This is a genomic window from Variovorax sp. IB41 (assembly GCF_016405905.1).
Lineage (GTDB): Bacteria > Pseudomonadota > Gammaproteobacteria > Burkholderiales > Burkholderiaceae_C > Variovorax.
This window is the reverse complement of record NZ_JAEFCB010000018.1, coordinates 1-56,387: the sequence shown is the minus strand read 5'-3', so window position 1 is coordinate 56,387 and position 56,387 is coordinate 1. Positions and strand designations below refer to the sequence as shown.

Annotated in this window: 52 protein-coding genes and 1 pseudogene (1 of these 53 running past the window's edge); 20 read left to right on the top strand and 33 right to left on the bottom strand. The window is 66.1% G+C overall.

The genetic code is table 11. The features are described from left to right. From tssG to icd, 12 genes are all read right to left on the bottom strand, one after another. Window positions 1–984, bottom strand: the 5' portion of a protein-coding gene (gene tssG / locus JC881_RS25405; RefSeq protein ID WP_198788551.1) for a type VI secretion system baseplate subunit TssG. The gene continues 156 nt to the left of window position 1, outside the view; the window shows 984 of its 1,140 coding nt (coding positions 1–984); its start codon is at window positions 982–984; the stop codon falls past the left edge of the window. 32 nt (window positions 985–1,016) lie between these two features. Beyond that, window positions 1,017–2,111, bottom strand: coding sequence for a TagK domain-containing protein (locus JC881_RS25400; protein ID WP_198788486.1), 1,095 nt, complete (start codon window positions 2,109–2,111; stop codon window positions 1,017–1,019). Next, entirely contained in the window at window positions 2,108–2,827 is a 720-nt protein-coding gene (tagF, locus tag JC881_RS25395) for a type VI secretion system-associated protein TagF (protein ID WP_198788485.1), read from the bottom strand. The genes JC881_RS25400 and tagF overlap by 4 nt, the downstream gene beginning before the upstream one ends. A gap of 4 nt (window positions 2,828–2,831) precedes the next feature. Continuing rightward, on the bottom strand, window positions 2,832–6,830 hold the full coding sequence (tssM, locus tag JC881_RS25390; RefSeq protein ID WP_198788484.1) for a type VI secretion system membrane subunit TssM: 3,999 nt from the start codon (window positions 6,828–6,830) through the stop codon (window positions 2,832–2,834). 20 nt (window positions 6,831–6,850) lie between these two features. Then, the gene (gene tssL, locus JC881_RS25385; RefSeq protein ID WP_233102031.1) at window positions 6,851–8,209 is read right to left on the bottom strand and encodes a type VI secretion system protein TssL, long form; all 1,359 of its coding nucleotides are present in this window, start codon (window positions 8,207–8,209) and stop codon (window positions 6,851–6,853) included. Between the two features lie 20 nt (window positions 8,210–8,229). Then, window positions 8,230–9,585, bottom strand: a complete 1,356-nt coding sequence (gene tssK / locus JC881_RS25380; protein ID WP_198788482.1) for a type VI secretion system baseplate subunit TssK — start codon at window positions 9,583–9,585, stop codon at window positions 8,230–8,232. A gap of 33 nt (window positions 9,586–9,618) precedes the next feature. After that, window positions 9,619–10,176 carry a type VI secretion system lipoprotein TssJ gene (gene tssJ, locus JC881_RS25375; RefSeq protein ID WP_198788481.1) on the bottom strand — a complete coding sequence of 186 codons (558 nt, stop codon included), beginning with the start codon at window positions 10,174–10,176 and terminating at the stop codon, window positions 9,619–9,621. A gap of 123 nt (window positions 10,177–10,299) precedes the next feature. Beyond that, window positions 10,300–10,785 carry an Hcp family type VI secretion system effector gene (locus JC881_RS25370; protein ID WP_198788480.1) on the bottom strand — a complete coding sequence of 162 codons (486 nt, stop codon included), beginning with the start codon at window positions 10,783–10,785 and terminating at the stop codon, window positions 10,300–10,302. Between the two features lie 134 nt (window positions 10,786–10,919). Further along, the gene (gene tssC / locus JC881_RS25365; RefSeq protein WP_198788479.1) at window positions 10,920–12,422 is read right to left on the bottom strand and encodes a type VI secretion system contractile sheath large subunit; all 1,503 of its coding nucleotides are present in this window, start codon (window positions 12,420–12,422) and stop codon (window positions 10,920–10,922) included. 21 nt (window positions 12,423–12,443) lie between these two features. Then, window positions 12,444–12,986: a type VI secretion system contractile sheath small subunit gene (tssB, locus tag JC881_RS25360; protein ID WP_198788478.1), complete on the bottom strand. Its 543-nt coding sequence runs from the start codon at window positions 12,984–12,986 to the stop codon at window positions 12,444–12,446. Between the two features lie 60 nt (window positions 12,987–13,046). Beyond that, on the bottom strand, window positions 13,047–15,743 hold the full coding sequence (gene tssH / locus JC881_RS25355) for a type VI secretion system ATPase TssH (protein WP_198788477.1): 2,697 nt from the start codon (window positions 15,741–15,743) through the stop codon (window positions 13,047–13,049). Between the two features lie 366 nt (window positions 15,744–16,109). After that, window positions 16,110–17,369, bottom strand: coding sequence for an NADP-dependent isocitrate dehydrogenase (gene icd / locus JC881_RS25350; RefSeq protein WP_198788476.1), 1,260 nt, complete (start codon window positions 17,367–17,369; stop codon window positions 16,110–16,112). Window positions 17,370–17,587: 218 nt separating this feature from the next. Between icd and JC881_RS25345 the strand changes: the two genes are divergently transcribed. The 3 genes from JC881_RS25345 to JC881_RS25335 all read left to right on the top strand — a co-directional run bounded on the left by JC881_RS25345 (window position 17,588) and on the right by JC881_RS25335 (window position 18,815). Continuing rightward, entirely contained in the window at window positions 17,588–17,911 is a 324-nt protein-coding gene (locus JC881_RS25345) for a cell envelope biogenesis protein TolA (protein ID WP_198788475.1), read from the top strand. Window positions 17,912–18,059: 148 nt separating this feature from the next. Further along, on the top strand, window positions 18,060–18,248 hold the full coding sequence (locus tag JC881_RS25340; protein ID WP_198788550.1) for a hypothetical protein: 189 nt from the start codon (window positions 18,060–18,062) through the stop codon (window positions 18,246–18,248). Between the two features lie 105 nt (window positions 18,249–18,353). Next, complete coding sequence (locus JC881_RS25335) at window positions 18,354–18,815, top strand: DUF192 domain-containing protein (RefSeq protein ID WP_198788474.1); 462 nt, start codon at window positions 18,354–18,356, stop codon at window positions 18,813–18,815. A gap of 80 nt (window positions 18,816–18,895) precedes the next feature. On the opposite strand, the gene JC881_RS25330 is transcribed toward JC881_RS25335, so the two are convergent. Then, complete coding sequence (locus JC881_RS25330) at window positions 18,896–19,477, bottom strand: superoxide dismutase (RefSeq protein ID WP_198788473.1); 582 nt, start codon at window positions 19,475–19,477, stop codon at window positions 18,896–18,898. Window positions 19,478–19,516: 39 nt separating this feature from the next. Beyond that, window positions 19,517–20,845, bottom strand: a complete 1,329-nt coding sequence (gene xseA, locus JC881_RS25325; RefSeq protein WP_198788549.1) for an exodeoxyribonuclease VII large subunit — start codon at window positions 20,843–20,845, stop codon at window positions 19,517–19,519. Window positions 20,846–21,158: 313 nt separating this feature from the next. Between xseA and JC881_RS25320 the strand changes: the two genes are divergently transcribed. The 6 genes from JC881_RS25320 to adk all read left to right on the top strand — a co-directional run bounded on the left by JC881_RS25320 (window position 21,159) and on the right by adk (window position 24,995). Continuing rightward, a complete protein-coding gene (locus tag JC881_RS25320) occupies window positions 21,159–21,791 on the top strand; it encodes a MotA/TolQ/ExbB proton channel family protein (RefSeq protein WP_093433040.1) in 633 nt (210 codons plus the stop codon). Window positions 21,792–21,802: 11 nt separating this feature from the next. Continuing rightward, window positions 21,803–22,228 (top strand): ExbD/TolR family protein, encoded by a 426-nt coding sequence (locus JC881_RS25315; RefSeq protein ID WP_443083375.1) that lies wholly within the window; start codon window positions 21,803–21,805, stop codon window positions 22,226–22,228. Next, window positions 22,229–23,269, top strand: a complete 1,041-nt coding sequence (lpxK, locus tag JC881_RS25310; protein WP_198788471.1) for a tetraacyldisaccharide 4'-kinase — start codon at window positions 22,229–22,231, stop codon at window positions 23,267–23,269. Continuing rightward, a complete protein-coding gene (locus tag JC881_RS25305) occupies window positions 23,250–23,432 on the top strand; it encodes a Trm112 family protein (RefSeq protein ID WP_013541700.1) in 183 nt (60 codons plus the stop codon). The genes lpxK and JC881_RS25305 overlap by 20 nt, the downstream gene beginning before the upstream one ends. Window positions 23,433–23,440: 8 nt before the next feature. Further along, window positions 23,441–24,214, top strand: coding sequence for a 3-deoxy-manno-octulosonate cytidylyltransferase (gene kdsB / locus JC881_RS25300; protein ID WP_198788548.1), 774 nt, complete (start codon window positions 23,441–23,443; stop codon window positions 24,212–24,214). A 124-nt stretch (window positions 24,215–24,338) separates the two neighbouring features. Beyond that, complete coding sequence (adk, locus tag JC881_RS25295; RefSeq protein WP_042578218.1) at window positions 24,339–24,995, top strand: adenylate kinase; 657 nt, start codon at window positions 24,339–24,341, stop codon at window positions 24,993–24,995. Window positions 24,996–25,024: 29 nt separating this feature from the next. Here adk and JC881_RS25290 read toward each other — a convergent pair whose 3' ends face one another. Continuing rightward, a complete protein-coding gene (locus tag JC881_RS25290) occupies window positions 25,025–25,987 on the bottom strand; it encodes an asparaginase (RefSeq protein ID WP_198788470.1) in 963 nt (320 codons plus the stop codon). Window positions 25,988–26,060: 73 nt separating this feature from the next. On the opposite strand from JC881_RS25290, the gene lexA reads away from it, so the two are divergent. The 9 genes and pseudogenes from lexA (at window position 26,061) to JC881_RS25245 (ending at window position 35,201) form a co-directional block, all read left to right on the top strand. Then, complete coding sequence (gene lexA / locus JC881_RS25285) at window positions 26,061–26,744, top strand: transcriptional repressor LexA (RefSeq protein WP_013541704.1); 684 nt, start codon at window positions 26,061–26,063, stop codon at window positions 26,742–26,744. A gap of 138 nt (window positions 26,745–26,882) precedes the next feature. Next, on the top strand, window positions 26,883–27,248 hold the full coding sequence (locus JC881_RS25280) for a hypothetical protein (RefSeq protein ID WP_198788469.1): 366 nt from the start codon (window positions 26,883–26,885) through the stop codon (window positions 27,246–27,248). Window positions 27,249–27,347: 99 nt separating this feature from the next. After that, window positions 27,348–28,355, top strand: coding sequence for a D-2-hydroxyacid dehydrogenase family protein (locus JC881_RS25275; protein ID WP_198788468.1), 1,008 nt, complete (start codon window positions 27,348–27,350; stop codon window positions 28,353–28,355). A gap of 4 nt (window positions 28,356–28,359) precedes the next feature. Then, window positions 28,360–29,516 (top strand): annotated as a pseudogene (locus JC881_RS25270) (MFS transporter). Window positions 29,517–29,670: 154 nt separating this feature from the next. Next, on the top strand, window positions 29,671–31,191 hold the full coding sequence (locus JC881_RS25265; RefSeq protein WP_198788467.1) for a 3-hydroxyacyl-CoA dehydrogenase: 1,521 nt from the start codon (window positions 29,671–29,673) through the stop codon (window positions 31,189–31,191). Between the two features lie 35 nt (window positions 31,192–31,226). After that, window positions 31,227–32,006, top strand: a complete 780-nt coding sequence (locus JC881_RS25260; protein WP_198788466.1) for an oxepin-CoA hydrolase, alternative type — start codon at window positions 31,227–31,229, stop codon at window positions 32,004–32,006. Window positions 32,007–32,067: 61 nt separating this feature from the next. Then, entirely contained in the window at window positions 32,068–32,787 is a 720-nt protein-coding gene (locus JC881_RS25255) for a Crp/Fnr family transcriptional regulator (RefSeq protein WP_042578212.1), read from the top strand. A gap of 1 nt (window position 32,788) precedes the next feature. Further along, entirely contained in the window at window positions 32,789–33,895 is a 1,107-nt protein-coding gene (locus tag JC881_RS25250) for a phosphotransferase (RefSeq protein WP_198788465.1), read from the top strand. 34 nt (window positions 33,896–33,929) lie between these two features. After that, window positions 33,930–35,201 (top strand): acyl-CoA dehydrogenase family protein, encoded by a 1,272-nt coding sequence (locus JC881_RS25245; RefSeq protein WP_198788464.1) that lies wholly within the window; start codon window positions 33,930–33,932, stop codon window positions 35,199–35,201. An 81-nt stretch (window positions 35,202–35,282) separates the two neighbouring features. Here the strand turns inward: JC881_RS25245 and JC881_RS25240 are convergent, their stop codons facing one another. The 5 genes from JC881_RS25240 to JC881_RS25220 all read right to left on the bottom strand — a co-directional run bounded on the left by JC881_RS25240 (window position 35,283) and on the right by JC881_RS25220 (window position 40,782). Next, window positions 35,283–35,765 carry a GNAT family N-acetyltransferase gene (locus tag JC881_RS25240; protein ID WP_198788463.1) on the bottom strand — a complete coding sequence of 161 codons (483 nt, stop codon included), beginning with the start codon at window positions 35,763–35,765 and terminating at the stop codon, window positions 35,283–35,285. Beyond that, window positions 35,762–37,099, bottom strand: a complete 1,338-nt coding sequence (gene glmM / locus JC881_RS25235; RefSeq protein ID WP_198788462.1) for a phosphoglucosamine mutase — start codon at window positions 37,097–37,099, stop codon at window positions 35,762–35,764. Before glmM ends, JC881_RS25240 begins: the two co-directional genes overlap by 4 nt. Next, window positions 37,096–37,911, bottom strand: a complete 816-nt coding sequence (gene folP / locus JC881_RS25230; protein ID WP_198788461.1) for a dihydropteroate synthase — start codon at window positions 37,909–37,911, stop codon at window positions 37,096–37,098. Before folP ends, glmM begins: the two co-directional genes overlap by 4 nt. 118 nt (window positions 37,912–38,029) lie before the next feature. Continuing rightward, the gene (gene ftsH / locus JC881_RS25225; protein WP_198788460.1) at window positions 38,030–39,946 is read right to left on the bottom strand and encodes an ATP-dependent zinc metalloprotease FtsH; all 1,917 of its coding nucleotides are present in this window, start codon (window positions 39,944–39,946) and stop codon (window positions 38,030–38,032) included. Between the two features lie 167 nt (window positions 39,947–40,113). Further along, complete coding sequence (locus tag JC881_RS25220) at window positions 40,114–40,782, bottom strand: RlmE family RNA methyltransferase (RefSeq protein WP_198788459.1); 669 nt, start codon at window positions 40,780–40,782, stop codon at window positions 40,114–40,116. An 88-nt stretch (window positions 40,783–40,870) separates the two neighbouring features. Here JC881_RS25220 and JC881_RS25215 point away from each other — a divergent pair, with 88 nt between their 5' ends. Both JC881_RS25215 and JC881_RS25210 read left to right on the top strand, forming a co-directional pair. Next, on the top strand, window positions 40,871–41,350 hold the full coding sequence (locus JC881_RS25215) for a YhbY family RNA-binding protein (RefSeq protein ID WP_198788458.1): 480 nt from the start codon (window positions 40,871–40,873) through the stop codon (window positions 41,348–41,350). Between the two features lie 41 nt (window positions 41,351–41,391). Next, the gene (locus JC881_RS25210) at window positions 41,392–42,111 is read left to right on the top strand and encodes a glycosyltransferase (protein WP_198788457.1); all 720 of its coding nucleotides are present in this window, start codon (window positions 41,392–41,394) and stop codon (window positions 42,109–42,111) included. Window positions 42,112–42,164: 53 nt separating this feature from the next. Here JC881_RS25210 and JC881_RS25205 read toward each other — a convergent pair whose 3' ends face one another. The 13 genes from JC881_RS25205 to bamA form a co-directional block, all read right to left on the bottom strand. Next, on the bottom strand, window positions 42,165–42,581 hold the full coding sequence (locus JC881_RS25205; RefSeq protein ID WP_198788456.1) for a DUF4149 domain-containing protein: 417 nt from the start codon (window positions 42,579–42,581) through the stop codon (window positions 42,165–42,167). 23 nt (window positions 42,582–42,604) lie between these two features. Continuing rightward, a complete protein-coding gene (gene greA / locus JC881_RS25200) occupies window positions 42,605–43,081 on the bottom strand; it encodes a transcription elongation factor GreA (protein WP_198788455.1) in 477 nt (158 codons plus the stop codon). Between the two features lie 64 nt (window positions 43,082–43,145). Next, the gene (locus JC881_RS25195) at window positions 43,146–44,015 is read right to left on the bottom strand and encodes a Kdo hydroxylase family protein (protein ID WP_198788454.1); all 870 of its coding nucleotides are present in this window, start codon (window positions 44,013–44,015) and stop codon (window positions 43,146–43,148) included. A gap of 8 nt (window positions 44,016–44,023) precedes the next feature. Continuing rightward, window positions 44,024–47,272, bottom strand: a complete 3,249-nt coding sequence (carB, locus tag JC881_RS25190) for a carbamoyl-phosphate synthase large subunit (RefSeq protein ID WP_198788453.1) — start codon at window positions 47,270–47,272, stop codon at window positions 44,024–44,026. Next, entirely contained in the window at window positions 47,265–48,467 is a 1,203-nt protein-coding gene (carA, locus tag JC881_RS25185; RefSeq protein ID WP_198788452.1) for a glutamine-hydrolyzing carbamoyl-phosphate synthase small subunit, read from the bottom strand. The genes carB and carA overlap by 8 nt, the downstream gene beginning before the upstream one ends. A gap of 138 nt (window positions 48,468–48,605) precedes the next feature. Then, the gene (locus tag JC881_RS25180) at window positions 48,606–49,391 is read right to left on the bottom strand and encodes a TrmH family RNA methyltransferase (RefSeq protein ID WP_198788451.1); all 786 of its coding nucleotides are present in this window, start codon (window positions 49,389–49,391) and stop codon (window positions 48,606–48,608) included. A gap of 7 nt (window positions 49,392–49,398) precedes the next feature. Next, window positions 49,399–50,118, bottom strand: coding sequence for a ribonuclease HII (rnhB, locus tag JC881_RS25175; RefSeq protein ID WP_198788450.1), 720 nt, complete (start codon window positions 50,116–50,118; stop codon window positions 49,399–49,401). Further along, on the bottom strand, window positions 50,090–51,238 hold the full coding sequence (lpxB, locus tag JC881_RS25170; RefSeq protein ID WP_198788449.1) for a lipid-A-disaccharide synthase: 1,149 nt from the start codon (window positions 51,236–51,238) through the stop codon (window positions 50,090–50,092). The genes rnhB and lpxB overlap by 29 nt, the downstream gene beginning before the upstream one ends. Window positions 51,239–51,248: 10 nt before the next feature. Next, the gene (lpxA, locus tag JC881_RS25165; protein ID WP_198788448.1) at window positions 51,249–52,037 is read right to left on the bottom strand and encodes an acyl-ACP--UDP-N-acetylglucosamine O-acyltransferase; all 789 of its coding nucleotides are present in this window, start codon (window positions 52,035–52,037) and stop codon (window positions 51,249–51,251) included. 23 nt (window positions 52,038–52,060) lie between these two features. Next, complete coding sequence (gene fabZ / locus JC881_RS25160) at window positions 52,061–52,534, bottom strand: 3-hydroxyacyl-ACP dehydratase FabZ (RefSeq protein WP_198788447.1); 474 nt, start codon at window positions 52,532–52,534, stop codon at window positions 52,061–52,063. Next, window positions 52,531–53,508: a UDP-3-O-(3-hydroxymyristoyl)glucosamine N-acyltransferase gene (gene lpxD, locus JC881_RS25155; protein WP_198788446.1), complete on the bottom strand. Its 978-nt coding sequence runs from the start codon at window positions 53,506–53,508 to the stop codon at window positions 52,531–52,533. Before lpxD ends, fabZ begins: the two co-directional genes overlap by 4 nt. A gap of 14 nt (window positions 53,509–53,522) precedes the next feature. Further along, a complete protein-coding gene (locus JC881_RS25150) occupies window positions 53,523–54,068 on the bottom strand; it encodes an OmpH family outer membrane protein (protein WP_198788445.1) in 546 nt (181 codons plus the stop codon). Then, window positions 54,069–56,387, bottom strand: a 2,319-nt coding sequence (bamA, locus tag JC881_RS25145) for an outer membrane protein assembly factor BamA (RefSeq protein ID WP_198788444.1), incomplete at its 5' end; no start/stop codon positions are given.

The following is a 56,387-nucleotide window of genomic DNA, read 5'->3' as shown; positions in this document are numbered from 1 at the left end:
CTCGGCGCCGCCGAGCCAGGTGGACCACCCGAGCCTTTCCCCGTCGTCGAGCCGGGCGGGCGGCGTGCTGTCGTTGCGGATGCGCAGTTCGACCTCCCAGACGAACTCATGGCCGACGAAGGCGCGCACCCATTCGACGAGCAGCGCGAGGTCCTGCCCGCGCGGCGTGAAGCGCAGGTACTGCTCGAGCTTCAACGGCCCGATCACGAGCCGGAACTTGTTCTGCCGATCGGCGACGACCTCCCCCGCGATCGCCCCGGCGCCCATGACGCTGGAGGCGCGCGCGCGGCCCAGATGGCTCTGGTCTTCGTCGTCGATGCGGATCCAGTGCAGCACGAACTCCTGAAGCTGCACGGGCACCGCGAAGAACCGGGCCACTGTGGCGGCCAACCCATCGGGGTTGCGGGCCTCGCGGCCCAGGTGCGTGGATGCCGCGAGGCGCGCATGCGCGGGCAACACCGAATCGCGGATCTCCAGCGGGTCATGACCCGTGAGGCGTGCGACGTAGCGGCTGAAAGCTTCATCCTCCGCGCGATCCAGGCCCGCGGCAGCCTGGCTCTGCGCCCACGCGCGGTACATGTGCGTGAGGTAGCGGTGATGGAAGAGGTCCAGAAAGTCCGCCAGCGTGCTGTCGTTGTGATTCTCGGCACGATCGCGCACCAGTTCTGTGTAGTGCAGCGGAAGCGGCCCGTTGGGGCCCAGCAGGCCCAGTCCGTACACGCGCATCACGGGAAGCGCCGGGTTGTTCCCGGCGCGCGGGGGTGGAGCCCCCGGCAAGCGCTGCGCCGATTCGCCCGGCAACACCACGGCGGCGATCTCGCGCGGCGCAAAGATCAAGGCGGCCGCCTGCCCCAACCGGAAAGGCTCTTGCTGCGGGCGGCTTGCGAGTCCGATGGGAGGCTGTTCTGACCAGGCGGCGCCGAAGCGCCTCAACACCGCGAGAAATCCGAACTTCCAGGGAGTCGCACGCAATTGCGCGAGCATTTCCTGCAGCGCGGGCTTGGCCGGGGTTTGCGTCACGAAGCGCCCTCCTTCTCGCCCTCTTCGCCGCCGACGCGCATCGAGCCGATCCGGACGTGGCTGTCCGGCGAGAGATCGTGGTGCTCGCGCCGCGTGAGGCTCGGCAACGAAGTCCTGGCCTCGCGAACAAGCTCTGGCGCGAACAGGCCCAGCACATCTTCCGAGGGCTCCGCTTCGAGAAGCCCCGATCGCGCGAGCGGCTCGAACTCGTCGATGACCTGGTCGATGCCTTCGCGCGGCAGCAGGATGTCGCGCAGCAAGGCATAGGGCTCGGCCTGTTTGCTCAATTCGTCCAGCGTCGGCGCAGTCTCGCCGCCGAAAACCACGAATCCTTCCCAATCGATCCGGCCTGCGAGCTGGTCGGGGTCCTGGACCACGCGCACGAACTCTTCATGCAATTCGTCCAGCACGGATTCCGCGGGCCCGGGAGGCGTCGGTGGTCGCGCGGCGGGCGCAGGCCGCGCTTCGCGTCGCGACTTTTCGCCGAGCAGGCCGGCCAGGGTGTCTGCGGCCGGGCGAGACCTGGCGCCCGCGATGTCGAGCACGCCGAAAGGATCGGCAAAGGTATCGATCCGAAGCTCGCTACCGCGACCGTCCAGATCGCGTAGATCGCGCAGATCGAAACCATGCGGTGTCCCTGCCGGCGCCGGAGACGCGGTGGCCCAGTGATCGAACACATCCAGCCGGTTTCCCGACGTCCTGGGTTCCACGTGCATCTGTTCAGGCACAACGCCTTCCCCCGACTCCAGCACGAAGCGCAGCAACCCCAGTTCGAGCGTGTCGCCCGCTGCAACGGTCACCGCCGCGCCGACCGGGATGCGTACGCCGTTGTGTGCGCATACGAGCGTGTAGCTTCCATTCAGCAACTGCCAGCCGCCGGCTTCACCGCGCCACGCAATGCGGCACAGGTTCGCGACGCGCCACTGGGCATCGCTCTGGCGCTCGCCGCACAGCTGGAGGGCATCGGCCATGCCCGCGCCGGCCGGGGGAATCAGCATGGTCGCGTTCCGCGCCTCGCCGCCGCTGTGCGTCAGACGAAGAAGCAAAGGGGTCACGTTGCCGCTGATCGCATGAGGGTTTTCGGTATTCATCGCACGCCGCCCCACAGCTTCTGCAACCTGTTGGCGGCGCCGATGAAACGCCCCTCGGCGTCTTGCTGCCAGAACGCACTTTCGGCACGCGCGCCTTGCAGGCGATGCGGCCAATCGGCCCACGGGAGATGGCGAACGCCGTGCAGCCCGGCGGCGGGATCGTTGCCGGGTGCGGGGCCCATCCCCTGGTCGAGCACGGCTTCCATTCGGTGAGTCCGCTGTCCGGGGCGGTCTTTCTCCGTCTTGCAACTCTCCTCCCACAACGCACGCACCGTGGACTCCAACGCATGAAAGTCGGCATGGCCTTGCGCGCGCGCATGGCGGGCCACGGCGCGCGCAAGCCAGAACTGCCAATTGAGCGGCTGATCGCGTTGCGCCTCGAAATGACGCATGGCCCAGCGCGGGTGTGCCTGCTGATAGATCACCAGGGGATGGGATCGCCCCACCTTGTCGATAGACGGCGCCATCACGCCGAACACGAACCGTCGCCGTGCAAACGACAAGTCACCGGCAGGCAGCACGAAAGCGACCGGCGCGGACACGGCCCTGGCGGCGACGCCGGCTTCCGCGTTGAAGCCTCGCTGTGCGAGCCACAGCATCCACGCCTCCGCTTCCCCATGGCGCACGCCGCTGCGCACGAAGTCCGCGTGGTCCGGCAACTTGCCCCAGATGGCCGGCGGAAGAATGCACCAAGGGGCGATCAGTTTTTTCAGCATGGGATCAGGCCGCCCGTCCCGGGCAGCGGAAGCCCTTGAGCACATCGCTGTTGAGCGGATTGGGCTGGCTGCCGGAACTGACGTCGATCAGCGCCTTGCGGCCGTCGAACGCGTACTCGACGCTCAGCCGCCCCGGCGTTGCGGTGTTCACGATGCGGCCCTTTTCAAGCAACCGGAACAGTGCCCATGGCCCGTTGGCCAGAAAGGTCGAGGTCGGCCCCGAGATTCGAGGGTTCGCGGTGATCTCCGCCATCGCGCCGCCGCGCGGCCCCGGCCAGTTGACGGCGAACGCCTGCACCGGGCCATGGATGTAGCGTTGCCCCTGTCCATCGATGTCGATGAGCAGGTCGGTGATGCTGGGCTCCAGCTCGAGCACCCGCAGGTCCATCTTCCACGCCAGCCTCTTGCCGCCGGCATCGCGAAAGAACAGATCGCGAATCTGTTGCGCGCGATAGAAGGCATCGAGGTTCGGCCCGCTCTGGGCCAGCAGCTTGAGCAGCTCGCCGAGCAAGGTCGGGCCCGTGGTCGCGGGCGACGGCACTGCACCGCCGGGGGCGGCTTCCGCGCCGACCATGGCGTTGGCCACGCTCGGGTCCTTGTAGCGCCAGGGACGCACGCTGGTGTCGACGTACGAAGCCAGGTACTTGTTGAAGAACTCGTCCGCGGCGCCGCCCGCGGCGAAGACCAGCGTGAAGTCCTCGATGGACGCGTCCTGCGCCACGGCAGCCAGCGGATAGCGCCCTTCCACGCCGCGCCTGCAGGGCTCGCCGACCTGCATCGCCATCAGGCCCATGATGCGGTCCAGTTGCTGCTGCGCCTGATTGCGCAGGATGCCGGTGGCGCCCAGCACCACCTTGTCGCCGCCGCTGGTGGCCAGCGCGGTCAGCACCTCGCGAAACGGCGCCGGGAGCTTCCCGGCTTCCAGCTTCAGGCGCGCACCGACCTCGGAGCCACCGGGTGGCAAGCTCCCCGCAGTGAGCGCCGTGTCGGCCACGACGAGCAAGGTGTAGAACTCGTTGACCAGGCCCGAAATGGTTTCGAGCCCGGGTTTGGCACCGGCAGTGCCGACATTCCCCGCACCAATGTCCGGCTGGCCGGTCACGACCTCGCGCAGCGCGGCGAAGCGGTTGTCGACGATCTGCTTTTCGAGCCGCTCCTCGGCGCGAATGCCGAGGTTCCTGCCGATCGCGCTGGTCTTCTTGCTCAGTTCGTCGGAGGCCTTGTCCAGGAAGCCCTTCTCTTGCTGCGCATCCACGACCAAGGGACGCGACAGCGTGGTCTCGCGCGCTGCCGCACGCGCCAGCCGGGCCAGCGGTGAATCGGGCGCGGCAAACTGCCGCAGCACGCCCAGGTCGAACCCCAGGCTGGTGCCCGTGGTGTCGCTGCCGCTGACCGTGCGAATCGATTCGAGGAAGGCCTCCCATTGCTGCGCGTATTCGCTCAGGTACTGGCGGCGGATGTCGTCGAGCAAGGGATCGTTCTGCAGCTTGCGAGCCGCCGCGTCGAGCGGCCCGGATGCTCCCCGCCCCATGACCCAGGCATCGTCGTCGATCGCCTGCCCGACGAACTCCGGCAAACGCTTGCTGAAGACGTCGTGGTATCCGTCGTAAGTGAAGAGGCCCGGCACGCCCTTTTCGAGCGGCAGGCCGCCGGCGCGCGAGAACACCGTGCCGGCCTGAGGTCCGACTGCGCGGACCAGCGTGAACTCCTGCGGCGCATCGGGCAGCATGGCCGCCTTGGCGCGCTCGTACACGCGCTGCGTCGAGGTGTTGCCGTTCAGGAAGTCCTGCACCGCGCGCACCAACCCCTCGTTGGGCAGCGACGCCGCCTGCACCGGACGCTCGCCGGAAAAGAGCGCCGTCACATGGCCCACCATCGACGCGCGTCCGCCGAAGGCCGCGGCGCTGTCCGCCTGCTCCCAGTCCTTGAGCACCCAGTTGCGCACGTCCCGCGCGCCGCCCTTCATGTAGTGGTCCCTGTCGTGCAGGAGCTTGTAGACGCGCAGGGTTTCATAGGCCGTCTTGGCATCGCCGTCCTTCATGCTCTGCGTCAGCACGGCTTCCATGCGCTGCAGGATGGTCGGCAGCAAGGTGTGGTCCTGCAGCTGCGCATAGGTTTCGCCCGTCGCCGCCAGCACCGGCGGCACGGTGTACAGGCCGTAAAGAAAACTGCCCGGCGGGTTGTCGATGTCCAGGCCTGTGTAGCCAGGCAACTCGCTGGCGCCATTGAGCACATCCGGCACACCCGCGGGCTTGAAGTTGCCGAGCAGCGCGCGCACCTGGCCCGCGAGCACATCGGTGCGCTGCCCGACGGTGCCCAGGTACTGGCGGTTGTTGCCGAAGCTCAGGGCCAGCGCGCTGGCCAGCCACAGGAAGATCACCACCGACAGCGCATGCCCCGTCAGGCGCAGCAGCCTGAATCGGAATTCCCAGCGGAGGTTGGGCTTCACCAGATGGGCTTCCGGGATGATGACCTTGGTCAGCAGGTCCTGGAGAAAGAAGCCCTGCTGCCCCCGCCCCGGCGCCGTGCCGACCGCCTGCGGGTTCGGAGGTGGCGACAGGCCGAGGCTGCGCCGCAACCGCTGAAGCAGCGTGCCCGGGTCCGCTGGCACTTCCGCGTGGGCTTGCGCGCCGCTCGTGAAATACACACCACGTAGCGTGTCGTGCAGTTGCGTCCTGTCGAAACGCGAGACCAGAAAGATCTCGTCGAGCATCGGCACCAGCGGCACCGACAACCCGGCCAGTTCCTGCGGCAATGCAAACAGGCGCTTGCGGCGCTCCACGTCGAACTCTTCGTTCAGCCGCGCGCGCAAGCCGTCGGCGAGCCGGTCCTTGAGCAAGGCCAGCTCCGCTTCGACTTGCGTGCGCAAGGTCTCGCGAACCTGCGCTGTGGCGCGCGCGTTCTTAATGCCGTTGAACGGCAGCGTGAAGCCCCAGGCCTGCATGCGCCCTTCGCTGGTGAGTGACTGGAAGTACTCGCTGAAACCCCGCAGCAGGTCCATCTTCGTGACGACGACGTACACGGGAAAGCGGATGCCCAGCTCCTGGCGCAGATCGGTCAGGCGGTCGCGCACCATGCCGGCATGCTCGGCGCGCTCCATCTCGGTCATGGTCAGCAGTTCGGCGGCGTTGAGCGCAACGATCACGCCGTTGAGCGGCGCGCGCGTGCGGTGCTTGCGCAGCAGGCCGAGAAAACCACGCCACTCGAGCGGATCGATCACGGGATCGCTTTCCTGCGTGGTGTAGCGGCCGGCCGTGTCGATCAGCACGGCCTCGTTGGCAAACCACCAGTCGCAATGCAGCGTGCCGCCTTCGGACTTGAACACCACGCGCTTGGACGCATTGCCCATCTGCCGCGCCAGCGGAAACTGCATTCCCGCGTTGAGCAGCGCCGTGGTCTTTCCCGTGCCGGAGCTGCCGACGATCATGTACCAGGGCAACTCGTACAGATAGCGCCGGCCCTCGAGCAGGCGACGCAATCCGCCACGGCCGCGCATGCCCTTGAGCTGCGCCAATGCGCGAGTGACCGCGGTGGTGACCGTCTTGATCTCTTCCCTGCCGGTCTCGTCCTTGCCCACGTCCTTTCCGAAGCTCAGGACGCGTGCGAGCAGGTCCTCGTTGTTGCGCAGCGCTTGCCAGAGCCGGTAGAGCCAGTACAGCGCATACAGCAGCAGGATCGCGCCGATGATCGCCGCGCGCACCCAGGCTGGAGCCAGCGGCTTTGCAGTGCCGATCTCCAGCAAGGGGCCCGCCTGCCACAGCAGCAAGCACAGCGCAGCGACTCCCACCAGGCTGTATGGACCCGAGACCAGCCAGAGGATGCCCAGCACCAGCAGCAGCACGATGAAAGTCACCCGCACACCGACCGGCGCCAGCGGCCGCAGTCCGTCGACGGCGAGCAACGGGCCGACGAACCAGATCGCCATTGCCAGCAGCACCATGGCGAGGAAGGCCAGCATCTGCCGGGAAAAAAGAAATGCCAGGAATTGTTTGATGTATTGCATGAGTGATTCCCGAGTCGCCTCTAGCGCGGCGCCGGCGCTGGCGCAGGCGTTGGCGAGGGTGATGCGGCTCGCACGGCGTTGTTGCCATCGCCCTGGGTGACGACGATATCGACGCGTCGATTCCTGGCGCGTCCCGCGGCCGTTGCGCTGTCGGCAACCGGCATCGTGTCGCCCCGTCCTTCGGTGCGTATGCGCGAAGCCACCACGCCCTTCTCCTGCAGCACGGCAGCGACGGCTTCGGCACGCTTCTCGCTCAGGACTTGGTTGTCGGGAAACTCGCGGGTCTTGATCGGCCGGTTGTCGGAGTGGCCGGTGACCTGCACCGAGCCCGAGACCTGATTGATCTCGTCCGCCACCTTGGCCAGGACCAAAAGAATCCGTGCGTTCAGGCGGGCCTGGCCGGGGACGAACATGTCGTCGCCCCTGAAGCTCACCGCGCTGCGGCGCTCGTCTTCTTCCACGCTCACCGTGCCGCGCGCGATCTCGGGTGCCAGCAGTTCTTTCAAGCGCAGCGGCTTGACCGGCGGCGCCGGCGACACCGGTGGCGGACGCATCTGCCCGATGGCGGCGATGCGCTGCGCCACGTCGGCACTCATCCGCAGCAGTTGGTACTTGTACCAAGCGAACAGTCCGCACAAGACCAGCGCCAGCAGCGAGGCCGTCAGCCAGACCGGCACGCTGCGCAGCAACCGGAATGTGCCGGCCCCCACGCCCCGCCAGTGCGGAGAAAGGTCGTGTGGCACATCGCCACGCGCGGTCCCGAGCAGCGTGAACAGCCGATGGCGAACCGTCTCGAGCTGTCGGCGTCCGTTGGCCGCGGTGCTGAAGCGCCCCTCGAACCCGAGCCCGAGCACCTGGTACATCAGCTCGAGCAGATCGACGTGTTCCTGCGGGCTGGCCGCCAGGCGTCCCACCAGCAGGAAGAACTTGTCGCCGCCCTTGGTATCGCCGTGAAACTTCGCGGCAAGTTGCTGCCCGGCCCAGATGCCAGCTTCGCCGTTCTTGCCACCGCCCCATTCGGTGCTGTTGGCGGACTCGTCGAGCGCCGTGCACAACGAATAGCTCGCGGCCACGACATGCTCGTGCCGGATCTGCGCGCTGCTGCACAGCGACTGGAAAAGCGCGACCTCGCGCTCCAGCAGCCGATGAAGAATCGTCACGCCGTCGGTGCCGAGCGTCGCCGGCATGTCGGCGAGCGCGCGCAACAGAGGCTGGGCTGCTTCGAGCAGGGGATTCCGAGCGGCAGCCACTGCAGCGAGACGCGCCTGCATCGGCGATTCTGGAGCGAGATGCACCTCCGCCGGCTGATCATCCGGCCACGAGCCGTCGGCCGAATCGGCGTCGCCCGGGACGCCGTTGGGCTCGTCCTGATCGCGCATGGTGTTGTCAACGATTGGTGTCATTTTTCGCGCACGCCCCACAGCTCCATGCGCAGACCGGGGAACTCACCCGCCACGTGCAGCGCGAGCCCGCCGTGCTTGACCATGTGCTCCCAGAGCGGCCCGCGCGAGTCGATCTGGAAATAGACAAACCCTGCGTTGAAAGGAATCTGGCGCGGTGGCACTGGCAGCGTCTGCAACGGGATGCCCGGCAGGTGCGAACGGATGAGTTCGGCGAGCCGGTCGCTCGGCCCGACCTTGCAGCGCGCCGGAAACTGACTGGCCAGTTGATCGGGTGGCGTATGGGCAGCCACGGCGAACACGAGGCTGGAGAAGCCTTGCAGTTCGGACGGCTCGACGCTCGCCACGCGCACGCCGTTGGCGCGATTGGCCAGCGGAATGCTCTGCGCGCTGCGCACCAGCACGTCGTTGAGCAGCGCCTGCACGTCGCCCATCAGTTCCCTGAACGAGAGACACGGATCGATGTGCTGGTAGGCCGGGTGCGCGGCGGGGCGGCGCGTGCTCGCGCGCACGAACGTCGCGAGCTCCCCGCTGAGGGTGCACAGCGCGGTGTAGAGAACCTCCGGCGAAGTCTCCCGCACACGCAGCCAGTGCTCGAACAAGGGCTCGTAGCGATTGAGGATCTGCAGCAGCAGGAAGTCGGACACCTCGGCCGCTTCGCTGGACTTGCCGTCGTTGCCGCTGAGCCGCGCCGCGAGAGACTGCGCGCGAAGCCGGCACAGGCCGTGCAAGTTCGTCACCCAATCGGTCAGCAGCGGGCTCGCGCCGTAGCCGGCCACGGGCGGTATCAGATGCGGATCGATGGCGATGCTTCCATCGGAGCGCAGCACGGTCACCTTGGCGAGCGGAAGGCCGATCCATGCATCCGTGAGTTCGCGTTGCGGCAGCAGGCGCAAGCGCAGGCGGGAGAGTTGCACCGTCTTCGGGCCCTGGCCGATGGAGTTCGCGTCGCGCAACTCGATGTCGAAAACCGAGAAGCGCGCGAGCGACGCAGCGGATGCCAGCACATCGTCGAACGTGGTTTCCTCGCCGTTGGGCGTGCGGATGGGCACGGCCAGATGGATGACCTGCTCCAGATGCTCCGGAAGGATGGTGAGCGGCGCGGGCGGGAGCGTCTGGGCCGGCGCATCGAACGGCGTGCCGTCCGAAAAAATGCCGGCGGCGCTGGCGAGCACGAGCTTGCCGAGGGACAACGACTCCGCGTCGATGCTGTAGTGATTGAAGCCCCAGTAGAACGGACTGAGCGATGCCGTGCGCTTGTGCGCGAGGTGTTCGAGGTAGCGCTCCTGCTGCTGAAACAGCTGCGGGCGCAGGAAGAGCCCTTCGCTCCAGGCGACTTTGTTGTACCAACTCATGAATTCGATCGTTGTGCTTGCAAGCCGTGGGCTTTACTTGAGAGGAATGAGCTGGATGCCCTTGGCTTGAAGAGCGATCTGCAACTTGACCTTGTTGGCCGGCAGGACCGAGCGATACCAGGCGACTTCCGGTGCGGGTTCGATCTTCTGCACCACGCGCCAATCGGCTTGCGCGAGGTCGCGATAGCCCGCGACGATGCCGATGGCGCCGAGGTCGGGGTGCGACTTGCGGCGGATGGTCTTGACCTCGCCGGGCCGCAGGATGAATTCGTCCCGCACGAGCAGGTCGCTGCCGATCAGGGCCTTGTCGTTGCCGGAGAGAGAAAAGTAGTCGGCGGATTCGAAGGTGCCCTCCGACTTGAGCTCATAGAGGCGCACCAGGATGGGCGCCGCCCTGCCCTTGTCATCGGGGTTGACGCCGGCCTCCGCCGTGATCGTGATGTCGAGCCGGGTCTGCTCCCTGGGATCGGAGAACTGGGCATGCGAAGACACGGCGGCGACCAGCGAAAGCGCGAGAACCAGCGGCGTAAGCACCACGGGCAGCCATCGCCGCGAAGCGATCCGCCGGGCACAAGGCAGGTTGAAGAGCATGAGAAAAAGGAGGTGATGCAACCGGTCGAAAAGGATCGACCGCGGGCAGCGCGCCGCACCTTCGTGCACCGCGCCGTCCGAAGTCGAAAGGCCCCGAATCGGTTCAGGGCCTGGCATTGGCTGTCAGGACTCCTTGTTGCCCTTGATGTCGTAGCCGGCGGTGACCGCGCCGCCGCTGCCGCCCTGCGCGTTCTGCACCGAGTACTCCTGCTTGATCTTCGAGAACGACAGGCGAACGCGCTCCTTGACGCGCATCTCGTCGGAGTTCGAACCGAACGGATGGATCGTGGTGATGATCACGTCGGAGAACGTGAACTTCAGGTACTCCAGCGGGTTGCCGCCGGCCTTGCGGATGGTGAGCTTCGCTTCCTGGACGTGCTTGCCGGTGAGGCAGTACTTCATCAGGTTGGGACTCGAGCGATCGACGTAATGCTCGAACTCCAGGTCCTCGACCGTGGCCTTGCCGGCACCACCGCCCGAACCGGCGTGCATGGTGGATTCCTGGAAGGCTTTCCAGTTGAAGGCAAGAACCTCGATCTCGTTCTTGTGATCGGAATCCTGGGATTCACCTTCGATGCCGTTGATCTTCAGAAAAATATCTTGTGCCATAAAAACTCCCTGAGCTTGGTTTTTTCAATGTTTGACAGATGCCCGAGCGCTCTTTCGGCGCTTCGAGCGGCTTTGCGGGTGGCGTCTGCGCGCCACTTCATCGAACGATTCGAAAACGTTGGAAGCGATGCCGGTCAGGCCGCGTCCTTGAGAGACGGCAATTTCGCGACGAGGCGCAGCGAAACGGTCAGCCCTTCGAGCTGGAAATGCGGGCGCAGGAAGAACTTCGCGCCGTAGTAGCCGGGGTTGCCCTCGATGTCTTCCACCACGACCTCGGCGGCTGCGAGCGGCCTGCGGGCCTTGGTCTCCTGCGACGAGTTGGCGGGGTCGGCATCGACGTAATGCATGATCCATTCGTTGAGCCAGCGCTGCATGTCCTCGCGCTCCTTGAAGGAGCCGATCTTGTCGCGCACGATGCACTTGAGGTAATGCGCAAAGCGCGTGCTGGCGAACAGGTACGGCAACCGGGCCGACAGGTTGGCGTTGGCCGTCGCGTCGGGGTCCATGTACTCCTGCGGCTTCTGAACCGATTGCGCGCCGATGAACGCGGCGTGATCGGTGTTCTTGCGATGCACCAGGGGAATCAGGCCGGCCTTCGCGAGCTCGGCCTCCCGGCGGTCGGAGATGGCGATCTCGGTCGGGCACTTCATGTCGAAGCCGCCGTCGTCGGTCGGGAAGGTATGGCACGGCAGGTTCTCCACCGTACCGCCCGACTCCACGCCGCGGATCATCGTGCACCAGCCGTAGAGCTTGAAGCTGCGGTTGATGTTGACGGCCATTGCATAGGCCGCGTTGCTCCAGACGTAGTTCCGGTGGTCCGCGCCTTCGGTTTCTTCTTCGAAATCGAACTCGTCGACCGGATTGGTCTTTGCGCCATAGGGAAGGCGCGAGAGGAAGCGCGGCATGGCGAGGCCGACGTAGCGCGAGTCCTCGGTGCTGCGCAGCGAATTCCAGGGCGCATGCTCCAGGTTCGAGGTGATCTTCGCGAGGTCGCGAGGGTTCGCGAGTTCCTGCCACGACTCCATGCCGAGCAGCGACGGGGCCGAGCCCGCGATGAACGGCGCATGCGAGGCGGCCGAGATTTTGGCGATTGCGCCCAGCAGCTCGACATCGGGCGGCGTGTGGTCGAAGTAGTAGTCCGCTACGAGGCAGCCGTACGGCTCGCCGCCGAGCTGGCCGTACTCTTCCTCGTAGATGCGCTTGAAGATCGGGCTCTGGTCCCAGGCAATGCCCTTGTGGCGGCGAAGCGTGCGGCGCACCTCGTCCTTGGACACATCCATGAAGCGGATCTTGAGCTTCTCGTCCGTCTCCGTGTTGTAGACCAGGTGGTGCATGCCGCGCCAGGCCGACTCGACCTTCTGGAACTCGTCCTTGTGCAGCACGAGGTTGATCTGCTCCGAGAGCTTGCGGTCGATCTCCGCAATGATGGCTTCGATGCTGCTGTAGGCATCGTCGGTCATGGTCGCGGCATTGACGAGCGCCTGCTCGGCCAAGGTGCGCACGGCCGCTTCGACGGCGTCGCGGGCCTCGTCGGTCTTGGGCTTGAACTCCTTGTCCAGCAGGGACGCGAAGTCGGACGGGTTGGTGTACTGCGCCGCCACGGGCGCGTCGAGAACGTTGTCGCTTGCGATGTTCATTGGAGGCTCCTTGGGGCAGGTTCAGGTTGCCGATTCGGCAGTCGACGCATCGTTGGGGGTTGCCGCACGCGGCTTGGGTGCCTGCGCAAGGGACTTCATGAGCGTCGGGTCTTGCAGCAGCTTGTTGACGAGGCCCTCGGCACCGGCCTTGCCATCCATGTAGGTCTGCAGGTTGGCGAGCTGGGTGCGCGCCTCGAGCAGGCGACTGAGCGGTTCGACCTTGCGGGCCACGGCCGCCGGCGAGAAGTCCTCGATGCTCTCGAAGGTGATGTCGACCATGAGCTGACCCTGCCCCGACAGCGTGTTGGGCACCGCGAAGGCCACGCGCGGCTGGATCGCCTTCATGCGTTCGTCGAAATTGTCGATGTCGATATCGAGGAACTTGCGCTCGACCACCGGCGGCAATGCTTGCGAGGGCTTGCCGGACAGATCGGCCAGAACACCCATGACGAAAGGCAGCTCGATCTTTTTCTCCGAGCCGTAGATTTCCACGTCGTATTCAATCTGCACGCGTGGCGCCCTGTTGCGGGCGATGAACTTCTGGCTGCTGTTGTTGTTTGTCATGAAAACTCCCTGATGAAAAACTGAAGTGAGGGCGCCGGATGAATGCGGCGGCTTGAAGGATCAGGCGTACTCGGTGTGGCAGATGACGACATCTCCTCCTTGCAAGTGAGAGCCCGTCGTGTCGCGCGGCTTGGCGTCGACGGACATCCGGGTGATCGTTCGCCTTTCCTGCAAGGCGGTGAGCCATTGCCGCGACAGAACGGGCAGCAGGTGCTGCTCGATGAACCCGATCAGGCGGCGGACGCCGGTTTCGTGGGTGCCGCACCGCTCGATGATTTCGGCCACCAGAGAAGGTGCGTAACCCAGTTCGATGCCATGCTGCTTTTTCATGCGCTGGACCACGCGGTCCAGGTGCAGCGAGACGACGCGGCCCAGGGCCTGCTCGCCCAGCGGGAGGTAGGGCACGACGGACAGGCGCCCCAGGAACGCGGCCGGAAACACCTGGCGAAGCGCGGGCTGCAGGGCTTCGCGCAAGGCGTCGATGCCGGGCGGCGGCGAAAGGTCTTCGCACATGCTCTGGATGAGCTCGGCGCCGGTGTTGCTCGTCAGCAGGATGGTGGTGTTCCTGAAGTCGATGTGGCGACCTTCGCCGTCTTCCATCCAGCCCTTGTCGAACACCTGGTAGAAAAGTTCGTGCACATCCGGATGCGCCTTCTCCACCTCGTCGAGCAGGATCACGCTGTAGGGTTTGCGCCGCACGGCCTCCGTGAGAACGCCGCCTTCCCCATAGCCCACGTAACCCGGCGGCGAACCCTTCAGGCCAGAGACGGTGTGCGGCTCCTGAAACTCGCTCATGTTGACGGTGATGAGGTTCTGCTCGCCGCCATACATCGCTTCCGCCAACGCCAGCGCGGTCTCGGTCTTGCCGACGCCCGAGGGACCGACCAAAAGGAAGACACCCACTGGCTTGTCGGGATCGGTGAGCCGCGCTCGCGACGTACGAATACGTTCGGCAATGGCCGCGAGTGCATGGCCTTGACCGATGACTCGCTCGTCGAGCGTGGATTCGAGCCTGAAGACCGCGGCGACTTCGTCCTGCACCATGCGCCCCACGGGAATTCCCGTCCAGTCGGCGACGATGGCCGCGACCACCGACTCATCGACCTGAGGAAAGACCAGCGGCATGTCCTGCTGACGCGACAGGAGTTCTTCTTCGAGGGCCTGCAATTGCGCCGAGGGCCATTCGCCCTCGGCGCTTCTCTCTCCCTCCTCCCTCTTCCTTGTTCTCAGCGCTTGAATCTGCTGGACCATTGCCAGCTCTTCCTGCCACCTGGCTTCATGTGCCGAGAGTTCAAGTTCGGCGGTCCCGAGCCGGGAATGCGCGGCTTCGACGCGCTCCAGCCGCTTCTCGCTGCCTTGCGAGATGGCGCCCTCTCCAATCAGCAGTTCGAGTTCCACATCCAGCGCCGCAATTCGCTGCCGCAATTGATCGACCACGGCGGGCGGCGTGTGCAGCGACATGGCGACGCGTGCGCAGGCCGTGTCGAGCAGGCTGATGGCCTTGTCCGGCAGCTGGCGCGACGGGATGTAGCGATGGGACAGCGTGACCGCGGCCCGCACGGCCTCGTCCAGCACGGTGACGCCGTGATGCGCGGCAAAGGTGGCGACCAGGCCACGCACCATCTCGATGGCGGAGGCCTCTTCGGGCTCGGCCACCTGCAGCACCTGGAAGCGCCGGGTCAACGCGGGGTCCCTTTCGATGTGGCGTTTGTATTCGCTCCACGTGGTGGCGCCCACGGTGCGCAAGGTGCCGCGCGCGAGCGCGGGCTTGAGCAGGTTGGCCGCGTCCCCGGTGCCTGCCTGTCCGCCCGCGCCGATCAAGGTGTGCACCTCGTCGATGAAGAGGATGACCGGTTGGCTCGACGTGCTCGCCTCCTCGAGCAGCGATTTCAGGCGCGACTCGAACTCTCCCCGCATGCTGGCGCCGGCGAGCAGCGCGCCTACATCGAGGCTGAGCAGGCGGGCATCGCTCAGCGATGGCGGAACCTCGCCGCTGGCGATGGCGAGCGCAAGGCCCTCGACCACGGCCGTCTTGCCCACGCCAGCTTCTCCCGTGAGCAGGGGGTTGTTCTGCCGCCGGCGCAGCAGGATGTCGACCATCGTGCGAATCTCGTGTTCGCGGCCGATCACGGGGTCGATATATCCACCGCGTGCGCGTTCCGTCAGGTCGGTGCAGTACCGGGCCAAGGCCGATTTGCCATCCGGCGGCGTGGTGATCGCGCCGCTCGCTTCTCCGGGCATTGCGGGCGACAAGGTTGAGCCGTCGTGCGGCCCTTCGCCATCTTCCGGGGAGCCTGCAATGAGGGCAGCGAGAACATCCGTCAATTGCTCCGCGGGGATTTTTCGGAATGCCGGCGATATGCCAACGAGCACGCGGCGCAGTTCGGGCGTTTGCACCAGCGCTGCAAGCAGCCAAGCGCCGCGCACGGAGCGGTCGCCGAACTCGAGACTGGACAGCACCCAGGCACGCTCGACAGCCGCTTCGACGTGATGGGAAAAATCGCTCAATGACGTCGCGCCGGAAGGCAGCTCCGACAGGGCCGACCTCAGGTCTGTTTCGACGGCTTGTGCGTCGACCTGGTAGTGACGGCAGACACGCTGCAGATCGCCGTCATTGAGTTGCCAGAGTTGATGAATCCAATGCGTCAATTCGACGTACGGATTTCCTCTCAGCTTGGCAAAGGCTGTCGCGGATTCAATACCGCGAAACAGGGTGAGATTGAGCTTGCCGAACAACGCTCGTCGAGAAATCGCCATGGCGATCTACCGCTTCGCCGACGAAGACAATTGCGCGGCTGCTTCATGCACTGCGCCGCTCGGCAAAGCGCCGGTATTTGCTTTTTTCCTGCCCATTTCGCGCTCCCTATACTTTCTCGAATAGGCGCGATTCTGGGTGCTCGTGCAGGTCTGTGCGGTGCACAGTTTCTACCAATAGTTAAATCCCAAAAACAGGCAATTGGTCCGTGAAATTTCTCCGGGTCTGTACGATTGGAAAGCTTGAAAGTAGTAATTTCTATTCGAATGGAGAGCGTGCAGACAAGAAAAAAGCCTTTGAATTCCTTTTGGGAATTCAAAGGCTCGATGCGGCGACGTCACAAGACGCCGAAGCGCTCAATGAATTGATTACATATGCTCGATCATGACCTGCCCGAAGCCCGAGCAGCTCACCTGCGTCGCACCTTCCATCAGGCGCGCGAAGTCATAGGTCACGCGCTTGCTGGCAATCGACTTTTTCATCGCGCTGATGATCAGGTCGGCCGCTTCGGTCCAGCCCATGTGGCGCAGCATCATCTCGGCCGAGAGGATTTCGGAGCCGGGGTTCACGTAGTCCTTGCCGGCGTACTTGGGCGCCGTGCCGTGCGTGGCTTCGAACATCGCGACGGTGTCGCTCAGGTTCGCGCCCGGGGCGATGCCGATGCCGCCGACCTGCGCGGCCAGCGCGTCGGACACGTAGTCGCCGTTGAGGTTCAGCGTGGCGATCACGCTGTACTCGGCGGGACGCAGCAGGATCTGCTGCAGGAACGCGTCGGCGATGCTGTCCTTGACGGTGATTTCCTTGCCCGTTCTCGGGTTCTTGAACTTCATCCACGGGCCGCCGTCGACCAGCTCGGCGCCGAATTCCTTGGCGGCCAGGGCATACGCCCAATCACGGAAGCCGCCTTCGGTGAACTTCATGATGTTGCCCTTGTGCACGATGGTCACGCTGGGCTTGTCGTTGTCGATGGCGTACTGGAAGGCCTTGCGCACCAGGCGCTCGGTGCCCTCGATCGACACGGGCTTCACGCCGATGCCGGAGGTGTTGGGAAAGCGGATCTTCTTGACGCCAAGCTCGTCCTGCAGGAACTTGATGAGCTTCCTGGCCTTGTCGCTTTCGGCTTCGAACTCGATGCCGGCGTAGATGTCTTCCGAGTTCTCGCGGAAGATGACCATGTTGGTCTTGTGCGGCTCGCGCACCGGGCTGGGCACGCCTTCGAAATACTGGATGGGGCGCAGGCACACGTAGAGATCGAGCTCCTGGCGCAGCGCGACGTTCAGCGAGCGGATGCCGCCGCCGACGGGCGTGGTGAGCGGGCCCTTGATGGAGACCACGTAGTCGCGCACGGCGTGCAGGGTTTCCTCGGGGAGCCAGACGTCGGGGCCGTACACCTTGGTCGACTTCTCGCCGGCATAGACCTCCATCCAGTGGATCTTCCTCTTGCCGCCGTAGGCCTTGGCCACCGCGGCATCCACCACCTTGAGCATCACCGGCGTGATGTCCAACCCCGTCCCGTCGCCTTCGATGAAAGGGATGATCGGTTGATCGGGCACATTCAGCGAGCTGTCGGCATTGACCGTGATCTTCTGGCCTTCGGCCGGGACTTTGATGTGCTGATAGCTGGGCATGAGGGCGAAGGCTCCGGGAGTGATGTAATTTTGACGAGTGTCAGCGAATTCAGACAGCGCGGGGGTTTCGCTGTACAACCGGCTAACAAATCGCTGTACATTTTAGACGCTGCCCATCAGCTGGCGTTTGTCAACCATGGGGCCAATGGGCTCGTTAGTGGCTGACCTTCTGCTCGCCGGGAGGCGTTTCCAACCAATTCTCGATAGAGGAATCTTCAATGAGCAAAATTCTCGCAGTCATGATCGCTGGTCTGTTCGCAGCTGGCGCCTATGCCCAAAACCCGGCCGGCACCACGCCCGAACAAGGGAACGCAACCGGCAGCAAGTCGCAAGCACGTGCTGAAGCCAAGAAGGATGCCAAGCCCGCTGGTCAAGTGGCAGCTCCTGCTGGCGACATCGCCAAGACGCCCGAAGGCGGCGCCGTCGGTACCGACAAGGCTGCAGCCTCTGGCGAAAAGCGCGCCGAAACGCGCGACCAACGTCGTCGCAACAAGGACGGCAGCGTCAAGCGCAAGTCGACCCAAGGCGGCACGCCCAAGTAATTCGGCGTCCCCTGAAAAAAGCGCTCCTCGGAGCGCTTTTTTTTCGCCCGGCGTCCCCGAAGCGCTGTCAACCGCGTGCGATGGGCTCCGTTGAATGTGGACCTTCCACAGGGAGGTGATCCAAATCAACGATATCAAAGGATTTCTCATGAACAAGCTGCTCGCAGCCCTGGTCGCCGGTCTCTTCGCTGCCGGTGCATTTGCGCAAACCGCTGAACCCGCAGCTGCCGCCCCGGCCGCACCTGCTGCCCAGAAGGCCAAGGCCAAGCACGCCGTCAAGAAGCACAAGGTTCGCCACGTCGCGAAGGCCCACACGGCCGCCGCCAAGAAGGTGTAAGCTTTCAAGCTCACCCGGCAATGCCCGCCAATGCCCGCATCAGCGGGCATTTTTATTGGTTACGGGTCGGGGCCTTTGCGGCCCTCGCCCTGAAAGAGTTATCCGATGTTTCAGCGTTTAGCCGCCCTGCTCCTGCTGTCCGCCTCCTTCGTGATGCCGGCGCATGCCCAACAGCAGCAACCCCAGACCGACCTCGCGCGCACGCAGCTGTCGGTCGGCCTGTACAAGATCGACACCCAGATCGCCCAGACGCCCCAGCAGCGGGAAATCGGCCTGATGTTCCGCAAGACCATGCCACAGGCCGAGGGCATGATCTTCGTGTTCGAGCAACCCGCCACCCAGTGCTTCTGGATGCGCAACACCTTGCTGCCGTTGACCGCTGCCTTCGTGGCCGACGACGGCCGCATCGTCAATCTGGTCGACATGCAGCCGCTGACCGAGAACTCGCATTGCTCCGAAGAGCCGGTGCGCTATGTGCTCGAGATGAACCAAGGCTGGTTCGCCAAGAAGAACATCAAAAAGGGCGCCAAGCTCGGCGGCGAGTTGTTCTCAGCCGCCAAGCGTTGAGTTTCTGCTGGCTGTAGCCGACATGTAGCCCACAAAAAAAGCCGACCCGAGGGTCGGCTTTTTTCATGCGCGAACGTGGCTCAGCCGAAGTTCTTCGCGACGAAGTCCCAGTTCACCAGCTTGGCCAGGAAGGTCTCGACGAACTTCGGGCGCAGGTTGCGGTAGTCGATGTAGTAGGCGTGTTCCCAGACGTCGACGGTCAGCAAGGCGGTGTCCGCGGTCGTCAGCGGCGTGCCGGCGGCGCCGGTGTTCACGATGTCCACCGAACCATCGGCCTTCTTCACGAGCCAGGTCCAACCAGAGCCGAAGTTGCCCACGGCCGACTTCACGAACGCTTCCTTGAAGGCGTCGTAGCTGCCCCACTTGGCATCGATGGCCTTGGCCAGCGCGCCGGTGGGAGTGCCGCCGCCTTGCGGCTTCATGCAGTTCCAGAAGAAGGTGTGGTTCCAGATCTGGGCGGCGTTGTTGTAGATGCCGCCGCTGGCCTTCTTGATGATCTCTTCAAGGGTCATCGATTCGAACTCGGTGCCCTTCTGCAGGTTGTTGAGGTTCACCACGTAGGCGTTGTGATGCTTGCCGTAGTGGTACTCGAGGGTTTCCTTCGAATACTCGGGTGCCAGTGCGTCAAGGGCGTACGGCAGGGGTGGGAGCACATGTTCCATGGTCTTTTCTCGTGGGTTGGTTGTGGGGAATAAAGGATTCTAGGAACTAATTTTTGGAGGAGCGTCGGACGTGTTCCCGTCGTTGCTCCCTCCATGCGTCACAGTCAGGTCGACTTCGCCATCCGCGAGCCGCGCAACGACCGCATCGCCAGCATGCAGCTTCTTTGCGCTGACGACCGCGCGGCCCGAGCCATCGGTGAGCCACGCGTAGCCGCGCTGCAGGACCAGCGCCGGATCAAGCAGCCGCAAACGCAGCGCCACGCGCTCCAGGCGATCGCGCCGCTGCACGAGTGAGCGATCGAATTTCGCAGGAAGATCCGCGGCGATCGACCGCGGCACCTGCGCCAGGCGCTCCCGTCGCGACAGCACCGCAAAGTGCAAACGCTGCGCATGGTGCGCCAGGCGAAGCTGCTGGCGAGCCACCAGGTTCGACGGACGGCCCAGACGCCCCGCCGCCTGATCGAGTCGCTGGCCCAACACGTCGAGGCGTGCGCCCAGCGCATCGCCGAGCCGCTCGTCGAGCAGGTCGAGCGCGCCGAGCCACAGGTCGCGCGGCGCGCTGACGAGCTCGGCCGCGGCCGTCGGCGTGGGCGCACGCAGGTCGGCGCAGAAATCGGCGATGGTGAAGTCGGTTTCGTGTCCGACACCGCTCACCACCGGCACCGGGCTCTGCACGATGGTCCGCGCCAGGGTCTCGTCGTTGAAGGCCCAGAGGTCTTCAATCGAACCACCGCCGCGCACCAGCAGGATCACATCAACCGGAGGCTCGAGCGCATAAAGCGATTGAAGCGCGCGCACCAGCTCGGCGGGCGCATTCGCGCCCTGCACCGCCGCCGGGGCCAGCACGACGGGGATGTGCGGCACGCGCCGCCGCAAGGCCGTGACGACGTCGTGCAGCGCCGCCGCCCCGAGCGAAGTGACGACACCGACCGTGCGCGGCATGGTGGGCAACGCACGCTTGCGCGCCGGGTCGAACAGGCCTTCGGCTTCGAGGCGCGCCTTGCGTTGCAGGAATTGTTCGAACAGCGCGCCCTGCCCCGCGCGCCTCAGGCTTTCGACGACCAGTTGCAGGTCGCCGCGCGGCTCGTAGACCGCAAGACGTCCGCGCACCTCCACCTGGTCGCCATCGCGGGGCGAAAAATCGAGCAGCCCGGCGGCACGGCGGAACATGGCGCATCGCAGCTGGCCGGACTCGTCCTTGAGCGAGAAGTAACAATGTCCGCTCGACGCGCGCGAAAAACCCGAGATCTCGCCGCGCACGGCCACCGGATTGAAGCGGGCATCGAGCGTGTCGGCCACCGCCCGGCACAACGCGCCGACGGCCCAGATGCGCGGCCCGGGCGCGGAATTCGTTTCACGCAAGTTCACAAAGCGTGCGAGTGGCCGCAAGCCACTCTTCCACAACAGACCCGATGTCCCCTGCCTGAAGTCCCCCATGCAGGGCAGGCGCACGGTTTCTCGTGCAAGTGGTTGATTTCATTCAAAAAAGTACTGCTCAAAATTCAATCGATCTAGCGGAAAGGCCCACCTGTGCGGGTTCGGGCGCGTTGCGAAGCAGGTTAATCACAAAGTTATCCACAGAATCTGTGCGTCCTTGCCGACACGCAAACAAGCCACATACCGATGGTGGGCTCGGTGGATAATCGCCGCGCATTTGCAGTCTACGGGCCGGAGGATTTTCTTGTTTTCCATCATTGTTGCTGCGGGTTGGCCGATCTGGCCGCTGCTCGCTTGTTCGGTTATTGCGCTCGCGCTGGTTATAGAACGTTTCACGAGTCTGAAGACCGTGAAAGTATTGCCGCCGAAATTGCTCGACGAAACCATCACCGTCTCACGCGGGTCCGTTCCCGGACCGGACATCGTGACCAAACTCGAACGCAACTCGATGCTCGGCCAGGTGCTGGCCGCGGGCCTGCGGGCGCTCAACGCCAACCCGCGCTGCACCGAGGACGACCTTCGCGCCGCCATGGAGGCTTCGGGCCGCACCATCGCGCACAAGCTGGAGCGCTACCTGCCGGCACTGGCCACCATCGCTTCGGCCGCGCCGCTGCTGGGCCTTCTGGGCACGGTGATCGGCATGATCGAGATCTTCGGCTCGCAGTCGCCCGGAAGCGGCGCTGTCGGCTCGGGCAACCCGGCGCAGTTGGCGCACGGCATCTCGATCGCGCTGTACAACACGGCGTTCGGGCTGATCGTGGCGATTCCGACGCTGATCTTCTGGCGCTATTTCCGCAGCCGCGTCGACGAGTACCTGCTGAACCTCGAACTCTCGGGTGAGCGGTTCGCACGCCACCTGAACGCGCTGCGCAAATGAGCCGAGCGCGCATGCAGTTTCGCCACGGCGCGCGCGACGAGCCGGAGATCAACCTGATCCCGTTCATCGACGTGCTGCTGGTCGTCCTGATCTTCCTGATGCTGTCGACCACCTACAGCAAGTTCACCGAGATGCAGCTGCGGCTGCCGACGGCGGACGTGGACGCGCAGCGCGACTATCCGAAGGAAGTGATCGTCACTGTCTCCGCCGACGGCCGCTACACGGTCAACAAGGCCGCGGTGGCGGACCGCAACGTGAACACCGTGGCTGCCGCACTCGGCGCCGCGGCGACGGGCGGCAAGGACAGCGTGGTGATCATCAGCGCCGATGCGAGCAGCCCGCACCAGGCCGTCGTCACGGTGATGGAAGCCGCGCGCCGCGCCGGCCTGATGCAGATCACCTTCGCCGCCCAGTCGACGGCGCAAGCCGGGCATTGAGTGCCATCCGAGGGCCGCAGCAGCACGGGCGCATCCAGCGAATCGCGTGCATCGGCCTGGCGGCTGCAGGACGCCTGGCTGCACCGCGGCCTGCTGGCGTGCCTGCTGTGGCCGCTGTCGCTCGTCTACGGCGCGCTCTTCGCGCTGCGCGGCTGCCTCTATCGCCTGGGGTGGCTTCGCACCGAACGCGTGCCCGTTCCGGTGATCGTCGTCGGCAACGTGATTGCGGGCGGTGCGGGCAAGACACCTGTCGTGATGGCCATCGTCCGGCATCTGCAGGCCCGCGGCCTGCAGGTCGGCGTGGTGTCGCGCGGCTATGGCCGGCGCACCGACGATTGCCGCGAGGTGCTCGAAGGCAGCGATCCCCATGATGTCGGCGACGAGCCAGCGCTGATTCGCCACGCCACGGGCGCCCCGGTTTTCGTTGCGCGACAACGCATCGAGGCCGCGCGCGCGCTGTTGACCCGGCATCCGGCCACGCAGGTGATCGTGAGCGACGACGGCCTGCAGCACCTGGCGCTGGCACGCGACATCGAGATCTGCGTGTTCGACGATCGCGGCATCGGCAACGGCTGGCTGCTGCCTGCGGGCCTGCTCCGCGAGCCCTGGCCACGTCGTTGCGACCTGGTGCTCCACAGCGGCGAGCGGCCCGCACTTGCTGGCGGCTACACCGCCACCCGCAGCCTCGCCCAGGATGCGGTCGCAAGCGACGGAAAGCGCGTTCCCCTGGAGACCCTGGCAGGCACGCCGCTGATCGCACTGGCGGCCATCGCGCGACCCGAAGGATTCTTCGAGATGCTGCGTGCGCGCGGCCTCACGCTCGCCGAGACCATCGCATTGCCCGATCACCACGACTTCGACGCGTGGCAGCGCCCCCCCGGCAATGAATACACCCTGCTCTGCACCGAGAAAGATGCAGTCAAGCTGTGGCGCAAGACGCCGGACGCACTGGCCGTTCCGCTGCACTTCGAACCTGCCCCGGAATTCTTCGCCGCGCTCGACGCAAAGCTATCATCGACCGATGGATACCAAGCTGCTTGAACTGCTCGTCTGCCCCGTGACCAAGGGCCCCCTCACCTGGAACGCCGAGAAGCAGGAGCTGTGCTCCCGCAGCGCACGCCTGGCCTACCCGGTGCGCGACGGCATCCCGGTGCTGCTCGAGAACGAGGCGCGCACGCTGTCCGACGAAGAGCTGGGTCTGTGACCGGCCCCGTGCGCTTCACCGTCCTGGTGCCGGCACGACTGGCCTCCACGCGGCTGCCCAACAAACCCCTGGCCGATATCGCGGGCCTGCCGATGGTCGTGCGCGTGGCGCAGCGGGCCGGCCAGTCCAGCGCATCGCGCGTGGTCGTGGCCGGTGACGATGCCTCCATCGTTACGGCCTGCAAGGTGCACGGCGTCGAGGCCATCCTCACGCGCCAAGACCACCCGAGCGGCACCGACCGGCTGGCCGAAGCGTGCGAGCAACTGGGCCTCGATGGCGACGAAATCGTCGTCAACGTGCAGGGCGACGAGCCGCTGATCGACCCCGATCTGATCGATGCCGTGGCCGCAGCGCTGGCTCTGCATCCCGAAGCGGCGATGAGCACCGCGGCCCACGAGATCGACTCGCTGATCGATTTCATGAACCCGAACGTGGTGAAGGCGGTGCTCGACGCGCAGGGCAACGCGCTGTACTTCAGCCGCGCGCCGATTCCCTGGTGGCGCGATGGCTCGGCCAACGGCGCGGCGCCGACCGTGCTGCCCACGCCCGCGCCGCTGCGCCACATCGGCATCTATGGCTACCGCGCGGGCTTCGTGCGGAAATTTCCGTCGCTGCCGCCGGCTCCGGTCGAAGCGACCGAGGCACTGGAGCAATTGCGGGCGCTCTGGCATGGGCATCGCATCGCGGTGCACGTCAGCCATGTCGCGCCCGGGCCGGGCATCGACACCCCCGAGGATCTGGCGCGCGTGCGTGCCGTCTTTGCCTCCAGGCCAGCCCCTTAAGACGTGCGCCACGGAGGGAATTCCCTACGGAGGCGCATGCTATCCTCGACGTGAAATCCGCCTTGCCCAGCCCTCGGGCCGACGCTGGGCGTGACACAAAATCTAAGAACCGTCCGAGGACACCATGAGACTAATTTTGCTGGGCGCGCCCGGGGCGGGCAAAGGCACGCAAGCGGCCTTCATCTGCCAGAAATACGGCATCCCCCAAATCTCGACCGGCGACATGCTGCGCGCCGCCGTCAAGGCCGGCACGCCGCTCGGACTGCAGGCCAAGGCCGTCATGGATGCTGGCGCGCTGGTGAGCGACGACCTGATCATCAACCTCGTGAAAGAGCGCATCGCCCAGCCCGACTGCGCCGGTGGTTTTCTGTTCGACGGTTTCCCGCGCACCATTCCGCAGGCCGATGCCATGAAGGCCGCGGGCGTCAAGCTCGACTACGTGCTCGAGATCGACGTGCCCTTTGGCGACATCATCGAACGCATGAGCGGCCGCCGCTCGCACCCGGCATCGGGCCGCACCTACCACGTCAAGTTCAACCCGCCCAAGACCGAAGGCAAGGACGACGTGACCGGTGAAGACCTGATCCAGCGCGAGGACGACAAGGAAGAAACCGTGGGCAAGCGGCTCGACGTGTACAGCCAGCAGACGCGCCCGCTGGTCGACTACTACTCGGCCTGGGCCAAGGCCGATCCGGCCGCCGCGCCGAAGTACCGCGCCATCAAGGGCGTCGGCACGGTCGACGAAATCACGCAACGCGCCCTGGCGGCACTGAGCAGCTGATTCCCGCCGCCCTTCGACGGGGCGGCTATTTATTTCCCCAGCAGTTCCAGCATCAGCGCGATGCGCGCCTTCACGGGCGTGAGCGCGCCTGCGTCGCGCAGCCGGTCATCGGGCTTCGGCAGGATGCGGCCACTGGTGCAACGCGTCGCGCGCAGCACCGCGATGCCGGCGTCCTGTGCCTTGAGCGCCGCGGCTTCCAGCGCGTGGTGCACGGTGCCATTGCCGGTGGTGGCGATGACCAGCCCGCGGACTGGTTCCTCCGCGCCCTCCCGAAGAAGCGCATCGACGATCGCGCCGCTCGCGCCCGCATGGCTCATGACAACTTCGACCCGAGGCCAAGGCCCGGACGCATTCAGAGCCTTCGGCACTGAAGAAGACGGCGCAACCGGCCACTCTCTCACGCGCCGCACCACGCCTTCTTCCACATAGCCGATCGGCCCTGCATCGCCAGACGCGAAGGCATCAAGCCGGTACGTGTGCACCTTCTGCACATCCACCCCGCTGTGGACCGTGCCCGCACACACCGCCATCACGCCCTGCGCGCCCACCGTGGCCGCGACCGCGATGGCATCGCGCACGTTCTGCGGACCGTCCGGCGAGAGCGCCGTGGCCGGGCGCATCGCGCAGGTCAGCACCACGGGCTTCGCCGGTGCCAGCACCGAGTGAAGGAAGAAGGCCGTTTCCTCGAGCGTGTCGGTGCCATGGGTGATCACCACGCCGGCCACGTCGGGCTGTGCGAGCCAATGCACGCAGCGCTGCGCGAGCTTCTGCCAGATGTCGAAGGACATGTCCTTGCTGTCGAGCTGCGCCACCTGCTCCGCCAGTAAAGCGATGCCCTCGGGCGCCTCGATGCCGCCCAGGAGGTCCGCCACGCCCACCTGCCCGGCGGTGTAGCCGATGTTGTCGCCGCTGCTGGAGGCCTTTCCGGCAATGGTCCCGCCGGTGCCCAGGACCACCACGCGACGCACTTTGGGCAACGGCAAATTGGCCATGACTTGTCAACTTCCAAAAACTGGTTAAAAATACAGGTACTGGATATCTAGCCAGTGCCGCAAGGAACCACATATGCAGTTCGCCGTGAAGCTTACCGCCCGCCAGCAGCAGATCCTCGACTTGATCCAGAGCGCCATCGCGCGCACCGGTGCGCCGCCCACGCGCGCCGAAATCGCCAACGAGCTGGGGTTCAAGTCGGCCAACGCCGCCGAAGAGCACCTGCAGGCGCTGGCACGCAAGGGCGTCATCGAACTTGTCAGCGGCACCTCCCGCGGCATTCGCCTCAAGGGCGACGCGCTGCGTTCGCTCAACGAAACGCGGCATCGCGAAGGCGGGCAGTTCTCGCTGTCGCTGCCCGGCATGGCGCAGCTGGCGCTCCCGCTCATCGGTCGCGTCGCGGCCGGCTCTCCCATCCTGGCGCAGGAGCACGTCGACCAGACCTACTACGTCGAGAACACGCTCTTCCAGCGCCAGCCCGACTACCTGCTCAAGGTGCGCGGCATGTCGATGCGCGACGCCGGCATCATGGACGGCGACCTGCTCGCCGTGCAGGCCACCAAGGAAGCGCGCAACGGCCAGATCGTTGTCGCGCGCCTGGGCGATGAAGTCACCGTCAAGCGCCTGAAGCGCAACAAGCAGGTCATTGAGCTGCACGCCGAGAACCCCGACTACCCGACCATCATCGTGCAGCCCGGCGAGCCCTTCGAAATCGAAGGCCTCGCGGTCGGCCTCATCCGCAACACCATGCTGATGTAGGCCTCGCGGCCTGCTTGCAGCAGCAACCCATCCGGCCTCGACAGGTGGCGGGCGTATGGCGCGAAGTCGCCATCACCCTGTCGCGGCCGATTCAAGAAATCCTGCCTGTGTTCAACCTCAGACTTTTTTGGAGTTCACATGGGAATCGCCCTCCTCGCCATCGCTGATTTCTGGATGCCGCTGCAATCCCTTGCAAGCCGCTTGATGCCCGCCCGCCGCACCCGTCACCGGGACAGCGGCGACACCGCCGCCGGACTGCGCTACGTGGCCGTGCGCCCGGCCTGCACCGCGCGCACCGCAGGCGCGCCTGCACCGACGACGACCGCCACAGCGCCGGCACGCCCGCTGCGCGTGGTTCGCGTGATCGACGGAAAAAGCCAGGACCGCAGCCGCATGGTGATCTCGGGCCGCATGGCCGATGTCTGCGCGGAGCTCGACCGGCTGGCCGCGCTCGAAGCGGCGGAAACCATGCGCTCGGTGCCCCACTCCACCCGTCTGCACTGAGACATTTCCCCGGGAGAACCGCTCCAGAAGCACCCCGGGGTGGGTATCCAAACGTTCACTGGCGCGACATCCCAATGCTGCGAGGCACAATGGCACGCCATGAACATTGTGATCCTCGACGATTACCAGGACGCCGTGCGCAAGCTGCGCTGCGCCGCCAAGCTGGACGCGTACGCGGCCAAGGTCTATACGAACACGGTCAAGGGCATCGGGCAACTGTCGGTTCGCCTGAAGGACGCCGATGTGATCGTGCTGATTCGCGAGCGCACCCACATCTCGCGCCAGCTGATCGAGAAGCTGCCCAAGCTCAAGCTCATTTCGCAGACCGGGCGCGTCGGTGGCCACATCGACGTCAATGCCTGCACCGAGCGCGGCGTGGCGGTGGCCGAGGGCACAGGCTCTCCGCAGGCGCCGGCCGAACTCACCTGGGCGCTGATCATGGCGGCCATGCGCCGGCTGCCGCAGTACATCAGCAACCTCAAGCACGGGGCGTGGCAGCAGTCGGGCCTCAAGTCGGCCTCGATGCCGCCCAATTTCGGCCTCGGCTCAGTGCTCAAGGGCAAGACGCTCTGCATCTGGGGCTATGGCCGCATTGGCCAGCTGGTCGCGCGCTACGGGCAGGCCTTCGGCATGCAGGTGGTGATCTGGGGGCGCGAGGCGAGCTGCGCCAAGGCGCGCTCCGACGGCTTCCAGGTCGCGCAGAACCGCCACGAGTTCTTCGCCGCGGCCGACGTGCTCTCGGTGCACCTGCGGCTCAACGAGGAAACCAACGGCCTCGTCACGCTCGAAGACCTGTCGCGCATGAAGCCGACGGCGCTCTTCGTGAACACCTCCCGCGCCGAACTGGTCGAGGCCGATGCCCTGCTCGCCGCGCTCAACCGCGGACGTCCGGGCCTCGCGGCCATCGACGTGTTCGAGAGCGAGCCGCCGCTGCAAGGCCACGCGCTGCTGCGCCTGGAAAACTGCATCTGCACACCGCACATCGGCTACGTGGAGCAGGACAGCTACGAGAGCTACTTCGGCCAGGCTTTCGACAACGTCGTGAGCTTCATCAAGGGCAACCCCACCAACATCGTGAATCCCGGCGCCTTGCAGGTTCGCCGGTGATTCCATGAGCCGGCCAGCGCCCCGGGGCGCGCTCTGGGCGCTGCTGGCCGGCAATTTCGTGATCGGCACGGGCGTGATGGTGGTGCCCGGCACGCTCAACGAAATCAGCGCCTCGCTTTCCGTCACCGCTGCGACGGCGGGCCAGCTGATCACCGCGGCAGCGATCGTGATGTGCCTCGGCGCACCGCTCCTGGCCGCCCTCGTCGCGGGCTGGGACCGCCGCCAGCTCCTGGCCCTCACGCTCCTCTGGTACGCCGCCGGACACGCCCTCTGCACGCTCATGCCGAGCTTCGGCACCCTGCTGCCGGTGCGCATGCTCACGGTGATCGCACCCGCGATCTTCACGCCGCAAGCCGCGGCCTGCGCCGGCATGCTGGTGCCGCCGGAACATCGCGGGCGCGCCGTCACCTTCGTCTTCCTCGGCTGGTCGATGGCCTCGGTGCTGGGCCTGCCCATCGGTGCGCTGATCGGCGGCCACCTCGGCTGGCGCATGGCCTTCATGGCCATCTCGATGCTCAGCATCGTGAGTGCGGCGTCGATCTGGCTCACGCTGCCCACCGGCATCCGCCCCGCCGCGCTCACGGCCGCGGCGTGGTCGCGCGTGCTGCGCAGCCCGGTGCTGATGGGCATCGTCTCGGTCACGGCGCTGCAGGGCTCAGGGCAGTTCGTGCTGTTCAGCTATTTCGGCCCCGTGCTCAAGCAGAGCTTCGGCGCGGACGCCAACACGCTGAGCCTGATGTGGGCGCTGTTCGGCGCCTTCGGGCTGATCGGCAACATGGTGGTCAGCCGCTTCATCGATCGTGCGGGCGCCGGCCGCATGGTGCTGCTGACGAGTTCGCTGATCGCGCTGAGCCTGTTCCTGTGGCCGTTCGCGAGCACGCTCGCCTGGCTGGCCGTGGTGATCGTGCCCTGGGGCCTGGGCTGCTTCGCCACCAACTCGGCCCAGCAGGCGCGGCTGGTGGGCCTCGCGCCCGCGCTCGCGCCGGGCTCCGTGGCGCTCAATAGCTCGGGCATCTACATCGGCCAGCCGTCGGCGCGGGGCTCGGCGGCTGGCTGCTCGCGAACGATGCGGCGCCGTGGATGAGCCGGGTCGGCCTCGCGCTGCTGTTGCTGGCCATCGGCCTGAGCGTGGCCATCGACCGCAGCCGTCGTCCGGCCTGAAAAAAGCGGCCCCGCGTAAGACCCGGGACGCATCGCCCGCGCGGGATTGCAAAATCGGAGGCTGCCGACGCTCGCCAGCCGCCCGCCAGCCGCTCTCGGCCAGCACCTGCGCGTCAGGCCCCCATACCACTCAACCAGCGAAAATCTTCATCAAATGACAGTGAACTACAAAAGGATCGGGCTCATCGGTGCCGGCGCCATGGGTCGCGGGATCGCGCAGATCGCCGCGCAGGCCGGCAGCGAAGTGCTGCTTCTCGACAGCTTTGCAGGCGCCGCCGAGCGCGGACGCGAAGCCCTCGTCGCCCAATGGAACAAGCTGCACGAAAAGGGCAAGCTCGACGCCGCGGCCCGCGATGCGCAGATCGCGCGCGTGCAGGCCGTCGATTCGATCCAGGCGCTCGCCGGCTGCGACCTCGTGATCGAGGCGGTGATCGAAGACCTCGAGGTCAAGCGCAAGCTCTTCCGTGAAATCGAGACCGTGGTGGCCCCGACGGCCACGCTGGTCACCAACACCTCGTCGCTCTCGGTGACGGCCATCGCGGCCGGGCTCGCGCATCCGGAGCGCTTTGCGGGCTTTCACTTCTTCAACCCCGTGCCGCTCATGAAGGTGGTCGAGGTGGTGGCGGGCTTCAAGACTGCGCCCGAGGTCTGCAAGCAGCTGGCCGGCTACGCGGTGCAGATGGGCCACAGCGCGGTGCAGGCGCAGGACACGCCCGGCTTCATCGTCAACCACGCGGGCCGCGGCTACGGCACCGAGGCGCTGCGCATCGTGGGCGAAGGCGTGACCGATTTCGTGACGATCGACCGCATCCTGAAGGACCAGGCGGGCTTTCGCCTCGGCCCGTTCGAGCTGCTGGACCTGACGGCGCTCGACGTGTCGCACCCGGTGATGGAGTCGATCTACCACCAGTACTTCGAGGAGCCGCGCTTCCGCCCGAGCGTGATCACCGCGCAGCGCCTGGCAGCCGGCGCGCTCGGCCGCAAGACCAACGAAGGCTTCTACCGCTACACCGACGGCGTGATGCAGCAGACGCCCGAGGCTCCCGCGCCCGTGGTCGACGGCACGCCCTCGGTCTGGGTCTCGCCGCGCGCCGCGCGCCGCGCCGAGTTGCTGCGCCTCGTCAACACCCTGGGCGCGCAGATCGACAGCGGCGCCACCGCCGCGCCGCATTCGCTGATCCTCGTGGCCCCGCTGGGCTTCGACGTGACCACCGTCGCGGCTGTGGAGCGCCTGGACGCCACGCGCACCGTCGGCATCGACATGCTGATCGACGACGCCGCCACCAAGCGCCGCGTGCTCGCCACCAACCCGGCCACGCGCCGCGACATCCGCGATGCCGCGCACGCCCTCTTCGCGCGCGACGGCAAGGCGGTGAGCGTGATCCGCGACAGCGGCGGCTTCGTCACGCAGCGCGTGATCGGCACCATCGTCAACATCGCCACCGACATGTGCCAGCAGCGCGTGTGTTCCCCGGCCGACCTGGAGACGGCGGTGCAGCTGGGCCTGGGCTACCCGCGCGGCCCGCTCGCGATGGGCAACCTCTACGGCCCGACCAACATGCTGGAGGTGCTGTTCAACCTGCAGACCGTCTACGGCGACCCGCGCTATCGCCCGAGCCCGTGGCTGCGCCGTCGCGGCGCGCTGGGCCTGAGCCTCCTGCACGAAGAAGAATAAACAGACAACCAACCGACTGGAAACGCGAAACAGCGATGACCGCCGAACTCAAGAGCACCAGCGAAGGCAGCACCATGGTGCTGACGATCGCCAACCCCACCCAGCGCAACGCCCTGGGCCCCGAGATCTACGCCGCGGGCATCGAGGCGCTCAACGGCGCCGAGAGCAGCGCGGAGATCCGCAGCGTCGTCATCGTGGGCGAAGGCGCGTGGTTCTGCGCCGGCGGCTCGCTGCAGCGCCTCCTGGCCAACCGCGAACTCGACCGCTCGGTGCAGGCCGAGAGCATCGAGGGCCTGCACAACTGGATCGATTCGATCCGTACTTTCCCCAAGCCGATCATCGCGGCCGTCGAAGGCGCCGCGGCCGGCGCGGGCTTTTCGCTCGCTCTCGCCTGCGACTTCGTGGTGGCGGCGCGCGACGCGGTGTTCGCGGCCTCGTACAGCAACGTGGCACTGTCGCCCGACGGGGGCCTGAGCTGGCACCTCGGGCAGCAGCTGCCGCGCCAGCTGGCCAGCGAATGGCTCATGAACGGCGAGCGCATCGACGCGCCGCGCCTGCATGCGGCAGGTCTCGTGAACGAGCTCACCGAGAACGGGCAGGCGCTCGCGGGCGCCCTGGCGCTGGCGAAGAAGCTCAACGCCCGCGCGCCCAACTCGCTGGCCAGCATCAAGGAACTGCTGAGCGAAGCACGCGGCGCCACGCTGGCCGCGCAGCTGTCGCAGGAGCGCGACCATTTCGTGCGCAACCTGCACCATGCGAACGCGGGCATCGGCATCGCCGCGTTCCTCGACAAGAAACCGCCGCAGTACGAGTAGCGCCTTCCGGCGTCGCTCCCGTGACACCCCCCAGCTTTTCAGTCGCCGAGAGGACAGACCAATGGACGACCCCATTCTTACCATCGAAGAACGTGAAGCGATCAACAGTGGTCGCTGGTTTTCTTCCCTATCTCCATCGCTACGGCACGACATCCTCCGATGCGCTTTCGTCAAACGCTACAAGGACGGCGACCTGATCGCCGCACGCGGCGACCCACCCGAACACTGGATTGCCTGCGCCAAGGGCGCGGTGCGGGTCAGCTCGACGGCCGTCTCGGGCAAGCAGGTGACGCTGACCTACGTGGAGCCGGGCATCTGGTTCGGCGACGTGGCGATGTTCGACGGGGACCGGCGCACGCACGACGCCTATGCGCATGGGGACAGCACCATTCTTTGCGTGGCGCGGGCCGACTTCCAGAAAATCCTCAATTCGCACGTGGAGCTGTACGAGGCGCTGATGCGGCTGCAGGCGCGCCGCATCCGCACGCTCTTCGGGCTGGTGGAAGACCTCAACACCCTGCCCTTGCGCGCACGGCTTGCCAAGCAACTGATTCACCTCGTGCGCAGCTACGGCGTGCCCAACCTGGACGACGGCAGCCAGATGCGCATCGGCCTGCAACTGGCGCAGGAAGAACTGGCGCAGCTGCTGGGCGCATCGCGCCAGCGGGTCAACCAGGAACTCAAGACCATGGAACGCGAGGGCACCATCCGGATCGAGCCGGGCGGCCTTGTGGTGCTGGATCGCGCCGCACTCATGCGCGTCTCGGAAGCGGATATCTGACATGAGCCAGGACTTCTCCAACTTCGTCGGCACCCGTGCGGTGTCGCAGCAGCACGCCTTCGACATCGAGGTGCTCTCAGCCTGGCTCGAGAAGAACCTCGAAGGCTTCAAGGGGCCGCTCGAGGTCGAGATGTTCAAGGGCGGCCAGTCGAACCCGACCTACAAGCTCGTCACGCCGTCGCAGAGCTACGTGATGCGCGCCAAGCCCGGCCCGGTCGCCAAGCTCTTGCCCTCCGCGCATGCGGTGGAGCGCGAGTTCAAGGTCATGAGTGGCCTCCAAGGCACCGACGTGCCCGTGCCGCGCATGCATTGCCTCTGCGAGGACGAATCGGTCATCGGCCGCGCCTTCTACGTGATGGAGTTCATGCAGGGCCGCGTCCTTTGGGACCAGTCTCTGCCCGGCTTCAGCAACGCCGAACGCGCGGCCTACTACGACGAGATGAACCGCGTCATCGCGGCGCTGCACACGGTCGACTTCGCGGCGCGAGGCCTGGCCGACTACGGCAAGCCCGGCAACTACTTCGAGCGCCAGATCGGGCGCTGGAGCAAGCAGTACAAGGCATCGACCGATGGCGCGGGTGAACTGTCGCAGCCGATCGAGGCCATGGAGCGCCTGATCGACTGGTTTCCCGCCCACATGCCGGCGAGCGCGCGCGACGAGAGCAAGGTTTCGATCGTCCATGGCGACTACCGCCTGGACAACGTGATGTTCCACGCCACCGAGCCGCGGATCATCGCGGTGCTCGACTGGGAGCTCTCCACGCTGGGCCATCCGCTGGCGGACTTCAGCTACCACTGCATGTCCTGGCACATGCCGCCCACCACCGGCCGCGGCATCGGCGGCGTGGACGTCGCGGCGCTGGGCATTCCCACCGAGAGCGAATACATCCGCCGCTATTGCGAGCGCACGCGCATCAGCACGCCCGAAGCGCTGGCGCCCGACTGGAATTTCTATCAGGCCTACAACCTGTTCCGCATGGCCGCGATCCTGCAGGGCATTGCGAAGCGGGTCGAGGCCGGTACCGCATCGAGCGAGCAAGCCGTGGCGTCAGCACGCGGCGCAAGACCGATGGCCGAGATGGCCTGGCAATTTGCCCAAAAGGCGTAGTCGGCCTTCCCCTAAAACCCCACCAGGAGACAGCATGGATTTCGAATATTCGGCCAAGACCAAGGAACTGCAGAAACGCGTCAAGGCGTTCATGGACGAAAACATCTACCCGGCCGAGGCCGAGTACAGCGCCGAGCTGGCGGCGAACACGGCGGCCGGCAAGCGGTGGACCGCGTTGAACACGGTGGAAAAGGTCAAGGAAAAAGCCAAGGCGCAGGGCCTCTGGAACCTCTTCCTGCCGGTCGATAGCGCCTCGGCCTCCGGCTACGCCGGTGCGGGCCTCACGAACCAGGAATACGCGCCCCTGGCCGAGATCATGGGCGCGGTGCCATGGGCGAGCGAAGCCTTCAATTGCTCGGCGCCGGACACCGGCAACATGGAAACCATCGCCCGCTACGGCTCCGAAGAGATCAAGGCGCGCTGGCTCAAGCCGCTGCTCGAAGGCCAGATCCGCTCGGCCTTCGCGATGACCGAGCCCGACGTGGCATCCAGCGACGCCACCAACATCTCGACCCGCATCGAACGCCAGGGCGACGAGTACGTGATCAACGGCCACAAGTGGTGGATTTCGGGTGCGGCCGATCCGCGCTGCGCCGTCTTCATCACCATGGGCAAGAGCGATCCGGACGCGCCGCGCCACTCGCAGCAGAGCATGGTGATCGTGCCGGCCGATGCCAAGGGCATCCGCATCGTGCGCCCGCTCAACGTGATGGGCTACGACGACGCGCCGCACGGCCACGTCGAGATGTATTTCGAGAACGTGCGCGTGCCGGTCGACAACATCCTGCTGGGCGAAGGCCGCGGCTTCGAAATCGCGCAAGGCCGCCTTGGCCCGGGACGCATCCACCACTGCATGCGCCTGATCGGCCTGGCCGAGCGCGCGCTCGAGCTGATGTGCAAGCGCGCCTCCTCGCGCGTGGCCTTCGGCAAGACCGTCGCCTCGCAGACCGTGACGCAGGAGCGCATCGCCGAGGCGCGCTGCAAGATCGACATGGCGCGCCTGCTCACGCTCAAGGCCGCCTGGCTCATGGACGTGGCCGGCAACAAGGTCGCCAAGAACGAGATCGCGATGATCAAGGTGGTCGCACCGAGCATGGCCTGCCAGGTGATCGACTGGGCCATGCAGGCCCACGGCGGCGGCGGCATGTGCGACGACTTCCCGCTCGCCTACGCCTACGCCGGCGCGCGCACGCTGCGCTTCGCGGACGGCCCGGACGAAGTGCACCGCAATGCGATCGCGAAGTGGGAACTGGGCAAGTACGCGCCCGCCAAGACCGAAGCCGAAGCACCCGTCACGCGCTTCTGATTTGTCTTGCTCCCTCTCCCCTCGGGGAGAGGGCTGGGGTAAGGGCCGGCGGCGATCAATTCGCCCCGGCCTTTTTCTTTTTCAGAGCTTCTTCTGAAGAAAGACCGCCTGGCCGAAAGCCGGATCGAGCTGGAAGCCGGCGAACCCCTCGCGCTCATAGGAGCGCAGCGCCGGTGCGTTGCCCGACAACACTTCGAGCGTGAGCTTGCAGGCGCCCCGCCTGCGTGCCTCTTCTTCCACCAACGCGAACATCTGCTGCGCCACGCGCTGGCCGCGGTGGCTGGGCCGCACGACCACGTCGTGCACGTTGACCAGCAGCTTGCAAGCGAAGGTCGAAAAACCCTCGATGCAATTGATCAGCCCCACGGGCGTGTCGCCATCGAAGGCCAACACGCTGAAGGCCTGTGGACGCGCCGCCAGCGCGGCCGGCAAGCCTTCGCGCACGGCGGCATCGAGCGGCGTGCCGCCGCCGGCCGGGTCGCGGGCGTAGGTGTCGAGCAGGTCGACCAGCGCCGCGGCCTGCGCCGCGTCGCGGCAGTCAGCGATCAGGGTCTGGATGCTCATGGCGCCGGCTCCAGCGTGGCCGCGAGGCGTTGTGCGCACGACTGCGACTGCGCCGCGTCGCGCGCCTCGACCATCACGCGAACCAGCGGCTCGGTGCCGCTCGCGCGGATCAGCACGCGGCCGCCGTCGCCCAGCTCGGCCTCGATGCGCTGCGTTTCGCTGGCCAGCGCCTTGTTGTCCTTCCAGTCCTGGCCGGGCGCGAGGCGCACGTTGATCAGCGTCTGCGGGAACAGCGTGACGCCTTCGAGCAGCTGCGCCACCGTCTTGCCGCTGCGCACGCACGCCTGCAGCACCTGCAGCGCGCTCACGATGCCGTCGCCCGTGGTGTGCCGGTCGAGTGCGAGCAGATGGCCGGAGCCTTCTCCGCCCAGGATCCAGCCGCGCTTGTCGAGCTCTTCGAGCACGTAGCGGTCGCCCACCTTGGCGCGCACGAACTCGATGCCCTGCCCGCGCAACGCGACTTCCACGGCCTTGTTGGTCATGAGCGTGCCGACCACGCCGACGGGCTTCTCGCCGCGCGCGATGCGCTCGGCCACCATCAGGTACAGCAGCTCGTCGCCGTTGAAGAGGCGGCCGCTGGCATCGACCAGCTGCAGGCGGTCGGCGTCGCCGTCCAGCGCGATGCCGTAGTCGGCCTTCTGCGCCGTCACCGCGGCGACCAGCGCCTCGGGATGCGTCGCGCCGAAGCCCTTGTTGATGTTGAGCCCGTCGGGCGCGCAGCCGATGCTGGTCACTTCGGCGCCCAGTTCGTGGAATACGTTGGGCGCCACCTGGTAGGCCGCGCCGTGCGCTGCATCGACCACGAGCTTCATGTCACGCAGCGTGAGGTCGTTGGCGAAGGTGCTCTTGCAGAACTCGATGTAGCGCCCGGGCGCGTCGTTCAGGCGGCGCGCCTTGCCGATGTCGGCGGAGGCGGCCCACACCGGTGCCTCTTCGAGCGCTGCCTCGACCGCCAGCTCCCAGGCGTCGTCCAGCTTGGTGCCCTGTGCACTGAAGAACTTGATGCCGTTGTCGGGAAAGGCGTTGTGGCTCGCGCTGATCACCACGCCGAGGCTGGCGCGCTGCGCCCGCGTGAGGTATGCGACGCCGGGCGTGGGCAGCGGGCCCAGCAGCACCACGTCGACACCGGCCGAATTGAAGCCCGACTCGAGCGCCGATTCGAGCATGTAGCCGGAAATGCGCGTGTCCTTGCCGATCAGCACCGTGGGGCGCGACTGGCTCTTCTTGAGCACGCGGCCCACGGCGTGCGCGAGACGCAGCACGAAGTCGGGCGTGATGGGCGACTGGCCAACCGTGCCGCGGATGCCGTCGGTGCCGAAGTATTTGCGGGTCATGGGGTTTCCTCTTTTGTCTGTTGTGGTTGTTGTTCTGTCGCTTTCATCGCGCGCCATACGGCCAGGGCTGCGACGGTGTCGCGCACGTCGTGCACGCGCACCACGGCGGCGCCGCGGTCCACGGCCAGCACAGCGGCTGCGACGCTGGGCACGATGCGCTCGCCCGCGGCCTCGATGCCGGTGACCGCGCCGATCGACGACTTGCGCGACCAGCCCAGCAGCAGCGGGTAGCCGGCGTCGAGCAACTCGCGCTGTCGGCCCAGCAGGGCGAAATTCTGCGCCACGGTTTTTCCGAAGCCCACGCCCGGGTCCAGCGTGATGCGCGACGGATCGATCTGCAGTGCGCGAAGCTGCGCCACCTGCGCGGCCCAGAACGCGATCACCTCGGGAATCACGTCGCCCTGCATGGGCACGGCCTGCATGGTCTGCGGATCGCGGTGCATGTGCATCAGGCAGATGCCGCACGACGGGTGCGCTGCAACGGCTTCGCGCGCGCCGGGCTGGCGCAGCGCCCAGATGTCGTTGACGATGTCCGCGCCCAGATCGAGCACGGCGCGCATGACCTCGGGCTTGTAGGTGTCGATGGAGAGCGGCACGTTCAGCTTCACAGCCTCGCGAACCACGGGCAGCACGCGCGCCAGCTCGGCGTCGAGCGGCACGGCCGGGCTGCCGGGGCGGGTCGATTCGCCGCCGATGTCGAGGATGTCGGCGCCCTCCTTCAGCAACTGCTCGCAGTGGCGCAGCGCGGTTTCGGTGGATGCATGCGCGCCCCCGTCGGAAAAGGAATCGGGCGTGACGTTGACGATGCCCATCACGCGGGGCTGCGCGAGGTCGATCCTGAAGCGCGAGGTCTGCCAGGCTGCGCCTGCACGGAGCTCACCATGGAAAACGGGGCCAGAGGCCCCGTTGTCGCTTGATTTCAAGCCCACCTCAAGCGGCGGTCGGCGCCGGGTCGGTATTGACGGCCGGCGTGCCGCCACTGCCACCGCTGCCCGAAGGAGGGGTGCGCGGCGTCCAGTCCTTGGGCGGACGCGGCGCGCGGCCGGCCATGATGTCATCGAGCTGCTCGGAATCGATGGTTTCCCATTCGAGCAGCGCCTTGGCCATCGCGTGCATCTTGTCGCTGTTCGCTTCGATCAGGTTGCGCGCCAGGGCGTACTGCTCGTCGATGATGCGGCGCACTTCGCCGTCGACCTTTTCCATGGTCTGCTCGCTCATGTTCGTGGTCTTGGTGACCGAGCGGCCGAGGAACACTTCACCTTCGTTCTCGGCGTAGACCATCGGGCCCAGCGCATCGGTCATGCCGTAGCGCGTGACCATGTCGCGGGCGATGGAGGTCGCGCGCTCGAAGTCGTTGCTGGCGCCGGTGGTCATCTGATGCATGAACACTTCTTCGGCGATACGGCCACCGAACAGCATGCTGATCTGGTTGAGCATGTACTCGCGGTCGTAGCTGTAGCGGTCCTGCGCGGGCAGGCTCATGGTCACGCCCAGAGCGCGGCCGCGCGGAATGATCGTGACCTTGTGCACCGGGTCGCACTTGGGCAGCAGCTTGCCGATGAGGGCGTGGCCGGACTCGTGGTAGGCCGTGTTGCGGCGCTCTTCCTCGGGCATGACCATGCTCTTGCGCTCGGGGCCCATGAAGATCTTGTCCTTGGCCTTCTCGAAGTCCTGCATTTCGACCACCCGCGCATTGCGGCGTGCGGCCATGAGGGCTGCTTCGTTGCAGAGGTTGGCCAGGTCGGCGCCGGACATGCCGGGCGTGCCGCGGGCGATCACGCTCGGGTTCACGTCCTGGCCCAGCGGGACCTTGCGCATGTGCACGCCCAGGATCTGTTCGCGGCCGCGGATGTCGGGCAGCGTGACATAGACCTGGCGGTCGAAACGGCCGGGGCGCAGCAGTGCGGCGTCCAGGATGTCCGGACGGTTGGTGGCGGCCACCACGATCACGCCGAGGTTGGTTTCGAAGCCGTCCATCTCGACCAGCATCTGGTTCAGGGTCTGTTCGCGCTCGTCGTTGCCGCCGCCGAGACCAGCGCCACGTTGACGACCCACCGCATCGATTTCGTCGATGAAGATGATGCAGGGTGCGTTCTTCTTGGCGTTCTCGAACATGTCGCGCACGCGGGCAGCACCCACGCCGACGAACATCTCAACGAAGTCGGAGCCGGAGATCGAGAAGAACGGAACCTTGGCTTCGCCGGCGATCGACTTGGCCAAGAGGGTCTTGCCGGTGCCGGGAGGGCCGACCAGCAGCAGACCGCGCGGAATGCGGCCGCCGAGTTTCTGGAAGCGCTGCGGGTCTTTCAGGAAGTCGACGACTTCGCGGACTTCTTCCTTGGCCTCGTCGCAGCCTGCGACGTCGGCGAAGGTGACCGTGTTGTTGTTCTCGTCCATCATGCGGGCCTTGCTCTTGCCGAAGCTGAACGCCCCGCCCTTGCCGCCGCCCTGCATCTGTCGCATGAAGTAGATCCAGACGCCGATCAGGAGGAGCATCGGGCCCCAGCTCACCAGGAGCGTCATGAGGAGCGAGCCCTCTTCGCGCGGCTTGACGTCGAACTTGACGTTGTGATCGATCAGGTCGCCCACGAGGCCGCGATCGAGGACCGTGGCGGTCGTGCGGATCTTGCGATCGTCGTTGGTGACGGCGACGATCTCGCCGCCGCCGGCGCCTTCAGGGATGACGGCGCTCTTGATCTGGTTGTTCCGGACCTGGTCCAGGAACTCGGAGTAGCTGACTGCTCCCGAGCCGACGCCACCGCGGGTGTCGAACTGCTTGAACACAGTGAACAACACCATGGCAATGACGAGCCATACGGCAACTTTGGAAAACCACTGATTGTTCAAACGAAGCTCCAGTCGAAAGCGCGTGACGAGGATATGAAAAAACGCGCTATGGGTACGCAATTGCGCCCCATTTTAGGCTTTTCAAGCTGCGAAAAACGGTCATTTCCCTAAAGCAGCCATAGCCTGACAAGGGTTTGCGTCCCCTGACGACCCGTGGCGGCAAGGTATCAAGGCGTATCCACGGCCTTCAAGCCCATTCCGACGAGGAAGGTCTCGGCCGATTTGTCGCGCGAAGCCTTGGGCTTGAACGGCTTGACGGTACGGAAACTGGCCTTGAACAGCTTGACCGATTCGTCATAGCCGCTCCCATGGAAAAGCTTGGCCACCAAGGCGCCCTCGGGCTTCAGGTGGTGCTGGGCAAAGTCGACGGCCAGCTCGATCAGGTGCGCGATGCGGGCGCCATCGGCCGAATGGATGCCTGAAATATTGGGCGCCATGTCAGAGACCACCAGATCGGCCTTCCGTCCCGCCAGCACGCCCAGCACCTGCTCCAGCAGCTCCGCCTCGCGGAAGTCCCCCTGGAGAAAAGTGACCCCTTCGATGGGCTCCATGGCCAGCATGTCGAGCGCGATGATGGTGCCGTTCAGCGTGCCGACCGCGGCGCCCTCGGGCGACATGCGCCGCCGCAGGTACTGGCTCCAGGCCCCCGGCGTGGAGCCCAGATCGACCACCAACTGGCCCGGCTTGACCAGCCCGAGCGACTCGTCGATTTCCTTGAGCTTGTAGGCAGCGCGTGCGCGATACCCCTCTCGCGTGGCCAATTTCACGTACGGATCATTGATGTGATCGTGAAGCCAGGCTTTGTTGACTTTTTTGCTTTTTGCTTTGGTGTTCATCAGGAACCTCCGTGCTCCGCGCTGCGGTATTTGCCTTGGGAACGGCCCGGCGGCTCAGGGGGTGCTTTCTACCCTCGATAATACGGGGATGCCCGCCATTCAACTTACCCCTGCCGAGCGCAAGGTGCACCGCGCCGAAGCTCACCACCTGGATCCGATCGTCATGGTCGGTGGAGACGGGCTCACCCCTGCCGTGAAAAAGGAAGCCGACGCGGCGCTCAAGGCCCATGGCCTGATCAAGGTGCGCGTCTTCTCCGACGACCGCCTCGCCCGCGACGCCATGCTGCGCGAGCTCGCCGAAGAGCTCGACGCCGCTCCGATCCAGCACATCGGCAAGCTCCTGGTGCTGTGGCGCCCGAAGCCCGAAAAAGAGCGCGTGGTCGATGAAGACCGCATGCCCGGCCCGCGCGACGTCAAGGTGCTGAAGTACAGCAAGCGCGGCGGCCAGCGCCCCGAGATCAAGACCCTGCGCGTGCTCGGCAACCAGCGCCTCACCCCCGGCGGCACCATCAAGCGCGCCAAGGCCAAGCGGCCGCTGTCGGCCAAGAAGCGCAACCAGTCGGACTGAGCCGGGTGGGAGCGCAAGGCGCCCAGCGCCATATCCTCTGCATGAAATGGGGCACGAAGTACGGCCCCGAATACGTCAACCGCCTTTACGGGATGGTGCGCCGCAATCTCATCGGCGACTTCAAGTTCGTCTGCCTGACCGATGACGGCACCGGCATCCGCCCCGAGGTGACGTGCCTGCCGATCCCGCCGCTGAACCTGCACCTGGCCCCCGGCCAGCGCGACGGCGCCTGGAAGAAGCTCACGACGCTCGAAGGCGACCTGCACGGACTGCGGGGCACCGCCCTCTTCCTGGACGTCGACGTGGTCGTCGTGGGCAGCCTGGATGCCTTCTTCGAGCAGCCCGGCGAGTTCCTGATCATTCACGACTACGCGCGTCCCTGGCGCGGCCGGCGGATCACCGGGAATTCTTCGGTTTACCGGTTCGAGCTGGGCGCCCATGCCGACGTGCTGGCGTACTTCCGGAACAACATGGACAAGGTCCAGGCCGAGTACCGCAACGAGCAGACCTACCTGTCCGCCATGCTGCACGCGCAGGGCAAGCTCTCCTACTGGCCCGACGCCTGGTGCCCGAGCTTCAAATACCACGGCATCCCTACCTGGCCGACCAACTACTGGGAAGCGCCCTTCGTTCCCGAGGACGCACGCATCATGATCTTTCATGGCGAGTGCAATCCGCCCGATGCGCTCGCGGGACGGCGCAATCGCGCCTTCCGCTACATCCGGCCGGCGAGCTGGGTCGCGAAGTTCTGGAAAGAGTGAGCGAGTGAACGGATGGCGGCGCAGGCCGCCATCGCCGCTCTATCGGCGGCTGGTCAGCGGCCGGGCCGAGCGCCCATGCGCCAGAGCAGCACCAGGGTGCACAGCCATTGGACGACATACATGCCGCTGCCGATGGTGTGCCACAGCTTGAGGTTCTCCCGCGCCAGGATGCGCGGCGCCACGGCGTACTGCTGGAGCAGCGCCAGCAGCAGCGCGCCGAGGACGATGCCGATGGAGGTCATCGTGGCCGCATCCATGCGCTCGTCGGCCTTGCTCCGGAAATGAATCAAGAGGATCAGGCCGCAGCCGATGGCGACCCAGCTCTGCGCCTCGAACAGCTGGCCGGCGAAATTGCCCGCGACTGCCGGGTTGCCAAGTTTGGCGAACAGCATCGGCACCACCAGGAAGCCGATCGTCGTGAGGCTGCCCCACCAGAAGGCGGCCAGCAGCAGGGCCAGGCGGTCTTTCATCAAGTCTCTGTCGGCTGGGGTGATCAGAGGTAGCGAACGGCCACGATCTCGTAGCGCTTCAAGCCACCAGGCGCCTGCACCTCGGCGGTGTCGCCCTCCTCCTTGCCGATCAGCGCGCGGGCGATCGGGCTGGAGATGTTGATGAGGCCCAGCTTCAGGTCGGCCTCGTCCTCGCCCACGATCTGGTACTTGACGGCTTCGCCCGACTCTTCTTCCTCGAGTTCCACGGTCGAGCCGAACACCACCTTGCCGCCGGCGTCGAGCTCGGTCGGATCGATGATCTGCGCAGCCGAGAGCTTGCCCTCGACCTCTTGGATGCGGCCTTCGATGAAGCCCTGGCGGTCCTTGGCGACCTCGTACTCGGCGTTCTCGCTCAGGTCGCCCTGCGCGCGGGCTTCGGAGATCGCGTTGATGACCCAGGGGCGCTCGACAGTCTTGAGCTGGTGCAGCTCGGCGCGCAGCTTTTCGGCACCGCGCTTGGTGATTGGAATGGTGGCCATGTTTGGTTCTCCATAAAGCGAAACCGCCGAACGATGCCGTTCGGCGGTCGATTGGGGGGACAGATCAGACGAGATTGCGTCCGGTCAGCCGGCTCAGGATGGCGAGCGGGCTCGAGTCGGGATTGTATTGCTTCGAAGCGGCCAGATGAAGGGTCTGCTCGAGCATGTACTGGCCCGCCATCACGGCGTGCGAGGTCTGGTCGGAAAAGCACACCCACACCGAGCCCGGCGAAAACTCGGCCTTCTCCTGCGGCGAGGTTTCCTGGTACGCCATGTCCGACTTCATGCCGTCGTGCAGCTGAAGCATCAGGTGGTCGTATTCGCTGCGGAACGACTTGGTCACGTGCAGTGCCTGCAGCAGCTTGGCCTGCCAGCGCACATAGGGCTTGACGCGCGGCAGGAAGCGCCTGGCGATGTCCTCGAAGGGCTCGCCCACGCGCCACACGCGCGGCGCGCCTTCGGGGTTCACGTTGGTGAACACGCGCAGGATGCGCTCGCCGTAATTGGGTCGCGACGGAAACGCATCGACGTGCAGCCGGCGGTCGTCCGCACGCCACGACTGCACGCGCGTCTCGACCTGTGCCGGCCGATAGCTCGTGGGCGCGAGGCGCAGGGCCGGCGTGTAGTGCGGCAGCAGGCCGTGTATCAGCTGCTGCGCCTGGGCGCGAAAGCGCCCCACCATCGCCGCCGCCGTGCGCTGCACCGCCTCGTCGCCGACGGCGCCCTTGAGCTTGCCGGTGGCGTCCAGGCTGATGTTGCGCACATCGGGTGACAGCAGAGCGGGCGTGAGCAGGCTGCGCTCTTCGGGCAGCAGCTCGAAGCCCAGGCGCGGAAAGTACAGCACCTTGCCCGCTTCCAGCGCCGCGATCCACGCCTCGTTGGGCGTGGCCGCGTTCCAGTCGTGGAGGTCGAGTTCGACGAGCTGCGTTTCCATGGCGGCGCTCAGGCTGCAGCGAGCTGCGCGTGCATCTCCTGCACCGAGATCACGCCCAGCTCGTCCATGAAGCCCATGCCCTCGACCGCGGCTTCGGCGCCGAAGATCGTGGTGAAGGTGGTCACGCGCGCCAGCAGTGCCGAGGTGCGAATCTGCCGCGAATCGGTGATGGCGTTGCGGCGCTCTTCCACCGTGTTGATGACCAGCGCAATCTCGTTGTTCTTGATCATGTCCACGATGTGCGGGCGGCCTTCGGTCACCTTGTTCACCGTCGCGCATTCGATGCCCGCAGCGGCAATGGCGGCGGCCGTGCCCTTGGTGGCGATCAGCTCGAAGCCCAGCTTGGCCAGGCCGCGCGCCACTTCGACGGCGCGCGCCTTGTCGTTGTTCTTCACCGAGATGAAGACCTTGCCCGACTTGGGCAGGTGCGTACCGGCACCGATCTGCGACTTCACGAAGGCTTCGCCGAAGGTCTTGCCCACGCCCATCACTTCGCCGGTCGACTTCATCTCGGGGCCGAGGATGGTGTCCACGCCCGGGAACTTGACGAACGGGAACACGGCTTCCTTCACGCTGAAGTACGGCGGCGTCACTTCCTTGGTCACGCCCTGCGACGCGAGCGACTGGCCGGCCATGCAGCGTGCCGCCACCTTGGCCAGCTGGATGCCCGTGGCCTTGCTCACGTAAGGCACGGTGCGCGACGCGCGCGGGTTCACTTCGAGCACGTAGATGACGTCCTTGCCGTCCTTCTGCTGGATCGCGAACTGCACGTTCATGAGGCCCACCACGTTCAGGGCGGCCGCCATGGCGGCGCTCTGGCGCTTGAGCTCGGCAATGGTCTCGGCGCTCAGGCTGTAGGGCGGCAGCGAGCAGGCGGAGTCGCCCGAGTGCACGCCGGCCTGTTCGATGTGCTCCATCACGCCGCCGATCAGCGTGCCGCCTTCGGCGTCGCGAATGCAGTCGACATCGCACTCGACGGCGTCGTTCAGGAAGCGGTCGAGCAGCACCGGCGAGTCGTTGCTGACCTTGACCGCTTCGCGCATGTAGCGCTCCAGGTCGCGTTGCTCGTGCACGATTTCCATCGCGCGGCCGCCGAGCACATAGCTCGGGCGCACCACCAGCGGGTAGCCCAGGGCCGCGGCCTTTTCGAGCGCTTCGGGTTCGGTGCGCGCGGTGGCGTTCGGCGGCTGGCGCAGGCCGAGCTCGTGCAGCAGCTTCTGGAAGCGCTCGCGGTCTTCGGCCGCGTCGATCATGTCGGGCGAGGTGCCGATGATCGGCACGCCGTTCGCTTCGAGGTCGAGTGCGAGCTTCAGCGGCGTCTGGCCGCCGTACTGCACGATCACGCCGAGCGGCTTTTCCTTGTCGACGATCTCCAGCACGTCTTCGAGCGTCAGCGGCTCGAAGTACAGGCGGTCGGAGGTGTCGTAATCGGTCGAGACGGTCTCTGGGTTGCAGTTGACCATGATGGTCTCGTAGCCGTCCTCGCGCATGGCGAGCGCGGCGTGCACGCAGCAGTAGTCGAACTCGATGCCCTGGCCGATGCGGTTGGGACCGCCGCCGAGCACCATGATCTTCTTCTTGTCCGTCGGGTCGGCCTCGCACTCGTCTTCATAGGTCGAGTACATGTAGGCCGTGTTGGTCGCGAACTCGGCCGCGCAAGTGTCCACGCGTTTGTAGACCGGGCGCACGCCCAGGGCGCGGCGCTTCTCGCGGATGGCCGTGTCGGTGGTCTTGAGCTGCTTGGCCAGGCGGCGGTCGGAGAAGCCCTTTTTCTTCAGCGCGAGCAGCGTGTCCTTGTCGATGTCGTCCAGCGACTTGGTTTCCAGCTCGAGCTCGATCTTCACGATCTCCTCGATCTGCACCAGGAACCACGGGTCGATCTTGGTCAGCGCAAACACTTCGTCCACGCTCAGGCCCATGGCGAAGGCATCGCCCACGTACCAGATGCGTTCGGGGCCGGGCTCGCCCAGTTCCTTCTCGAGCACTTCGCGGTCCTGCGTCTTCTCGTTCAGGCCATCGACGCCCACTTCGAGGCCGCGCAGGGCCTTCTGGAACGACTCCTGGAAGGTGCGGCCCATGGCCATGACCTCGCCCACCGACTTCATCTGCGTCGTCAGGCGCGAGTCGGCCTGCGGGAATTTCTCGAACGCGAAACGCGGGATCTTGGTGACCACGTAGTCGATCGACGGCTCGAACGACGCGGGCGTGGCGCCGCCGGTGATTTCGTTGCGCAGCTCGTCGAGCGTGTAGCCCACGGCCAGCTTGGCCGCGACCTTGGCGATCGGGAAACCCGTGGCCTTGGAGGCCAGCGCCGAGGAGCGCGAGACGCGCGGGTTCATCTCGATGACAACCATGCGGCCGTCCTTCGGATTGATGGAGAACTGCACGTTCGAGCCGCCGGTATCCACGCCGATCTCGCGCAGCACGGCCAGCGAGGCGTTGCGCAGGATCTGGTATTCCTTGTCGGAGAGCGTCTGCGCGGGGGCCACGGTGATCGAGTCGCCGGTGTGCACGCCCATCGGGTCGAGGTTCTCGATCGAGCAGACGATGATGCAGTTGTCGGCCTTGTCGCGCACGACCTCCATCTCGTACTCTTTCCAGCCGAGCAGCGACTCTTCGATCAGCAGCTCGTTGGTGGGCGAGGCTTCGATGCCGCGCTTGCAGATGGTCTCGAACTCGTCGGGGTTGTAGGCGATGCCGCCGCCCGTGCCGCCGAGCGTGAAGCTCGGGCGGATCACGGTCGGAAAGCCCAGCGTCTTCTGCACGGCCCAGGCTTCGTCCATCGTGTGCGCGATGCCCGAGCGGGCCGAACCGAGACCGATCTTGGTCATCGCGTCCTTGAACTTCAGGCGGTCCTCGGCCTTGTCGATGGCTTCGGGCGTCGCGCCGATGAGCTCGACCGGCTTGCCGGTGGCCGCGCCCGTGTACTTGTCGAGCACGCCGTTGCGCCAGAGGTCCAGCGCGCAGTTCAGCGCGGTCTGGCCGCCCATGGTCGGCAGGATCGCGTCGGGGCGTTCCTTGGCGATGATCTTCTCGACCGTCTGCCAGGTGATGGGCTCGATGTAGGTGACGTCGGCCGTGGCCGGGTCGGTCATGATCGTGGCGGGGTTGCTGTTGATCAGGATGACCTTGTAGCCCTCTTCGCGCAGCGCCTTGCAGGCCTGCACGCCGGAGTAGTCGAACTCGCAGGCCTGGCCGATGATGATCGGGCCGGCGCCGATGATGAGGATCGATTTGAGGTCTGTGCGCTTAGGCATTCTTCTGCTCCGTCTTTTCCGTCTTTTCTGTCTTGTTCTTTTCCATCAGTGCCGTGAAACGGTCGAACAGGTAGCCGATGTCGTGCGGACCCGGCGAGGCTTCCGGGTGGCCCTGGAAGCAGAACGCGGGCTTGTCGGTGCGCGCCAGCCCCTGCAGCGTGTTGTCGAACAGGCTGATGTGCGTGGGACGCAGGTTGGCCGGCAGCGACTTCTCGTCCACCGCGAAGCCGTGGTTCTGGCTGGTGATGCTCACGCGGCCGTTGTCCAGGTCCTTCACCGGGTGGTTCGCGCCGTGGTGGCCGAACTTCATCTTGAAGGTCTTGGCGCCCGAGGCGAGCGCCATGATCTGGTGACCCAGGCAAATGCCGAAGGTCGGGATGCCGGTCTCGATCAGTTCCTTGACGGCGCTGATGGCGTAGTCGCAAGGCTCCGGGTCGCCGGGGCCGTTGGCCAGGAAGATGCCGTCGGGTTTGAGCTTGAGCACGTCGGCGGCCGGGGTCTGCGCCGGCACGACAGTGATGCGCGCGCCGCGCTGCGCGATCATGCGCAGGATGTTCTTCTTGACGCCGTAGTCGAAGGCGACGACGTGGAATTTCGGCGTGATCTGCACGCCATAACCCGCGCCGAGCTTCCACTCGGTTTCGGTCCATTCGTAGGTCTCGGTGACCGACACCACCTTGGCGAGGTCCAGGCCCGCCATGCTCGGCGCGGCCTTGGCGGCGGCGATCGCCTTGTCGACGAGCGCCTGCGTCACCGCTTCGCCTTCGGTCAGGCCCAGGATGCAGCCGTTCTGCGCGCCGTGGGTGCGCAGGTGCCGCGTGAGCTTGCGGGTGTCGATGTTCGCGATGGCCACCGTCTTGCCGGCCACGAGGTATTCGCTCAGCGTGGCGGTCTGGCGGAAGTTGGAGGCGACGAGGGGCAGGTCCTTGATGATCAGGCCCGCGGCATGGATCTTGTCGGCTTCGATGTCTTCCCCGTTGACGCCGTAGTTGCCGATGTGCGGATACGTGAGGGTCACGATCTGCTGGCAGTAGCTCGGGTCGGTGAGGATTTCCTGGTAACCGGTCATGGCGGTGTTGAACACCACCTCACCGGTCGTGGAGCCGGCGGCTCCGATCGAATTGCCTTGAAAGACCGTGCCGTCTGCGAGCGCCAGGATGGCGGGCGGGAAACTTCCCTTGAGAGACAAAAGCACTGGGTTCTCCGGATGGTTACGGTCGCCCGGAGCCCCAGGCGCGTTGCCTGCGGACTTGCTTCAAGGGGATTTTGGCGTTAAAGGCGGCCGGGCGACGCTATTGCGAGTAAGCCCCCGATTGTAGCCCGGACTGGGGCCCTATCCGGCCTGAAGGGCCGCTCCGCTCGCATGCAGGCAGATGGCGGCGGCGGCGGCCACGTTCAGCGACTCCTCCCCGCCCGGCTGGGCGATGCGAATGTGATGCGTCGCCCGGGCTTCCAGCGCGGGGGAAACGCCCTGCCCCTCATGGCCCATCAGCCAGGCGCAGGGATACGGCAGGCGGGCTCTGTGCAGCCACTCGCCACGGTGCGAACTGGTGGCGAGCAGCGGAATCTTCAGTGCGTCCAGCGCATCGGCTTCGACGCCTTCGATCAGCCGCAGGCCGAAATGGGCCCCCATGCCGGCGCGCAGCACCTTCGGCGCCCAGAGCGCTGCAGTGCCCTTCAGCGCGATCACCTGGGTGAAGCCGAAAGCAGCCGCGCTGCGCAGGATGGAACCGGCATTGCCGGCGTCCTGCAGGCGGTCGAGCACCACGCTCGGGGCATCGGGGATCAGTTCCGGCCGCGCCGGCTGGTCGAGCACGAAGCCCATCGGCGCCGGCGATTCCAGCCCGCTGACGCCGCGCAGCAGATCGTCGGCGACGACTACGGTTTTGATAGCACTCGCACCCCACTCTGCTGGGGCGGTCGGCCAGAAAGACTCCGAAAACACCGCGATCGCCGGTTTGACGCCGCGCGCCAGCGCCGCGCGGCACAGGTGATCGCCTTCGAGCCAGATGCGCCCGAGCTTGCGGTAGGCGCCCGGATCCTGGGCGAGCTTGCGCAGGTCCTTGAGCAGCGGGTTGTCGCGCGAGCTGATGTGGCTCGCGCCGGCGTCGGTCGTCATCGGCGGATCAGGGCGCGGCGCGCAGGTCGAGGTGCACGGTCTCGACCGTCGCGATCACCATTGGCATCGCCGTTTGCGTTTCGATGACCAGCGAAGCGCCGGCCGCCGTTCGCGTCAGCGCCGCGGCCACCGGGCTGAACGACCGGCGGTGATGCACGCAGGCGCCGTGTTTCAGCAGCGCCTCGAGGTGCTCTGGCGTGCCGTAGCCCTTGTGGCCGGCAAAGCCGTAGTGCGGGAATTCGGTGTGCAGCTGCTCGCACAGCCGGTCGCGATGGACCTTGGCCAGGATCGACGCGGCCGAAATTGCCTTGATGAGCGCATCGCCCTTGACCACGGCTTCAGCCAGCACGTCCAGCGTCGGCAGGCGATTGCCGTCGACCAGCACCTTGGCGGGCTTCAGGCGCAGGCCCTCGACGGCGCGGCGCATGGCGATCATCGTGGCCTGCAGGATGTTGTGGGTGTCGATTTCCTCGACGCTCGCCTGCGCGATGGAGCAGCACAGGGCTTTGGCGAGGATCTGGTCGTGCAGGCGTTCGCGCTGCAGCGGCGTGAGGGTCTTGGAATCGGCCAGGCCGCGGATCGGCCGCGTGTCGTCGAGGATCACCGCCGCGGCCACCACGGGGCCCGCCAGCGGGCCGCGGCCGGCCTCGTCGACGCCCGCGAGCAGTCCCGGCGCGTCCCACACCAGGCGGGCCTGCTCAGCCTTCAAGAACTTTCTGGATCGCATCGGCGCAAAGTGTCGGCGTATCGCGCTGCAATTGCACGTGCAGCTCGGAAAATCTTTGTTGCAGGGCCTGCGTCTTTTCGGGCGCGTCGAGCCAGGCCAGCGTAGCCTGGGCCAGCGCCTCGGGCGTGGCGGCTTCCTGCAGCAACTCGGGCACCACGAATTCGCGGCAAAGGATATTGGGCAATCCGACCCACGGCTGCAACTGCTTGCGCTGCATCAGGCGCCACGAGAGCCCGTTCATGTTGTACGCGATGACCATCGGCCGCTTGAAGAGCGCCGCCTCCAGCGTGGCGGTGCCGCTGGCGATCAGCGTGACGTCGCAGGCGGCCAGCGCGGCGTGCGACTGACCGTCGAGCAGCTTCACCCGGCCCGCCATGCCGCTCGCCTGGAGCAAGGCGTCGACCTCGGCGCGCAGGCTGGGGATGATGGGCGCCACGAACTGGAGTTCGGGCCGCGCCTTCTGCATCAGCGCGGCGGCCGCGAAGAAACGGGCGGCCAGGTAGCGGATCTCGGAGCGGCGGCTGCCCGGCAGCAAGGCGACGACCTGCGCATCGTGCGCCAGGCCCAGTGCGGCGCGCGCCGCGGCGCGGTCGGGCGTCATCGGGATCACGTTGGCAATCGGATGTCCCACGTAGCTTGCGGCCACGCCCTGCTTTTCGAGCAGTTCGGGCTCGAACGGAAAGATGCACAGCACATGGTCGGCGGCCGCCCGGATCTTCTCGATGCGCTTGGGACGCCAGGCCCAGATCGAGGGGCAGACGAAATGCACGGTCTTGATGCCCTGGCTGCGCAGGCCCGCTTCGAGATCGAGGTTGAAATCGGGCGCATCGACGCCGATGAAGAGCGCGGGCCGCTCCTGCAGCAGCCGTGCCTTGAGCTGGCGGCGGATGCCGGCGATTTCGGCGTAGTGCCGCAGCACCTCGATGTAGCCGCGCACCGCGAGCTTTTCCTGCGGCCACCAGCTCTTAAAGCCGTGCGCGAGCATGCGGGGGCCGCCGATGCCGGCGGTCTGGAGATCGGGCCAACGGGCCTGCAGGCCATCGAGGAGAAGCCCCGCGAGCAGGTCGCCGGACGCTTCGCCCGCGACCAGCGCGAAGCGTCGCTGTTCGGCTGTCTGCATCGGCGTCACGTCAACGCGCGATGCCGCGCGTGGAGCTGGCGAGGAAGGATTCCATCAAGGCGACGTCTGCCGCCGCCTCGGGCATCTCGGCGGTCAGCGCGGCGATGCCTGCGCGCGCCTCTTCGAGCGTCTTGCCCTGGCGGTACAGCAGCTTGTGCATCTGCTTGACCGCTGCGAGCCGCTGCGCCGAGAAATCGCGCCGGCGCAAGCCCACGACATTGAAGCCGCGAACCGCCAGCGGATTGCCGTCGACCAGCATGAAGGGCGGCACGTCCTGCGAAACCGCGCTCGCGAAGCCGACCATGGCGTGCGCGCCGACCGAGACGAACTGATGGATGCCGGTGAGCCCGCCGACCGTGACCCAATCGGCCAGGTGCACGTGGCCCGCGAGCGTCGTGTTGTTGGCCAGCGTGGTGTGGTTGTCGACATGGCAGTCGTGCGCAATGTGCGTGTACGCCATGATCCAGTTGTCGTTGCCCACGCGGGTCACGCCCCCTGCCCCCGGCACGCCGAGGTTGAAGGTGCAGAACTCGCGAATGACGTTGCGGTCGCCGATGACCAGCTCGGTCGGCTCGCCCGCGTATTTCTTGTCCTGCGGGATCGCGCCGAGCGAGGAGAACTGGAAGATCCGGTTGTCGCGCCCGATGGTCGTGCGTCCCTCGATCACGCAATGCGCGCCGATGGTGGTGCCCGCCCCGACGCGCACGTGCGGGCCGATGACGGTGTAGGGGCCGACCGAAACCGAGGCGTCCAGCTGTGCCTGGGGGTCGACGAGCGCTGTCGAATGAACCTGGGTCATGCCTTGAAGTGACAGGGGCCGGGTCAGCTGATCTGGCGCATCGCGCACATCAGCGTGGCTTCGCAGGCCAGTTCGCTGCCCACCAGCGCGCGGCCCTTGAACTTGGAGATGCCGGCCTTCATGCGTTCGATCTCGACTTCGAGCGTGAGCTGGTCGCCGGGCTCCACGGGGCGCTTGAAGCGCGCGCCGTCGATGGCGGCGAAGTAGTAGACGGTGTTGTCGTCGGGCACGATATCGAGCGAATGGAACGACAGCAGCGCCGCGGCCTGCGCCATGGCTTCGAGCATCAGCACGCCCGGCATCACCGGACGGTGCGGGAAATGGCCGTTGAAGAACGGCTCGTTCATCGTCACGTTCTTGAGCGCCGTGATGCGCTTGCCCTTTTCCATGCCCAGCACGCGGTCCACCAGCAGGAACGGGTAGCGGTGGGGGAGCAGCTTGAGGATTTGATGGATATCGAGCGTCGTCATGATTTTCTGTTCCTGCATCGTCGTCATTTTTTCGGGGGAGCCTTCTCCAGCGCCTTCAGTCGTTCGCGCAGGCTGTGCAACTGCTTGAGCGTTGCCGCATTTTTTTCCCAGCTCGCATTGTCATCGATGGGAAACATGCCGGTGTACTGGCCGGCCTTGTGAATCGATCGGGTCACGGTGGTCGCGGCGGACACGTGCACGCCGTCGGCCACCGTCAGATGGCCCAGCACGATGGCGCCGCCGCCGAAGGTGCAGTTGGCGCCGATGGTGGCACTGCCGGCCACGCCGACGCAGCCCGCCATGGCGGTGTTCTTGCCGACGCGCACGTTGTGGCCGATCTGGATCAGGTTGTCGAGCTTCACGCCGTCTTCGATCACGGTGTCGTCGAGCGCGCCGCGGTCGATGCAGGTGTTGGCGCCGATCTCCACGTCGTTGCCGATGCGCACCGCGCCCAGCTGCTCGATCTTGACCCAGGCACCCTGGTGCAGCGCCAGGCCGAAGCCGTCGGCGCCGATCACCACGCCCGGGTGCAGCAGGCAGCGATCGCCGATCGTGCAGTCTTCGCTGACCGTCACGCGCGACTTGAGCACCGTGCCCGCGCCGATCCGTGCGCCCCGCTCCACCACGCAGAGCGCGCCGATGCGCGCCGTGGTGTCGACGTGCGCTTCCGGATGGATCACGGCGGACGGGTGGATGAGATCGGCCTCCGGGCGCGCGTGGTGCGCCTTCCAGAGCTGCGTCAGGCGCGCAAAGTAGAGGTAAGGGTCGGGCGTGACGATGAACGCCCCCCGCGCGGCAGCGGCCTCCTGCATGGCAGGCGACACGATCACGCAGGCGGCCTTGGAGGCCGCCAGTTCCTGCTGGTATTTGGGATGGCTCAGGAAACTGAGCGCATCGGGCTGTGCATTCTGGAGCGGCGAGAGCCGCTCGATGGACAGCGTGGCATCGCCATGAAGCTCGCCCCCCAGGGCGTCAACGATGGCTCCAAGCTGCAGCGACACGCCGGTTCGCGGCGTTACTTGCCGGCCGCGGGCGCTGTGGAGCCGACCGACGCGTTCAGCGCCTTGATCACCTTGTCGGTGATGTCGTGCTTCGGATTGATGTAGATCGCTTCCTGCAGGATGGCGTCGTACTTTTCAGCTTCGGCCACTTGCTTGACGACGCGGTTGGCGCGTTCGTAGACCTGCTGGAGCTCTTCGTTCTTGCGCGCATTCAGGTCTTCCTGGAACTCGCGGCGACGGCGCTGGAATTCGCGGTCCTGGTCGATCAGCGCCTTCTGGCGCGTTGCCCGCTGGCTTTCGGAGATGGTCGGCGCTTCGCGCTCGAACCGCTCCGAGGCCGTCTTCAGTGCGTCGCCTTGCGCGGTCAGGTCCTTCTCGCGCTTGAGGAACTCGGCTTCCAGCTTCGCCTGGGCCGCCTTGGCCGGCTGCGCTTCACGCAGCACGCGGTCCGGATTCACGAAGCCGATGCGAAAGGTTTCCTGCGCCTGTGCAGGCGCAGCCACGATCGCGAAAGCGGGAATCAACAACGCGCCAGCCGCGGCGCGAATCAAATGCTTCATTTAGAAAGACGTTCCGATCTGGAATTGCAAGCGCTGGATTCTATCCTTCGGGATCACGATGAAGCCGGTGTTCGGATCGAGCACTTCCTTTTGCGACTTGACGGGGAAAGCGTACGCAAGGCGCAGCGGGCCCAGCGGCGAAATCCAGCTGATACCGAGGCCGACCGAGGCGCGCAACTTCTTCTGCGCCTTGTACTGTTCGTCGGTCAGACCCGGAGCGCGCGAGCCGAACACATTGCCCACGTCGAAGAAGCCGTACAGGCGCAGGGTCCGGTCATTGCCGGCACCCGGGAACGGCGTGCTGAGTTCGGCGTTGAAGACCGCCTTCTTGGTACCGCCCAGTGCGGCACCTTCGGTCTGGCCGAGCAACGGCACGTCGCGCGGGCCGAGCGAGTTCTGCTCGAAGCCGCGGATCGAACCCAGGCCACCCGCATAGAAGTTCTTGAAGATCGGGTAGACCTTGCTGCCCAGGGCCTTCGCGTAGCCCACATCGCCGTTGATGGCGAAGGTGTACTGCTTGTTGATCGCGAAGAACTGCTGGTACTGGTAGTTCGTCTTGACGTATTGCATGTCGCCGGCGGCGCCGACTTCGAGGTTGGCACGCTGCAGGCGACCGGTCGTCGGGATCAGCGCGCTGTCCCGGCTGTCGCGGCCCCAGCCAACGGTGAGAGGCACGCCCCACACGCTCTTCTGGTCGCAACCGGTCACGAACAGGCCTGTCGCATCCTTCTCGCACTGGAAGTAGCGAAGGTAGGACGGCGGCGTGTAGAGCCCGGAGAACGAGGTCGAGGTGTTCGGATCGAACGCATACCGCTCGAGCCCGATGCCGAAGAAGATGGTGTCGACTTCGCTGAACGGCACGCCGAAACGGATCGACGCGCCCTGGTTCACCAGCTTGTAGTCGCCGTCGATGTTGGTCGAGTACGGGCGCGTGGTCGTGTGATAGACGCTGATCGTGCGCGAGATGCCGTCCTTCGTGAAGTACGGGTCGGTGGTCGTCAGCGACAGCGTGCGGTTGTACTTGCTGGTGTTGACCGACACGCCCAGGAAATTACCCGAACCGAACACGTTTTCCTGCGAGATGCCGAAGGTCAGCGCGACCTTTTCCGCGCTCGAGTAACCGGCGCCCAGTTGCAGGCTGCCGGTGGGCTTTTCAGCCACGTTGACGGTCAGGTCCACCTGGTCGGGCGAGCCAGGCACTTCCTGGGTCTCGACGTTCACTTCGGTGAAGAAGCCCAGGCGGTCCACGCGGTCGCGCGAGAGCTTGATCTTGTCGCCGTCGTACCAGGAGGCCTCGAACTGGCGGAACTCACGGCGGATCACTTCGTCGCGGGTCTTGTTGTTGCCGCCGACGGACACGCGGCGCACGTACACGCGGCGCGAAGGCTCGGCCTGCAGCGTGAGCGTGACGCGGTTGTTGACGCGGTCGATATCGGGCACGGCCTGCACGCGGGCGAAGGCGTAGCCGAAGGTGCCGAAATAGTCGCTGAACGCCTTGGTGGTTTCCGTGACCAGTTCACCGTTGTAGGGCTCGCCGGGCTTGATGGTGATCAGCGACTTGAATTCGTCGTCGCGGCCCAGGTAGTTGCCGTTGAGCTTGACGCCGGCCACCACGAACTTCTCGCCTTCGGTGATGTTGACCGTGACCGACAGGTCCTTGCGGTCCGGCGAGATGGCCACCTGGGTCGAATCGATGCGGAACTCGAGGTAGCCGCGCGTGATGTAGTACGAGCGCAGCGTTTCGAGGTCGGCATTGAGCTTGGCGCGCGAGTACTGGTTGGACTTGGTGTACCAGCTCATGAAGCCGCCGCTGTCCTGGTCGAACAGGCTCAGCAGCGTCGATTCGCTGAAGGCCTTGCCACCGACGATGTGGACTTCGCGGATGCGCGCCGAATCGCCTTCGGTGACGGTGAACGTCAGGTTGACGCGGTTGCGCTCGATGGGCGTGACGGTCGTCACGACCTGCGCGTTGTAGAGGCTGCGGCTCACGTACTGGCGCTTGAGCTCCTGCTCCGCACGGTCGGCCAGCGCCTTGTCGTAGGGACGGCCATCGGTGAGGCCCACTTCGCGCAATGCCTTCTGCAGCGCTGCCTTGTCGAATTCCTTGGTGCCGACGAAATCGACGTCCGCGATGGTCGGGCGCTCTTCGACGATCACCACCAGCACGTTGCCGTTCACGTCGATGCGGACGTCCTTGAACAACCCCAGGTCGAACAGCGCGCGAATGGCGGCCGAGCCGCGTTCGTCGCTGTAGGTATCGCCCACGCGCACTGGCAGCGACGCGAAGATCGTGCCGGCCTCGACGCGTTGCAAGCCTTC

Excerpts from the sequence above, each read along its gene's own strand:
- JC881_RS25400 (WP_198788486.1), bottom strand. The coding sequence starts at position 2,111 with ATGAATACCGAAAACCCTCATGCGATCAGCGGCAACGTGACCCCTTTG.
- tagF (WP_198788485.1), bottom strand. The coding sequence starts at position 2,827 with ATGCTGAAAAAACTGATCGCCCCTTGGTGCATTCTTCCGCCGGCCATC.
- tssM (WP_198788484.1), bottom strand. The coding sequence starts at position 6,830 with ATGCAATACATCAAACAATTCCTGGCATTTCTTTTTTCCCGGCAGATG.
- tssL (WP_233102031.1), bottom strand. The coding sequence starts at position 8,209 with ATGCGCGATCAGGACGAGCCCAACGGCGTCCCGGGCGACGCCGATTCG.
- tssK (WP_198788482.1), bottom strand. The coding sequence starts at position 9,585 with ATGAGTTGGTACAACAAAGTCGCCTGGAGCGAAGGGCTCTTCCTGCGC.
- tssJ (WP_198788481.1), bottom strand. The coding sequence starts at position 10,176 with ATGCTCTTCAACCTGCCTTGTGCCCGGCGGATCGCTTCGCGGCGATGG.
- JC881_RS25370 (WP_198788480.1), bottom strand. The coding sequence starts at position 10,785 with ATGGCACAAGATATTTTTCTGAAGATCAACGGCATCGAAGGTGAATCC.
- tssC (WP_198788479.1), bottom strand. The coding sequence starts at position 12,422 with ATGAACATCGCAAGCGACAACGTTCTCGACGCGCCCGTGGCGGCGCAG.
- tssB (WP_198788478.1), bottom strand. The coding sequence starts at position 12,986 with ATGACAAACAACAACAGCAGCCAGAAGTTCATCGCCCGCAACAGGGCG.
- tssH (WP_198788477.1), bottom strand. The coding sequence starts at position 15,743 with ATGGCGATTTCTCGACGAGCGTTGTTCGGCAAGCTCAATCTCACCCTG.
- icd (WP_198788476.1), bottom strand. The coding sequence starts at position 17,369 with ATGCCCAGCTATCAGCACATCAAAGTCCCGGCCGAAGGCCAGAAGATC.
- JC881_RS25345 (WP_198788475.1), top strand. The coding sequence starts at position 17,588 with ATGAGCAAAATTCTCGCAGTCATGATCGCTGGTCTGTTCGCAGCTGGC.
- JC881_RS25340 (WP_198788550.1), top strand. The coding sequence starts at position 18,060 with ATGAACAAGCTGCTCGCAGCCCTGGTCGCCGGTCTCTTCGCTGCCGGT.
- JC881_RS25335 (WP_198788474.1), top strand. The coding sequence starts at position 18,354 with ATGTTTCAGCGTTTAGCCGCCCTGCTCCTGCTGTCCGCCTCCTTCGTG.
- JC881_RS25330 (WP_198788473.1), bottom strand. The coding sequence starts at position 19,477 with ATGGAACATGTGCTCCCACCCCTGCCGTACGCCCTTGACGCACTGGCA.
- JC881_RS25315 (WP_443083375.1), top strand. The coding sequence starts at position 21,803 with ATGCAGTTTCGCCACGGCGCGCGCGACGAGCCGGAGATCAACCTGATC.
- JC881_RS25305 (WP_013541700.1), top strand. The coding sequence starts at position 23,250 with ATGGATACCAAGCTGCTTGAACTGCTCGTCTGCCCCGTGACCAAGGGC.
- adk (WP_042578218.1), top strand. The coding sequence starts at position 24,339 with ATGAGACTAATTTTGCTGGGCGCGCCCGGGGCGGGCAAAGGCACGCAA.
- JC881_RS25290 (WP_198788470.1), bottom strand. The coding sequence starts at position 25,987 with ATGGCCAATTTGCCGTTGCCCAAAGTGCGTCGCGTGGTGGTCCTGGGC.
- lexA (WP_013541704.1), top strand. The coding sequence starts at position 26,061 with ATGCAGTTCGCCGTGAAGCTTACCGCCCGCCAGCAGCAGATCCTCGAC.
- JC881_RS25280 (WP_198788469.1), top strand. The coding sequence starts at position 26,883 with ATGGGAATCGCCCTCCTCGCCATCGCTGATTTCTGGATGCCGCTGCAA.
- JC881_RS25275 (WP_198788468.1), top strand. The coding sequence starts at position 27,348 with ATGAACATTGTGATCCTCGACGATTACCAGGACGCCGTGCGCAAGCTG.
- JC881_RS25265 (WP_198788467.1), top strand. The coding sequence starts at position 29,671 with ATGACAGTGAACTACAAAAGGATCGGGCTCATCGGTGCCGGCGCCATG.
- JC881_RS25260 (WP_198788466.1), top strand. The coding sequence starts at position 31,227 with ATGACCGCCGAACTCAAGAGCACCAGCGAAGGCAGCACCATGGTGCTG.
- JC881_RS25255 (WP_042578212.1), top strand. The coding sequence starts at position 32,068 with ATGGACGACCCCATTCTTACCATCGAAGAACGTGAAGCGATCAACAGT.
- JC881_RS25250 (WP_198788465.1), top strand. The coding sequence starts at position 32,789 with ATGAGCCAGGACTTCTCCAACTTCGTCGGCACCCGTGCGGTGTCGCAG.
- JC881_RS25245 (WP_198788464.1), top strand. The coding sequence starts at position 33,930 with ATGGATTTCGAATATTCGGCCAAGACCAAGGAACTGCAGAAACGCGTC.
- JC881_RS25240 (WP_198788463.1), bottom strand. The coding sequence starts at position 35,765 with ATGAGCATCCAGACCCTGATCGCTGACTGCCGCGACGCGGCGCAGGCC.
- glmM (WP_198788462.1), bottom strand. The coding sequence starts at position 37,099 with ATGACCCGCAAATACTTCGGCACCGACGGCATCCGCGGCACGGTTGGC.
- folP (WP_198788461.1), bottom strand. The coding sequence starts at position 37,911 with ATGGGCATCGTCAACGTCACGCCCGATTCCTTTTCCGACGGGGGCGCG.
- JC881_RS25220 (WP_198788459.1), bottom strand. The coding sequence starts at position 40,782 with ATGAACACCAAAGCAAAAAGCAAAAAAGTCAACAAAGCCTGGCTTCAC.
- JC881_RS25215 (WP_198788458.1), top strand. The coding sequence starts at position 40,871 with ATGCCCGCCATTCAACTTACCCCTGCCGAGCGCAAGGTGCACCGCGCC.
- JC881_RS25210 (WP_198788457.1), top strand. The coding sequence starts at position 41,392 with ATGAAATGGGGCACGAAGTACGGCCCCGAATACGTCAACCGCCTTTAC.
- JC881_RS25205 (WP_198788456.1), bottom strand. The coding sequence starts at position 42,581 with ATGAAAGACCGCCTGGCCCTGCTGCTGGCCGCCTTCTGGTGGGGCAGC.
- greA (WP_198788455.1), bottom strand. The coding sequence starts at position 43,081 with ATGGCCACCATTCCAATCACCAAGCGCGGTGCCGAAAAGCTGCGCGCC.
- JC881_RS25195 (WP_198788454.1), bottom strand. The coding sequence starts at position 44,015 with ATGGAAACGCAGCTCGTCGAACTCGACCTCCACGACTGGAACGCGGCC.
- carB (WP_198788453.1), bottom strand. The coding sequence starts at position 47,272 with ATGCCTAAGCGCACAGACCTCAAATCGATCCTCATCATCGGCGCCGGC.
- JC881_RS25180 (WP_198788451.1), bottom strand. The coding sequence starts at position 49,391 with ATGACGACCGACGCCGGCGCGAGCCACATCAGCTCGCGCGACAACCCG.
- rnhB (WP_198788450.1), bottom strand. The coding sequence starts at position 50,118 with ATGCGATCCAGAAAGTTCTTGAAGGCTGAGCAGGCCCGCCTGGTGTGG.
- lpxB (WP_198788449.1), bottom strand. The coding sequence starts at position 51,238 with ATGCAGACAGCCGAACAGCGACGCTTCGCGCTGGTCGCGGGCGAAGCG.
- lpxA (WP_198788448.1), bottom strand. The coding sequence starts at position 52,037 with ATGACCCAGGTTCATTCGACAGCGCTCGTCGACCCCCAGGCACAGCTG.
- fabZ (WP_198788447.1), bottom strand. The coding sequence starts at position 52,534 with ATGACGACGATGCAGGAACAGAAAATCATGACGACGCTCGATATCCAT.
- JC881_RS25150 (WP_198788445.1), bottom strand. The coding sequence starts at position 54,068 with ATGAAGCATTTGATTCGCGCCGCGGCTGGCGCGTTGTTGATTCCCGCT.